This is a genomic window from Streptomyces sp. NPDC087263, assembly GCF_044744645.1.
GTDB lineage: Bacteria > Actinomycetota > Actinomycetes > Streptomycetales > Streptomycetaceae > Streptomyces.
Genome location: NZ_JBIUYT010000017.1, coordinates 1 through 54,896, shown reverse-complemented (window position 1 = coordinate 54,896; position 54,896 = coordinate 1). Strand labels below are relative to the sequence as shown.

General features: G+C 69.9%; 57 protein-coding genes and 1 pseudogene (1 of these 58 running past the window's edge). 33 read left to right on the top strand and 25 right to left on the bottom strand.

Features of this window, described 5'->3' with window-relative positions:
* The 3 genes from ACIPC1_RS38260 to ACIPC1_RS38250 form a co-directional block, all read left to right on the top strand.
* Positions 1-696: the 3' end of an ABC-F family ATP-binding cassette domain-containing protein gene (locus ACIPC1_RS38260; protein WP_402525888.1), read on the top strand. It extends 903 nt beyond the left edge of the window; 696 of the gene's 1,599 nt are visible here — the last part of the coding sequence; its start codon lies beyond the left edge, outside the window; it ends in the stop codon at positions 694-696.
* Positions 697-1,081: 385 nt separating this feature from the next.
* Positions 1,082-1,303 (top strand): helix-turn-helix domain-containing protein, encoded by a 222-nt coding sequence (locus ACIPC1_RS38255; protein WP_006123601.1) that lies wholly within the window; start codon positions 1,082-1,084, stop codon positions 1,301-1,303.
* Between the two features lie 131 nt (positions 1,304-1,434).
* A complete protein-coding gene (locus ACIPC1_RS38250) occupies positions 1,435-2,226 on the top strand; it encodes an enoyl-CoA hydratase/isomerase family protein (RefSeq protein ID WP_402525886.1) in 792 nt (263 codons plus the stop codon).
* A 64-nt stretch (positions 2,227-2,290) separates the two neighbouring features.
* On the opposite strand, the gene ACIPC1_RS38245 is transcribed toward ACIPC1_RS38250, so the two are convergent.
* On the bottom strand, positions 2,291-3,022 hold the full coding sequence (locus ACIPC1_RS38245) for a nucleopolyhedrovirus P10 family protein (RefSeq protein WP_402525884.1): 732 nt from the start codon (positions 3,020-3,022) through the stop codon (positions 2,291-2,293).
* An 87-nt stretch (positions 3,023-3,109) separates the two neighbouring features.
* Between ACIPC1_RS38245 and ACIPC1_RS38240 the strand changes: the two genes are divergently transcribed.
* Genes ACIPC1_RS38240 through amaP form a run of 5 tightly spaced genes read left to right on the top strand, consistent with a single transcriptional unit; the run spans position 3,110 to position 5,477 of the window.
* Positions 3,110-3,592: an Asp23/Gls24 family envelope stress response protein gene (locus ACIPC1_RS38240; RefSeq protein ID WP_402525882.1), complete on the top strand. Its 483-nt coding sequence runs from the start codon at positions 3,110-3,112 to the stop codon at positions 3,590-3,592.
* A 54-nt stretch (positions 3,593-3,646) separates the two neighbouring features.
* Entirely contained in the window at positions 3,647-3,832 is a 186-nt protein-coding gene (locus ACIPC1_RS38235; protein WP_384385138.1) for a hypothetical protein, read from the top strand.
* Positions 3,833-3,877: 45 nt separating this feature from the next.
* Positions 3,878-4,219 carry an Asp23/Gls24 family envelope stress response protein gene (locus ACIPC1_RS38230; protein ID WP_402525879.1) on the top strand — a complete coding sequence of 114 codons (342 nt, stop codon included), beginning with the start codon at positions 3,878-3,880 and terminating at the stop codon, positions 4,217-4,219.
* Positions 4,216-4,893, top strand: coding sequence for a DUF6286 domain-containing protein (locus tag ACIPC1_RS38225; RefSeq protein WP_402525876.1), 678 nt, complete (start codon positions 4,216-4,218; stop codon positions 4,891-4,893). The genes ACIPC1_RS38230 and ACIPC1_RS38225 overlap by 4 nt, the downstream gene beginning before the upstream one ends.
* A gap of 5 nt (positions 4,894-4,898) precedes the next feature.
* On the top strand, positions 4,899-5,477 hold the full coding sequence (gene amaP / locus ACIPC1_RS38220; protein ID WP_402525873.1) for an alkaline shock response membrane anchor protein AmaP: 579 nt from the start codon (positions 4,899-4,901) through the stop codon (positions 5,475-5,477).
* A gap of 112 nt (positions 5,478-5,589) precedes the next feature.
* Here amaP and ACIPC1_RS38215 read toward each other — a convergent pair whose 3' ends face one another.
* From ACIPC1_RS38215 to ACIPC1_RS38195, 5 genes are all read right to left on the bottom strand, one after another.
* On the bottom strand, positions 5,590-6,345 hold the full coding sequence (locus ACIPC1_RS38215) for an SDR family oxidoreductase (protein WP_402525871.1): 756 nt from the start codon (positions 6,343-6,345) through the stop codon (positions 5,590-5,592).
* A 4-nt stretch (positions 6,346-6,349) separates the two neighbouring features.
* Complete coding sequence (locus tag ACIPC1_RS38210) at positions 6,350-8,134, bottom strand: glycoside hydrolase family 15 protein (protein WP_402525869.1); 1,785 nt, start codon at positions 8,132-8,134, stop codon at positions 6,350-6,352.
* 241 nt (positions 8,135-8,375) lie between these two features.
* A complete protein-coding gene (locus tag ACIPC1_RS38205) occupies positions 8,376-9,167 on the bottom strand; it encodes an SURF1 family protein (protein WP_402525867.1) in 792 nt (263 codons plus the stop codon).
* 79 nt (positions 9,168-9,246) lie between these two features.
* On the bottom strand, positions 9,247-9,480 hold the full coding sequence (locus tag ACIPC1_RS38200; RefSeq protein ID WP_362508504.1) for a hypothetical protein: 234 nt from the start codon (positions 9,478-9,480) through the stop codon (positions 9,247-9,249).
* 144 nt (positions 9,481-9,624) lie between these two features.
* Positions 9,625-10,593 carry a DEDDh family exonuclease gene (locus ACIPC1_RS38195; RefSeq protein ID WP_402525864.1) on the bottom strand — a complete coding sequence of 323 codons (969 nt, stop codon included), beginning with the start codon at positions 10,591-10,593 and terminating at the stop codon, positions 9,625-9,627.
* 249 nt (positions 10,594-10,842) lie between these two features.
* On the opposite strand from ACIPC1_RS38195, the pseudogene ACIPC1_RS38190 reads away from it, so the two are divergent.
* The 5 genes and pseudogenes from ACIPC1_RS38190 to ACIPC1_RS38170 all read left to right on the top strand — a co-directional run bounded on the left by ACIPC1_RS38190 (position 10,843) and on the right by ACIPC1_RS38170 (position 15,303).
* A pseudogene (locus ACIPC1_RS38190) lies at positions 10,843-11,642 on the top strand (acetoacetate decarboxylase family protein).
* 213 nt (positions 11,643-11,855) lie between these two features.
* Positions 11,856-12,515, top strand: a complete 660-nt coding sequence (locus ACIPC1_RS38185) for a VIT family protein (RefSeq protein ID WP_402525975.1) — start codon at positions 11,856-11,858, stop codon at positions 12,513-12,515.
* Between the two features lie 131 nt (positions 12,516-12,646).
* Positions 12,647-13,525, top strand: a complete 879-nt coding sequence (locus tag ACIPC1_RS38180) for a sterol desaturase family protein (RefSeq protein ID WP_402525862.1) — start codon at positions 12,647-12,649, stop codon at positions 13,523-13,525.
* On the top strand, positions 13,522-14,220 hold the full coding sequence (locus tag ACIPC1_RS38175; RefSeq protein WP_402525859.1) for a lysoplasmalogenase: 699 nt from the start codon (positions 13,522-13,524) through the stop codon (positions 14,218-14,220). The genes ACIPC1_RS38180 and ACIPC1_RS38175 overlap by 4 nt, the downstream gene beginning before the upstream one ends.
* Positions 14,221-14,259: 39 nt before the next feature.
* Positions 14,260-15,303, top strand: coding sequence for a zinc-dependent alcohol dehydrogenase family protein (locus ACIPC1_RS38170; RefSeq protein ID WP_402525856.1), 1,044 nt, complete (start codon positions 14,260-14,262; stop codon positions 15,301-15,303).
* Between the two features lie 142 nt (positions 15,304-15,445).
* On the opposite strand, the gene ACIPC1_RS38165 is transcribed toward ACIPC1_RS38170, so the two are convergent.
* From ACIPC1_RS38165 to ACIPC1_RS38150, 4 genes are all read right to left on the bottom strand, one after another.
* Entirely contained in the window at positions 15,446-16,456 is a 1,011-nt protein-coding gene (locus ACIPC1_RS38165; protein WP_402525853.1) for a CopD family protein, read from the bottom strand.
* A 100-nt stretch (positions 16,457-16,556) separates the two neighbouring features.
* On the bottom strand, positions 16,557-17,930 hold the full coding sequence (locus ACIPC1_RS38160) for a CoA transferase (RefSeq protein WP_402525850.1): 1,374 nt from the start codon (positions 17,928-17,930) through the stop codon (positions 16,557-16,559).
* Positions 17,931-18,037: 107 nt separating this feature from the next.
* Positions 18,038-19,570, bottom strand: a complete 1,533-nt coding sequence (locus ACIPC1_RS38155; protein ID WP_402525847.1) for a S8 family peptidase — start codon at positions 19,568-19,570, stop codon at positions 18,038-18,040.
* An 85-nt stretch (positions 19,571-19,655) separates the two neighbouring features.
* Positions 19,656-21,179, bottom strand: coding sequence for a S8 family serine peptidase (locus ACIPC1_RS38150; RefSeq protein WP_402525844.1), 1,524 nt, complete (start codon positions 21,177-21,179; stop codon positions 19,656-19,658).
* A gap of 384 nt (positions 21,180-21,563) precedes the next feature.
* Here ACIPC1_RS38150 and ACIPC1_RS38145 point away from each other — a divergent pair, with 384 nt between their 5' ends.
* From ACIPC1_RS38145 to moaA, 3 genes are all read left to right on the top strand, one after another.
* The gene (locus ACIPC1_RS38145; protein WP_402525841.1) at positions 21,564-21,920 is read left to right on the top strand and encodes a DUF485 domain-containing protein; all 357 of its coding nucleotides are present in this window, start codon (positions 21,564-21,566) and stop codon (positions 21,918-21,920) included.
* The gene (locus tag ACIPC1_RS38140) at positions 21,917-23,536 is read left to right on the top strand and encodes a cation acetate symporter (protein WP_384385067.1); all 1,620 of its coding nucleotides are present in this window, start codon (positions 21,917-21,919) and stop codon (positions 23,534-23,536) included. Before ACIPC1_RS38145 ends, ACIPC1_RS38140 begins: the two co-directional genes overlap by 4 nt.
* 147 nt (positions 23,537-23,683) lie before the next feature.
* Complete coding sequence (gene moaA / locus ACIPC1_RS38135; protein ID WP_402525839.1) at positions 23,684-24,673, top strand: GTP 3',8-cyclase MoaA; 990 nt, start codon at positions 23,684-23,686, stop codon at positions 24,671-24,673.
* A gap of 7 nt (positions 24,674-24,680) precedes the next feature.
* Here the strand turns inward: moaA and ACIPC1_RS38130 are convergent, their stop codons facing one another.
* Both ACIPC1_RS38130 and ACIPC1_RS38125 read right to left on the bottom strand, forming a co-directional pair.
* Positions 24,681-24,923 carry a hypothetical protein gene (locus tag ACIPC1_RS38130; protein ID WP_402525836.1) on the bottom strand — a complete coding sequence of 81 codons (243 nt, stop codon included), beginning with the start codon at positions 24,921-24,923 and terminating at the stop codon, positions 24,681-24,683.
* 267 nt (positions 24,924-25,190) lie between these two features.
* Complete coding sequence (locus ACIPC1_RS38125) at positions 25,191-25,577, bottom strand: DUF3099 domain-containing protein (protein WP_402525972.1); 387 nt, start codon at positions 25,575-25,577, stop codon at positions 25,191-25,193.
* 246 nt (positions 25,578-25,823) lie between these two features.
* On the opposite strand from ACIPC1_RS38125, the gene ACIPC1_RS38120 reads away from it, so the two are divergent.
* On the top strand, positions 25,824-26,099 hold the full coding sequence (locus tag ACIPC1_RS38120) for a GlsB/YeaQ/YmgE family stress response membrane protein (protein ID WP_384385059.1): 276 nt from the start codon (positions 25,824-25,826) through the stop codon (positions 26,097-26,099).
* Positions 26,100-26,168: 69 nt separating this feature from the next.
* Here the strand turns inward: ACIPC1_RS38120 and tyrS are convergent, their stop codons facing one another.
* Genes tyrS through ACIPC1_RS38105 form a run of 3 tightly spaced genes read right to left on the bottom strand, consistent with a single transcriptional unit; the run spans position 26,169 to position 30,440 of the window.
* Positions 26,169-27,437 (bottom strand): tyrosine--tRNA ligase, encoded by a 1,269-nt coding sequence (tyrS, locus tag ACIPC1_RS38115; RefSeq protein ID WP_402525834.1) that lies wholly within the window; start codon positions 27,435-27,437, stop codon positions 26,169-26,171.
* A gap of 46 nt (positions 27,438-27,483) precedes the next feature.
* Entirely contained in the window at positions 27,484-28,881 is a 1,398-nt protein-coding gene (locus ACIPC1_RS38110) for a metallopeptidase TldD-related protein (protein WP_402525832.1), read from the bottom strand.
* Entirely contained in the window at positions 28,878-30,440 is a 1,563-nt protein-coding gene (locus tag ACIPC1_RS38105) for a TldD/PmbA family protein (protein ID WP_402525830.1), read from the bottom strand. Before ACIPC1_RS38105 ends, ACIPC1_RS38110 begins: the two co-directional genes overlap by 4 nt.
* 298 nt (positions 30,441-30,738) lie before the next feature.
* Here ACIPC1_RS38105 and fabG point away from each other — a divergent pair, with 298 nt between their 5' ends.
* The 3 genes from fabG (at position 30,739) to ACIPC1_RS38090 (ending at position 32,727) form a co-directional block, all read left to right on the top strand.
* Complete coding sequence (gene fabG / locus ACIPC1_RS38100; protein WP_384385046.1) at positions 30,739-31,458, top strand: 3-oxoacyl-[acyl-carrier-protein] reductase; 720 nt, start codon at positions 30,739-30,741, stop codon at positions 31,456-31,458.
* A gap of 5 nt (positions 31,459-31,463) precedes the next feature.
* The gene (gene fabI, locus ACIPC1_RS38095) at positions 31,464-32,231 is read left to right on the top strand and encodes an enoyl-ACP reductase FabI (RefSeq protein WP_402525828.1); all 768 of its coding nucleotides are present in this window, start codon (positions 31,464-31,466) and stop codon (positions 32,229-32,231) included.
* A gap of 151 nt (positions 32,232-32,382) precedes the next feature.
* On the top strand, positions 32,383-32,727 hold the full coding sequence (locus tag ACIPC1_RS38090; protein WP_402525826.1) for a hypothetical protein: 345 nt from the start codon (positions 32,383-32,385) through the stop codon (positions 32,725-32,727).
* Between the two features lie 10 nt (positions 32,728-32,737).
* On the opposite strand, the gene ACIPC1_RS38085 is transcribed toward ACIPC1_RS38090, so the two are convergent.
* Positions 32,738-33,418 carry a FadR/GntR family transcriptional regulator gene (locus ACIPC1_RS38085; RefSeq protein ID WP_384385037.1) on the bottom strand — a complete coding sequence of 227 codons (681 nt, stop codon included), beginning with the start codon at positions 33,416-33,418 and terminating at the stop codon, positions 32,738-32,740.
* 88 nt (positions 33,419-33,506) lie between these two features.
* On the opposite strand from ACIPC1_RS38085, the gene ACIPC1_RS38080 reads away from it, so the two are divergent.
* From ACIPC1_RS38080 to ACIPC1_RS38065, 4 genes are all read left to right on the top strand, one after another.
* A complete protein-coding gene (locus tag ACIPC1_RS38080) occupies positions 33,507-34,871 on the top strand; it encodes a CynX/NimT family MFS transporter (RefSeq protein ID WP_402525824.1) in 1,365 nt (454 codons plus the stop codon).
* Positions 34,872-35,030: 159 nt separating this feature from the next.
* A complete protein-coding gene (locus ACIPC1_RS38075; protein WP_384385033.1) occupies positions 35,031-35,147 on the top strand; it encodes an SGM_5486 family transporter-associated protein in 117 nt (38 codons plus the stop codon).
* Between the two features lie 289 nt (positions 35,148-35,436).
* Positions 35,437-35,652, top strand: a complete 216-nt coding sequence (locus ACIPC1_RS38070) for a hypothetical protein (RefSeq protein WP_402525821.1) — start codon at positions 35,437-35,439, stop codon at positions 35,650-35,652.
* A gap of 172 nt (positions 35,653-35,824) precedes the next feature.
* On the top strand, positions 35,825-36,343 hold the full coding sequence (locus ACIPC1_RS38065) for a SixA phosphatase family protein (protein WP_402525819.1): 519 nt from the start codon (positions 35,825-35,827) through the stop codon (positions 36,341-36,343).
* A 143-nt stretch (positions 36,344-36,486) separates the two neighbouring features.
* Here ACIPC1_RS38065 and serB read toward each other — a convergent pair whose 3' ends face one another.
* Together serB and ACIPC1_RS38055 are read right to left on the bottom strand one after the other, a co-directional pair.
* A complete protein-coding gene (serB, locus tag ACIPC1_RS38060) occupies positions 36,487-37,698 on the bottom strand; it encodes a phosphoserine phosphatase SerB (RefSeq protein ID WP_402525816.1) in 1,212 nt (403 codons plus the stop codon).
* Between the two features lie 218 nt (positions 37,699-37,916).
* Positions 37,917-39,740 (bottom strand): streptophobe family protein, encoded by a 1,824-nt coding sequence (locus tag ACIPC1_RS38055; RefSeq protein WP_402525813.1) that lies wholly within the window; start codon positions 39,738-39,740, stop codon positions 37,917-37,919.
* Positions 39,741-39,977: 237 nt separating this feature from the next.
* On the opposite strand from ACIPC1_RS38055, the gene ACIPC1_RS38050 reads away from it, so the two are divergent.
* A complete protein-coding gene (locus ACIPC1_RS38050) occupies positions 39,978-42,470 on the top strand; it encodes an FHA domain-containing protein (RefSeq protein WP_402525811.1) in 2,493 nt (830 codons plus the stop codon).
* An 81-nt stretch (positions 42,471-42,551) separates the two neighbouring features.
* Here ACIPC1_RS38050 and ACIPC1_RS38045 read toward each other — a convergent pair whose 3' ends face one another.
* The 3 genes from ACIPC1_RS38045 to ACIPC1_RS38035 form a co-directional block, all read right to left on the bottom strand.
* Entirely contained in the window at positions 42,552-43,250 is a 699-nt protein-coding gene (locus ACIPC1_RS38045) for a transglycosylase SLT domain-containing protein (protein ID WP_402525809.1), read from the bottom strand.
* Between the two features lie 306 nt (positions 43,251-43,556).
* The gene (locus tag ACIPC1_RS38040; protein ID WP_402525807.1) at positions 43,557-44,627 is read right to left on the bottom strand and encodes an S-adenosylmethionine:tRNA ribosyltransferase-isomerase; all 1,071 of its coding nucleotides are present in this window, start codon (positions 44,625-44,627) and stop codon (positions 43,557-43,559) included.
* Positions 44,624-45,319 (bottom strand): SDR family NAD(P)-dependent oxidoreductase, encoded by a 696-nt coding sequence (locus tag ACIPC1_RS38035; protein ID WP_402525805.1) that lies wholly within the window; start codon positions 45,317-45,319, stop codon positions 44,624-44,626. Before ACIPC1_RS38035 ends, ACIPC1_RS38040 begins: the two co-directional genes overlap by 4 nt.
* Before the next feature lie 189 nt (positions 45,320-45,508).
* Between ACIPC1_RS38035 and ACIPC1_RS38030 the strand changes: the two genes are divergently transcribed.
* The 4 genes from ACIPC1_RS38030 (at position 45,509) to ACIPC1_RS38015 (ending at position 48,117) form a co-directional block, all read left to right on the top strand.
* Positions 45,509-46,654, top strand: coding sequence for a GAF domain-containing sensor histidine kinase (locus tag ACIPC1_RS38030; protein WP_402525803.1), 1,146 nt, complete (start codon positions 45,509-45,511; stop codon positions 46,652-46,654).
* Positions 46,647-47,288, top strand: coding sequence for a response regulator (locus tag ACIPC1_RS38025; RefSeq protein ID WP_402525801.1), 642 nt, complete (start codon positions 46,647-46,649; stop codon positions 47,286-47,288). The genes ACIPC1_RS38030 and ACIPC1_RS38025 overlap by 8 nt, the downstream gene beginning before the upstream one ends.
* Before the next feature lie 144 nt (positions 47,289-47,432).
* Positions 47,433-47,681 (top strand): chaplin ChpE, encoded by a 249-nt coding sequence (gene chpE / locus ACIPC1_RS38020; RefSeq protein ID WP_402525799.1) that lies wholly within the window; start codon positions 47,433-47,435, stop codon positions 47,679-47,681.
* A 196-nt stretch (positions 47,682-47,877) separates the two neighbouring features.
* Positions 47,878-48,117, top strand: a complete 240-nt coding sequence (locus ACIPC1_RS38015) for a chaplin (protein WP_402525797.1) — start codon at positions 47,878-47,880, stop codon at positions 48,115-48,117.
* A 185-nt stretch (positions 48,118-48,302) separates the two neighbouring features.
* Here ACIPC1_RS38015 and ACIPC1_RS38010 read toward each other — a convergent pair whose 3' ends face one another.
* Positions 48,303-49,091 (bottom strand): hypothetical protein, encoded by a 789-nt coding sequence (locus tag ACIPC1_RS38010; RefSeq protein WP_402525794.1) that lies wholly within the window; start codon positions 49,089-49,091, stop codon positions 48,303-48,305.
* A 121-nt stretch (positions 49,092-49,212) separates the two neighbouring features.
* Here ACIPC1_RS38010 and ACIPC1_RS38005 point away from each other — a divergent pair, with 121 nt between their 5' ends.
* The 3 genes from ACIPC1_RS38005 to ACIPC1_RS37995 all read left to right on the top strand — a co-directional run bounded on the left by ACIPC1_RS38005 (position 49,213) and on the right by ACIPC1_RS37995 (position 51,609).
* Positions 49,213-50,004: an ABC transporter ATP-binding protein gene (locus ACIPC1_RS38005; protein ID WP_384393297.1), complete on the top strand. Its 792-nt coding sequence runs from the start codon at positions 49,213-49,215 to the stop codon at positions 50,002-50,004.
* A 92-nt stretch (positions 50,005-50,096) separates the two neighbouring features.
* Positions 50,097-50,531 (top strand): NfeD family protein, encoded by a 435-nt coding sequence (locus ACIPC1_RS38000; protein WP_384393300.1) that lies wholly within the window; start codon positions 50,097-50,099, stop codon positions 50,529-50,531.
* Between the two features lie 130 nt (positions 50,532-50,661).
* Positions 50,662-51,609: an SPFH domain-containing protein gene (locus ACIPC1_RS37995; protein ID WP_402525790.1), complete on the top strand. Its 948-nt coding sequence runs from the start codon at positions 50,662-50,664 to the stop codon at positions 51,607-51,609.
* Between the two features lie 67 nt (positions 51,610-51,676).
* Here the strand turns inward: ACIPC1_RS37995 and ACIPC1_RS37990 are convergent, their stop codons facing one another.
* The 3 genes from ACIPC1_RS37990 to ACIPC1_RS37980 all read right to left on the bottom strand — a co-directional run bounded on the left by ACIPC1_RS37990 (position 51,677) and on the right by ACIPC1_RS37980 (position 53,692).
* Positions 51,677-52,183 carry an HNH endonuclease gene (locus ACIPC1_RS37990; RefSeq protein WP_402525788.1) on the bottom strand — a complete coding sequence of 169 codons (507 nt, stop codon included), beginning with the start codon at positions 52,181-52,183 and terminating at the stop codon, positions 51,677-51,679.
* 145 nt (positions 52,184-52,328) lie between these two features.
* The gene (locus tag ACIPC1_RS37985) at positions 52,329-52,868 is read right to left on the bottom strand and encodes a YbhB/YbcL family Raf kinase inhibitor-like protein (protein ID WP_402525785.1); all 540 of its coding nucleotides are present in this window, start codon (positions 52,866-52,868) and stop codon (positions 52,329-52,331) included.
* Positions 52,869-52,909: 41 nt separating this feature from the next.
* Positions 52,910-53,692, bottom strand: a complete 783-nt coding sequence (locus ACIPC1_RS37980) for a sporulation protein (protein ID WP_402525783.1) — start codon at positions 53,690-53,692, stop codon at positions 52,910-52,912.
* Positions 53,693-53,866: 174 nt separating this feature from the next.
* On the opposite strand from ACIPC1_RS37980, the gene ACIPC1_RS37975 reads away from it, so the two are divergent.
* On the top strand, positions 53,867-54,508 hold the full coding sequence (locus ACIPC1_RS37975) for a DNA-3-methyladenine glycosylase (RefSeq protein ID WP_402525781.1): 642 nt from the start codon (positions 53,867-53,869) through the stop codon (positions 54,506-54,508).
* The last annotated feature ends 388 nt before the right edge of the window (positions 54,509-54,896 follow it).

Here is a 54,896-nt window from a genome sequence, read left to right as displayed (position 1 = left end):
GACGCGATCCGGGTCTCCGACAAGGTCGCCAAGCTGCGCTTCCCGGAGCCGGCGTCCTGCGGCAAGACCCCGCTGATGGCCGAGGGCCTGTCGAAGTCGTACGGCTCCCTGGAGATCTTCACCGACGTCGACCTGGCCATCGACAAGGGCTCCCGCGTCGTGATCCTGGGCCTGAACGGCGCCGGCAAGACGACCCTGCTCCGCCTCCTCGGCGGCGTCGAGACGCCCGACACCGGCTCGGTCGTCGAGGGCCACGGGCTCAAGCTCGGCTACTACGCGCAGGAGCACGAGACCCTCGACCCGGAGCGCACGGTCCTGGAGAACATGCGCTCCGCGGCCCCCGACCTGGACCTCGTCGAGGTCCGCAAGACGCTCGGCTCGTTCCTGTTCTCCGGAGACGACGTCGACAAGCCGGCCGGTGTTCTCTCCGGCGGCGAGAAGACCCGGCTGGCACTCGCGACCCTGGTGGTCTCCTCCGCGAACGTCCTCCTCCTGGACGAGCCGACCAACAACCTCGACCCGGCCAGCCGCGAGGAGATCCTCGGCGCGCTGCACACCTACAAGGGCGCCGTCGTCCTCGTCACCCACGACGAGGGCGCTGTCGAGGCGCTCCAGCCGGAGCGCATCATCCTGCTGCCCGACGGCGTCGAGGACCTGTGGGGCTCGGACTACGCGGACCTGGTGGCCCTCGCCTGAGCCCCCGGACGCCGTGGGCCGAGCTCCCGGCGACCGGTCAGCGTCGCTTGATCGAATGACTGATCCACTGCGTATGGATCATTCGGCCGATCCGTGATCCATCAATGGTGTGAGATCTCCTCGTACCGAGGTGTGTCCTACACCGATTTTCCGGCCGAGTCCTTTGATCCCAAGGGCTCGGCCGTCTTGCGTCCCTGACCTGGCACTTCACGGATGAACCCGTTCGGCGGTATGAGCGCCACAGGGCGGAATCACAGGTTCCACTCGTGGGGATGGGCTCCTGTCGTCAAAACCTTGTCTTACGGACCTTGCCGAATGGGTGGCCATGAAGCCCGGGAGGGGTGATCATGAGAGTCCAGAGCGCACTTCCGCTGAGGAGGCACGGGTGGCCGAGACTCTGAAGAAGGGCAGCCGGGTAACCGGCGCCGCGCGCGACAAGCTCGCGGCAGACCTGAAGAAGAAGTACGACTCCGGTGCGAGCATTCGAGCGCTGGCCGAAGAAACCGGCCGTTCGTATGGGTTCGTGCACCGGATGCTCAGCGAATCGGGCGTCACCCTTCGTGGGCGTGGCGGAGCGACGCGGGGCAAGAAGGCCGCCTCGGCCTGAGGCCGGGCGTCCCCATCGGCTTCGGTGGTGACCACCCGGTCGGTCCTGTGATCGGCCGGGTGGTTACTGTGCAGTCACTTAAGGATGTCGTCGTACGGCATCCACCGTGACCGCACGCATCGGAGGCGTCCATGGCTTCACTCGAACCGGTTCTCGACAAGGACGGCGTACGGCTCACCGTCGACGAGTCCGTCGCCACGGTGACGCTGACCAATGCGGCCAAGCGCAACGCCCAAAATCCCGCGCTGTGGCGGGCGTTGACGCAGGTCGGTCGGTCACTGCCGGGCACCGTCCGGATTGTTGTGCTGCGCGCCGAGGGCAAGTCCTTCTCCGCGGGGCTCGACCGGCAGGCGTTCACGCCCGAGGGCTTCGACGGCGAGCCGTCGTTCATCGATCTCGCGCACGGTTCCGAAGCCGACCTCGACGCGACCATCGCCGAGTACCAGGAGGCGTTCACCTGGTGGCGGCGCAGCGACATCGTGTCCATCGCCGCCGTGCAGGGACACGCCATCGGTGCCGGGTTCCAACTCGCCCTCGCCTGTGACCTGCGCGTCGTCGCGGACGACGTGCAGTTCGCCATGCGCGAGACGAGCCTGGGCCTGGTACCCGACCTCACCGGTACACATCCGCTGGTCAGCCTGGTGGGCTATGCCCGTGCGCTGGAAATCTGCGCGACGGGGCGCTTCGTGACGGCCGAGGAGGCCGAGCGCACCGGGCTTGCCAACCTCGCGGTGCCCGGCGGGCAGCTTGATGACGCGGTACGGGATCTGGTGGCCGCGCTGATTGCTGCGCCGCGCGATGCCGTCATCGAGACCAAGGCGTTGTTGCGCGGGGTGCAGGATCGTACGTACGAGGAGCAGCGCGTCGCTGAGCGTGCGGCTCAGGGGCGTCGGCTGCGGGATCTTGCGGGTGTGGGGGACTGAGGTCGTCGGCCGGCCGCCGGTGCGTGGGGGCTGGTCGCGCAGTTCCCCGCGACCCTGGGGCGCTCTAGTGGACGGCCGTTACCAGCACAGCCACGGATGGGGCGTCTGACAGCTTCTCCACGACTGCCGCCCTGACGTCGCGCGCCACGTCGACGGTCCGCCGCTCCGCCGTCACCGCCACCTCAACGCGGACATGGCGGCGCGGCAGGACACTCTCCCCGCCACGGCCGTCCTCGATACGCACCGGGCGGCCCAAGGCGTCGGTCAGGTGGAGGACACCTGGTACGGACAGCGCGGCCGTGGCCACCAGCGCCTCCTCGGCACCGGTCGGCTCGGCGGCCGGCCGTACGTCATCAGGGCGTACGACGGCTGGTTCCCGGTCCCCCTCCAGCAACCCCGCCACCCGCAGATCCACCTCAGTGACCTTCAGGCCGAGCCGTTCCGTCGCCGCCGTGGCCAGGGCCCGGCGCAGACGGGCCGCCGTCGTCGGGAGCGGCTCGGCGCCGGGGGCCGTGGGGTCCGCCGAAGCGGTGAAGTCGGCGCTGACACGGAGCGGGCCGGGCGGCAGTGCGCTGGGCGGCGGGAGCACTGCGGGGTCATACGACCGTTCGGGGTCCGCGAGTGCGATCCGGAGCGTGCCGAGACGCACTCCGTGCACGGGAGCCACTGCCCGCCGCAGCAGGGAGCCGGCGGCATCCTCCGTGATCCACGCGCCGTCGCGCGGGCCGCCGAGCGGCAGCAGCCTGCCGAGCCCGAGCTGATGTCGTACAACCTGCGCCCACCCGTCCGCCGTCATTGCTCCAGCCTGCCGTATCCCCGGCGCGCGCGAGCGCGACCCCACTTACGGTGGGTGAAGGACGACGACCGGAAGGAATGTACGGCGATGACCGACATGACGGAGCGGAAGCGGCCGGAGACCCCCGAGGGTGAGAAGGAGCCGCTGGGGGCGCGCAGGACCACCAAGCGTGGCGGTGGCGACCCCGCGACCCGGGGACGGACCACCATCGCGGACGGAGTCGTGGAGAAGATCGCCGGACTCGCCGCCCGCGACGTACTCGGCGTGCACGCGATGGGGAGCGGGCTGAGCCGGACCTTCGGGGCGGTGCGGGACCGGGTGCCCGGCGGTACGAAGTCCGTCTCGCGGGGTGTCAAGGCCGAGGTCGGGGAGCTGCAGACCGCGCTCGACCTGGAGATCGTCGTCGATTACGGCGTGTCGATCGCGGACGTGGCCCGCGCGGTGCGGGAGAACGTCATCGCGGCCGTCGAGCGCATGACCGGACTCGAGGTCGTCGAGGTCAACATCGCCGTCAGTGACGTGAAGCTGCCGGACGAAGAGGATGAGGAGCCGGAGTCGCGGCTCCAGTGACACCCCGGAATCCGTACCGCTCAACCCGGCCACCGAACTGCTGAGGAGCGCATCATGAGCTTGGCCGTGATCGGCATGATCGCCGGAATGGCGCTGGGCTTCGCCGGGTACTTCGGGGGTTTCGGGGCCTTCCTCCTGGTGGCCGCCCTCGGCGCGATCGGCTTTGTCGTCGGGCGGTTCCTCGAAGGGGACCTGGACCTCGGAGACTTCTTCCGCCCCCGCAACGACCGGCGGCGGTGACGCGTGCCCGCACAGCCCGGCCGGCTCGGTGAGACGCGGCGGCCCGTGACGAACGTCGCGCCGGCCGAGCGAGGAGCGACCCGGATCGCCGACCGGGTGGTGGCGAAGATCGCCGGGCAGGCGGCGCGCGAGGCACTGGAGGCGCTGTCCCCGGACGCCATGGCCCCGCACGCCACCGTCGTCGTCCACCACGAGACCGCCCGCGTCCGTGTCAGCCTCGAACTCGACTACCCCTGCGACATCGGCGGGCAGTGCGGTGCGGTGCGTCGACATGTCGCCGAGCGGGTAGGTGCGTTGGCGGGGATGGAAGTACCGGAGGTGGCCGTCCAGGTGGAGCGGCTGCATCTGGCACAGGCACCCGGCGCCGCACACGGGAGGACGCAGTGAGCGAGTCCCAGGGATCCGAGGGCAGCACCCAACGGCTGCCCGTGCTGGAGAAAGCCGCCGAGAGCGAACTCGGCCAGTCCGCCTCCGCGGCGGCATACGAACCGCTGCCCACTCTTGACGAGGAGGGCGGCGGAGAGGGCCGCTTCTGGTCGGCTCGCCGCGTCCCCGCGGGGATTCTCGCGCTACTGGTCCTCCTCGGCGCGGGAGCCTTCCTGTACGACGTCGCCGCCGTGCGGGCCGGCCGGCCCCCCATGCACTGGCGCAGGTCGCTGGCCCGACAGCTCGCCGAACGTCCTCTCGACGACACCTGGGTGCTGCTCGGCGCCGGAGTGGCCGCCGTCGTCGGGCTCTGGCTGATCGTCCTGGCGGCGACGCCGGGGCTGCGTGACGTACTGCCGATGCGCCGCCTCCACGCCGACGTCCGGGCCGGGCTGCACCGGGGCGCCGCCGCGACCGCGCTGCGCGACCGGGCCATGGAGGTCGCCGGTGTGCAGTCGGTCCGGGTCCGTATGCGACGGAGGAAGGCCGACGTCCGGGCGGTCTCGCACTTCCGTGAACTCGACGACGTACGAGCCGACTTGGACGCCACGCTCGCCGACGGCATCAGCGGGCTCGGCCTCGCCCGGCCGCCCGCCCTGTCGGTGCACGTCGGACGCCCGGGCCGGAAGGGGTGAGGCGGATGCTCCGGATCGTCAACCGCGTGCTGCTGGGCGTCATCGGTCTGGCGCTTGTCGTCGTCGGCGGCTCCGTGCTCGCCGTGGGGCTGGGGGCCGGTCCGCCTTCGTGGTGGATCCACGACGGGCGGCACGACGTGCTGCTCAGCGACGCGGACCGCGCACGGTGGCGGGACGAGGGCTGGTGGTGGCCGGTCGTCATCGCCGTCCTCGCGGTGCTCGTGCTGCTCGCCCTGTGGTGGCTGACGGCCGTGCTGCGGCGCCGCCGGCTCGCCGAGGTGCTCGTCGACACCGGCGACGGCGAGGGCGCGCTGCTGCGCGGGCGGGCCCTGGAGGGCGTACTCGCCGACGAGGCAGGGCAGTTGGACGGCGTCCAGCGGGCGCAGATCCTGCTGACCGGACGGCGCAGCGGCCCCGAGGCACGCGTGCAGCTCCTGCTGGAGCCGCATGTGGACCCCGGACACGCGCTGCACTCCCTGACCACGGAGGCGCTCACACACGCGCGCGACTCGGCGGGCCTTGCCGCGCTTCCCGCGGAGGTACGCCTCCGTGGGGTCAAACACCGTGCCGAGCGCGTGAGTTGAGCCTGTGGACGGAGCCTCCCGGAAGCTCTGGAACCGGAAGGCCCTAGGTCCTGTTGTCACATTCCCGTCGTCGCCCGGAGTCGCGAGGCAGACGGGAATGTGACGACAGGACCTAGAACCCGCTCCGCACGCCGCCGTCCACCGGCAGCATGATGCCCGTCAGGTAGGACGCCGCCGGGGAGAGCAGGAACGCGGCCGTGCGGCCGAACTCCTCCGGGGTGCCGTAGCGGCGCAGCGGAATGCGGGACTCGTTGGCGGCGCGGGTGGCCTCCGGGTCGGCCGAGAGGCCGTCCAGCTCGCGGACGCGGTCCGTGTCGATGCGGGCCGGGAGCAGTCCCAGGACGCGGATACCGCGCGGTCCCAGCTCGTCCGCGAGGGACTTGGCGAAGCCCGCGAGGCCGGGGCGCAACCCGTTGGAGATGGTCAGTCCCGGGATCGGCTCGTGCACGGAGGTCGAGAGCACGAAGCCGATGACACCGCCCTCGCCGAGCTCGGCGGCCGCGGTGCGGGCCAGCCGCACCGCGCCCAGGAAGACGGACTCGAACGCGGTCGTCCACTGCTCGTCCGTGTTGTCCGCGAGGAACCCGGGAGCCGGGCCGCCGACGCTGATCAGAATGCCGTCGAAGCGGCCGAAGTGCAGCCGCGCGGCCTTGACGAGCTGTTCGGCGACCGCGGGGTCGGCGTTGTCGGCGGCGACCCCTACCGCGCCCGGGCCGAGAGCTTTCGCCGCCTCGGCGGCGGTCTTCTCGTCGCGGCCCGTGATGATCACCTTCGCTCCGTCGGCGACGAGCTGGCGCGCGGTGGCGTTGCCCAGGCCGCGGGTCGCTCCCGTGACGACGTACACACGGTCCTTCAATCCAAGATCCATGCTCCTATTTTGCCCCCTCGCCCCCGAACAGTACGAAGGCGGCGCTCACCAGGCCGATATGGCTGAACGCCTGGGGGAAGTTGCCGAGCTGGCGGCCGGCCAGCGGGTCGTACTCCTCGGCGAGCAGGCCCACGTCGTTGGCCACCGACACCAGCCGTTGGAACAGCTCGCGCGCCTCCTGGGTACGGCCCGTCAGATGCAGTGCCTCCGCCAGCCAGAACGAGCAGGCCAGGAACGTACCCTCGTCGCCCGGCAGCCCGTCGACGTCGTTCGCCTCGACGCTGTAGCGGCGCAGGAAACCGCTGTGGCCGAGCTCGTCGCGGACCGCGTCGATCGTCCCGATCACCCGGGGATCGTCGTACGGCAGAAAGCCGACGCGGGGGATGAGCAGCGCTGAGGAGTCCAGCTCCCGTGAACCGTAGGACTGCGTGAACGTGTTCCGCTCGGGGTCGAAGCCGCGCTCGCACACCTCCCGGTGCACCTCGTCCCGCATCGCGCGCCAGCCGTCCAGATCACCGTCGAGGTTCGGGTAGGCCTCCAGGGCGTGTACGGCGCGGTCGGCGGCCACCCACGCCATCACCTTCGAGTACACGAAGTTCCGGCGCGGGCCGCGCACCTCCCAGATCCCCTCGTCCGGCTGCCGCCACGCCGTCCGCAGGAACTCCATCAGCGCGACCTGAACGCGCCACATGTGCGGCTTGACGGGCATGCCCGAACTCCGGGCCAGCGAGAGCGAGTCGATGACCTCGCCGTACACGTCCAGCTGCAACTGGTTGACGGCGTCGTTGCCGACCCGGACCGGTCGCGAGCGGGCGAAGCCGGGCAGCCAGGGGATCTCATACTCGGGGAGCCGTCGCTCGCCGGAGAGCCCGTACATGATCTGCAGGTCCGCCGGGTCGCCCGCGACCGCGCGCAGCAGCCAGTCACGCCAGGCCTCGGCCTCCTCGTGGTAACCGGCCGTCAGGAGTGCGCCGAGGGTGAGTGTGGAGTCGCGCAGCCAGCAGTAGCGGTAGTCCCAGTTGCGGACGCCGCCGAGCTCTTCGGGCAGCGAGGTGGTGGGGGCGGCCACGATGCCCCCGGTCGGCGCGTACGTGAGGGCCTTGAGGGTGATCAGCGAGCGCATGATGATGTCCCGGTGCGGTCCGCCGTGATGGCAGCGCGCCGACCACGCCTGCCACTCCTCGACGCTGGTCTGTAGAGCCTCGTACGGGTCGCACAGCGGCGGGCGCGGCCGGTGCGAGGGATGCCAGGTCAGGACGAAGGCGACCTTCTCGCCCTCGGCGACCGTGAACTCCGAGTACGTACGGAAGTCCTTGCCCCAGGTGCGCACGGGCGGCTCGCTGCGCAGCCACATCGCGTCCGGGCCCGCGACCGCCACATGGTGGCCGTCCGACCGGCGCATCCACGGCACCACCAGGCCGTAGTCGAAGCGCAGCCGGAGCAGGCCGCGCATCGTCACCCGGCCGCTCAGCCCTTCGATGACGCGTACGAGGTCGGGGGTGCCGTCGCGCTTCGGCATCACGTCGGTCACCCGGACCGATCCCTCGTCGGTGTCCCACTCGGTGTCGAGCACGAGTGTGTCGGGGCGGTAGGCGCGGCGGGTGCAGTCACCCGCTCCCTTGGGCGCGATCCGCCAGTGGCCGTGCTCGTCGTCGCCAAGAAGCGCGGCGAAGCAGGCCGCGGAGTCGAACCGCGGCAGGCACAGCCAGTCGATGGAGCCGTCCCGTCCCACCAAGGCGGCGGTTTGTTCGTCCCCGATGAGCGCGTAGTCCTCGATGCGTCGCTGCACGGTGGACGGGTTCCCGACCGGGAGGCCCGTCAATCGGGCCGCCAGAGTGGCGTGAGTGCGGGGCGGGGTCCCGGAGCCGGTGTTGTACGGGTGCGGGTTGGGGGGGCGGGGCCTGGTGTTGTACGGGTGCGGGTGCGGGTGCGGGTCGGTTGTCCCGGTCTGGTGTTGTACGGGTGCCGGTCGGGGTCCCGGGTCCGGTGTCGCACGGGTGGGTCCTGGGTCTCGGGGGCCGGACCCGGTGTTACACGGGTGCCGGAGCCGCCTCCGGCGCGTTCTGCGCCGCCGCTGCCTCCGCCCGGTCACGGCGTTCGCGGCGGACCAGGATCACCCAGCCCACGGGGACTCCCGCGGAGAAGAGCCACCACTGGATCGCGTACGCCATGTGCGGACCGATGTCGCTGTGTTCGGGGTCGGGGATCAGCTCGGGCGAGTCGCCCCTGGGCTCCGGGGCGGTCTGCTCGATGTACCCGCCGAGGACCTGCTCGTCGAGCCGCTTCGACTCCTGCCCGCTGTTGATCAGCATGACCATCCGGTCGGGCAGGCCCTGGACGTTCTTGATGCCGCTGTCGGCGGTCGTCTCGTCGGCCATCAGCCTGCCGGTGACGGTGATCTCGCCCGTCGCGGGCGCCGGGATCTTCGGGAACGCACTCTGTGAGGCGTCCGCCGCGATCCAGCCCCGGTTGACCACCAGGACCCGGCCGTCGTCCAGCACGAACGGGGTCAGGACGTGGTATCCGACCTCACCGTCGGAGTTGGTACGACGGCGTACGACCTCCTCGTGCGCGGTGTCGAAGTGGCCCGTCGCGGTCACCCGGCGGAAGAGGTCGTCGTGCCTGATCTCCTGACCCGGAGCGGTGAGCGACTCGGCGGGCACCGGCGTGGCGGCCAGGGAGTCGGCGATCACCGTGTTCAGCGCGACCTTGTGCTCGTGCCGGTGCAGCTGCCAGTAGCCCAGCTTGATCATCGTGGGGATGAGCGCGAGGGCCACGAGGGTGAGAATCACCCACTGCCGGGACAACAGGAAGCGGTACACCCCACGACCGTACAACTCGGTCGTGGGGCGTACTGAGGGGGGTGCGTGGTCGGCGCGGACCTGGACCGTCGGCAGCGGCTCAGGCCTTGTCGATGATCCCCACCTTCCCCTCCGCGCGGGCGCAGTGTGCGCCGCAGAACCAGTGGCCCTCGACCTCGACACCCTGGCCGATGATCTGGACCCGACAGTGCTCACAGATCGGGGCCATCCGGTGGATCGCGCAGGAGAAACAGTCGAAGACGTGCACCGCGCCCTGCGCGTGCACCTCGAAGGTCATGCCGTAGTCATTGCCACATACTTCACATCTCGCCATGCGCCACAGGGTGGGGCGCCGACGGGGCGCGGGCGAGTGGACGCCGGGCGAGTCGCCACGCAATCACCCGTCTGACGCCCCTGTCGGTGAGGTCGGCGACGCTCACGTCGGTGGGGCCTGTGACGCCCACGCCCGTGGGGCCGGCTACGCCGGGTCCACATCCCGCAGCAGCTGCCCGAACGCCGCCTCGTCGATCACCGGTGTCCCGAACTGCCTGGCCTTGACCACCTTGGACGTACTGGAGTCGGGATCGTTCGTGACGAGCAGGCTGGTGAGCCGGGACAGGCTTGTCGCGACATGCAGCCCGGCCTCGGCGGCGCGGTCCTCCAGCAGTTCACGGTCGATGGACGTGTCCCCGGAGAACGCGACCCGCATGCCCTGCTTGAGCGGCCTGTCCGCTTCGTAGCGGCCCGGGTTGGGATGGGGGCAGGCGGGGCGCTTGCGCGAGGGCCGCCAACTCCCGGACGGGTAACCGCCGCCGGACTGCCGGCCGATCGACGGGCTGGAGGACCACTCCGTGAGCGGACGGCATTCCAGGAGAGGCAGCCGGACGCCGCGGTGCGCGGCGGCCCGCAGGCTCGGCCGGAACGCCTCGGCCAGCACGCGCGCGTCGTCCAGCGCGTGGTGCGCCCGCTGCTGTACGACGCCGAAGTGCGCGGCCAGCGACTCCAGCTTGTGGTTGGGCAGCGGAAGCCCCAACTCCTTGGAGAGCGCGATGGTGCACAGCCGCTGCCGCACCGGCGCCTCGCGGTCCGCGCGTGCGTACTCCCGCGCGATCATCGACCAGTCGAAGACCGCGTTGTGCGCGACGAGCACGCGGTCCGCGAGCCGGTCGGCGAACTCCTCGGCGATGTCCTGGAAGAGCGGGGCGCCTTCGAGTACGTCGCTCGTCAGGCCGTGGATCCACACCGGGCCCGGATCCCGCTCCGGGTTGACCATCGTGTACCAGTGGTCCTCGACCTCACCGCGCGCGTCCAGCCGGTAGACGGCGGCCGAGATTATCCGGTCGTCCCGGGCCAGCCCTGTGGTCTCGACGTCGACGACCGCGTACCCCTGTGGATACGCGGTCGGCCAGGAGACGGGGGACGCTGCGGTCGTCAGGTCTTCGAGCATGGTCACTGAGAATACGGGGCGCGACTGACAGTCCTGTCCCCGGACTCCGCACTTGTCGGAGGGTCCGTCAGACACCCACGCCGCGGGCGGCCCTCAGGGCGAGTACGGGGAGTTGCGCGGGTTTCGCCCGAGTCCGCCCGTGCGTGGCCGGCGCGAAGCCCGCTGCGCACGGCCATGGACCTTTCGCCCGCCCGGTGCCAACGTGCTGCGCGCCCGGTGGACGGCGGCCTGTGAAGGGCGGTACGAGACATGGCACGAGTGAGGTACGGCGCGCGGACCGAGGCGGAGATCGCCGCCGCGCGCACCGCGAACTCGAAACTCCCCGACATCCGGTCCATCGGCGTGGTGGCCCTCTGGGAGAGCGACCCGGGCGCGGTCGCGGCGGTCCTGCCGCCCCCGCTCGAACCCACCGGGTGGCCGCTGGTGCGGGTCGGCATCAGCAGGGTCGACCTGGCCGGACACCCGCTGGGCGCCGGTTCGTTCGCCGTCGCCGCAGCACACGACGGCGTCGAGGGCTGGTATCCGCTCGTCAGCCGATGACCCGCGAACGGGCCCTCATCGGCGGGCTTGAGGTCTTCGGGGAGCCCAGCAAGCTCGGCGAGGTGCCTCTCCAGCGCGACGGTCTCGTCGTACACGCCGCACCCGCCCGGCACGGCATCGCGTTCGTAGAGGTACGCGGCGCCGTCAGTGGTGACCTGCCGCTGCCCGAGCCCGTCCGGAAGACCGACTTCTCCGTCAAGTTCCTTCCCGCGGTGGATGGTTCGGGTTTCGACGCCGAGGCGGTCCTCGTGCACTGCCTGCGCAGCGAGAGGGTGCGCAAGCTGGAGCGCGTGACCGGGGACGTCGTCCTGCGCGAGTCGATGTACGACCCGGTCGCCGACCTCCCCGTACGACGGCTCGTCGAGATCACCCTCGGTGAGAAGACCACCGACCTGCGCGGCAGGGTCGTCGAACGCGTCAGAGTCCAGGCCCTGTTGCCGTACATCCACCAGCGCCACGACGATCCGCGGCAGATCCTCGACGGGCCGCCGCCCGAGGGGAGCCTCTGATGGATCTGACGGAGGGGCAGGCCAGAGTCGTCAGCGCGTGTGACGACGGGTCGGTACGCGTCTGGTGACGGGTCGATACGCCGTGGGCGGCGCCCGGGGTGCGATCCTCCCCGTGTGAGCGAACCCACGCGCGACGAAACCCACGACGAACCCGACGAAGAGCCGCACGTCGAGTTTCACGACGAACCCCACGGCGGCGCCCTCGGTTCCCGGCTGAACTGGCTGCGTGCCGCCGTCCTGGGCGCCAACGACGGCATCGTCTCCACCGCGGGCATCGTGGTCGGCGTGGCGGGTGCCACCAGTGACCGCTCCGTGCTGTTCACCGCCGGGCTCGCGGGGCTGCTGGCCGGGTCCATGTCCATGGCGGCGGGCGAGTACGTCTCGGTCTCCACCCAGCTGGACTCGGAGAAGGCCGCGCTGGCGGTGGAGAAACGGGAGCTCAGGGAAGAGCCGGAGGCCGAACTCGAGGAGCTGACCCAGCTCCTGCAAGGGCGGGGCCTGACCCGGGACGTGGCTTTTGAGGCGGCCGAGCAGCTCACGCAACGGGACGCGCTCCAGGCCCACGCGCGCGTGGAGCTCGGCATCGACCCCGACGACCTCACCAACCCGTGGCACGCGGCATGGGCGAGCTTCCTGTCGTTCACCATCGGCGCGCTCCTGCCCCTGCTCGCGATCGTCCTCCCGCCGAGCGACTGGAGGGTGCCCGTCACCGTGCTCTCGGTCCTCGCCGCCCTGGTCGTCACCGGCTGGGTGAGCGCGGGTCTGGGCGCGGCGGGTGCGCGACGGGCGGTGCTGCGGAACGTGAGCGGGGGCGCGCTGGCGATGGCGGTGACCTACGCGGCAGGGGTCCTGCTGGGGGCGACAGGGGTGTGAGCGACCTGTTCAGGGCCCCGGGCCAGGGGCGGCCATTGGCGGAGACCGCCAAGAAGCAAGCGCGTACCACCGGTAATACTTGTCAGTAACAACCCCTAGCCGGGGCCCATCAGCGGCTCTACGGTTCACCCATGCCGAACCTGCCCGATGTCGTGCTGTGGTCGATACCCGCCTTCGTGCTGCTCACCGTGATCGAGGTGGTGAGTGTCCGGATCCATCCGGCCGCCGATGGCGCTGCCGCGGGGTACGAGGCGAAGGACGCCGCGACGAGCGTCGGCATGGGGCTCGGCAGCCTCGCCTTCGACTTCCTGTGGAAGATCCCGATCGTCGCCCTCTACACGGCGATCTACGAACTGACCCCCCTCCAGGTGCCCGTCCTGTGGTGGACCGTCCCGCTGATGCTGCTCGGGCAGGACTTCTTCTACTACTGGTCGCACCGCGGACACCACGTCATCCGCATCCTCTGGGCCTGCCACGTCGTCCACCACTCCAGCCGCAGGTTCAACCTCACCACCGCCCTGCGCCAGCCCTGGACGACCTGGACCGTCTGGCCCTTCTATGTCCCGCTCATCGCCCTCGGCGTGCATCCCGCGGCGCTCGCGTTCTGCTCGTCCGCGAACCTCGTCTACCAGTTCTGGATCCACACCGAGCGCATCGACAAGCTGCCCCGGGCCTTCGAGTTCGTCTTCAACACGCCCTCCCACCACCGCGTCCACCACGCCTCCCAGGGCGGCTACCTGGACCGCAACTTCGGGGGGATCCTCATCGTCTGGGACCGGCTCTTCGGGACCTTCGTCGAGGAGACCGAGCGGCCCGTCTACGGACTCACGAAGAACATCTCCACGTACAACCCGTTGCGCGTCGCCACCCACGAGTACGCCGCCATCGCCAGGGACCTGAGAGCGGCGGGGAGTTGGCGCGAGCGCGCGGGGCGGATCTTCCGCGGGCCCGGCTGGCAGCCGGCGCCGAAGTCCGCTGCGAAGACACCGATCACCGAGCCCGTCGCGTGAACCCACGCCTCGCGCGCGTGGGCGTGAACCCACGCCTCGCGCGCGTGCTGCTCGTCTCCTTCGGTGCGGCGGCCGCCGTGGACCTCGTCTCGACGGCCGCCGGTTTCGACCCGGGGCACACGGTCGCCAAGCCGCTTCTGATGCCCCTGCTCGCCGCTCACGTGGCCGCGCGCGGCGGTCCCTGGCTGCTCGTCGCTGCCCTGCTCTTCGGCTGGGGCGGCGACACCCTTCTGCTGTTCGACGCGGACCCCGCCTTCCTGGCCGGGATGGCCTCCTTCGCTGCGGGGCACGCGTGTTATCTCGCGTTGTTCAAAAGTGCTCCCCGCGCGCGTGGAGCGTGGTTTCTCGGCGCGTACGGCATCGCCCTGGTCGCCACCGTCACCCTGCTGTGGCCCGACCTCCCCGCCGAACTGCGCCTCCCCGTCGCCGGGTACAGCCTGCTGCTCACCGCGATGGCGTACGGCGCGACCCGGCTCGGACTCGTGGCAGGCCTCGGCGGCGCCCTTTTCCTGCTCTCCGACACCCTCATCGCGACCGGGGTCGCCGACTGGCCACAGCTCCCGAGGCCCGACTTCTGGATCATGCTCACCTACGCCGCCGCCCAGTTCCTGCTGGTCAAAGGCGTGCTGGGCAGGCTCGGCGCGCAATCCGCACCGGGGGCGGCGTACGGTGAGTTGTGCTCGGCGAACCGCTGAGCACAGCCGCAGACGCCCCGCAGGAGAAGGAGCCTCGCCATGCGCGCCACCACCATCCACGCCCCTTATGACATGCGCGTGGAGGACGTGCCCGAGCCCGTGGTGCAGCTGCCCACCGACGCGGTCGTCCGGGTGCTGCGGTCCTGCATCTGCGGCAGCGACCTGTGGGCGTACCGCGGCGAGTCGCCCCGGGAGCCGGGCCAGCGGATCGGGCACGAGTTCCTCGGCATCGTCGAGGAGACCGGCTCCGAGGTGACCGGCGTCAAGCGTGGCGACCTGGTCGTGGCGCCCTTCATGTGGTCCGACGGAGTGTGCGCGTACTGCCGCGAGGGGCTCACCACGTCCTGCGAGCACGGCGGCATCTGGGGCGACGTCGGCTACGACGGCGGGCAGGGCGAGGCCGTCCGCACCCCCTACGCCGACGGCACCCTCGTACAACTGCCCAAGGAGGCGGCCTCCGACGACCACCTGCTGGCGGCCCTGTTGTCGCTGTCCGACGTGATGGGCACGGGGCACCACGCGGCCGTCGGCGCGGGGGTCCACGACGGCGCCACCGTCGCCGTCGTCGGGGACGGTGCCGTCGGGCTGTGCGCCGTGCTGGCCGCCAAACGGCTCGGCGCCGAGCGGATCATCGCGCTCGGACGCCACCAGGTACGTACGGACATCGCGCGCCGCTTCGGTGCCACGGACATCGTCGCCGAGCGCGGCGAGGCGGCCGTCGAGGCCGTCCGCGAGCTGACCCGCGGCCAGGGCGCGCACTGCGTCATCGAGGCGGTCGGGACCGAGCAGTCCATGGCGACGGCCGTGAACATCTCCCGCGACGGCGGCGCCATCGGCTTCGTCGGGGTCCCGCACGGCAGCGGTACGGGCCTGGACCTGAGCGTGCTGTTCGACCGGAACATCGCCCTGCGCGGCGGGGTCGCACCGGTACGGGCGTACATCCCGGAGCTGCTGCCCGACGTCCTCGACGGGACCATCGACCCGTCGCCGGTGTTCGACGTGACCGTCGGCCTGGAGGGCGTGCCCGACGGCTACAAGGCGATGGACGGGCGCACGGCCCTCAAGGTGCTCATCACCAGCTGAAGCCCCGCCATCCTCTGGAGGCCTCTCACCAGCTGAAGCCCCGCCACCAGCTGAAGCTCCGCCACCCTCTGGAGCCCTGTCACCAGCTGAAGCCCTGTCACCAGCTGAAGCCCTGTCACCAGCTGAAGCCCTGGGAAAAGGCTCACCACCTGATCGGCAGGGGCACCGCCGTCAGCACGCCCGACACCGCGACGACCATGCCCAGTGCCACGACCTCCGCACGCGCGGGGGAGCAGGTGCTGAGCGGGTCCGCGGCCCCGCGCAGCCTGAGCCGCGCACTCAGGGCCAGGACGGCCACGACGGCCACCAGAAGCACCTTGGCCAGCAGTGTGCGCCCGTACGCCGTCGTCGTGAGCTGGTCCAGGACCGTCCCCGGCGGCATCCGGCGTAGCGCGCTCCAGGTGCCCGTCGCGGTGAGCGCCGCGAACAGGACGACCGCCACGCGCGCGTAGAGGCCCAATAGCGCGACCCCCGCCTCCGAAGGACCCCATTTCCGCAGCATCCGCAGCACATGCAGCAGACCGCCGGTCCACAGCGCCGCGCAGACCACATGAACGAGCGTCAGGCCGGAGCCGACCAGGGGGCTGTACTCCGTCGTGGGATGGGCGCGCAGCGCCTCCGCGACCGCCACCGCGGCCAGCGGCCACACCTGGAGGGCGGGGCGACGGTAGAGAGTGCAGAGGCCGGCCACCACGAACGCGTTGACCTCCAGGAGCGCCAGCTTGCCCTCCCGGGTCTCGTAGAGCCCGCCGATGTCCATGGCGGAGAGCTGGTCGGGCAGCAGGTTCCCGGTGGCCACGACCGAGGCAAGACCGAGCGCGGCCACGAGCCCGGCGACGGCGGCGAAAGGCGCCCAGCTGCGGGGCGCGTCCTCCAGAGGCGCGCCCGGCACGCGGCGGGCCAGCCGGGCCGCGAACAGTTCCCCCGCCGGGACGCACAGCGCCGCGAACAGCAGCATGCGCAGCAGGGCTATGCCCCCGGCGCCGGGGGCCGCGGCCTCTCCGGTGCCGTCGAGCGCCGCGCGCGGGCCGAGCAGCGGGATCACGGCCGCCGACGCCACCAGGGCGAGCAGGGCGACGGCCCGTCCGGTGGCCCGGCGCCGCGCCGGCTCGTCGGCGGCGGTCACCTCGGCGTTCGGTCTCGTCAACGTCACCTCAAGATCTTCACCAGTCGTCACAGATCCGGGCAAGTGCAGGGAAACAACTGGCGGAACGGCATTCCGCCCATGGATACGTCTCCGGTCGGCCCGCGACTCAGGACCAGCGCGCCGGATCGGTTCCCCAGACCCCCGGCGGCCGTGCCCAGTCGCCCGGCCCGCCCGCGAAGGACACCGGCGACCGGGCGTACCGCAGCCGCCCCAGGCCACTGTCGGTCTCAGCGAGCCAGGGCCCTGGTTCGTACGAGCCGAGCGAGGGCTCGGGGGCAGGCCCGCCAACCAGCCAGGCCGCAGTCTGCGCCAGCGCCAGCCGTACGATCCTGGTCCCGCCCTCCTCCGTCTGCTCGGTCAGCGAACGCAGCACCGCCGCAGCCAGCAGATACCCCGTGCCATGGTCGAGGGCCTGCGCGGGCAGTGCGCCCGGCCGCTCCGCCGAACCCTCCGTCTCCGCGATCCCGGTGGCGACCTGCACCATACTGTCGAAGCCCCGCCGCCCGGCCCAGGGTCCGTATCCGCCCCAGGCGGACAGCTGCGCCACCACCAGCCCGGGCCGCCGCTCCGCCAGCGCCCGAGGGGTGAGCCCGAACCGGTCCAGGGCGCCGGGCCGGTATCCGGTGACGACGACGTCGGCCCCGGCGAGCAGCTCCTCGAAGGCCCGCCGGTCCGTGGCGCGGTCGAGATCGAGACAGGCGGACCGCTTGCCGAAGCCCGTGTCGGCGTGCTGGTCGGGGAGTTCGGGCAGCCGCGGCGAGTCCACCCGCAGGACGTCCGCGCCGAGCAGGGCGAGGGTACGGGTCGCGACCGGGCCCGCGATGACCCGCGTGAGGTCCAGGACACGTACGCCCGCCGCGGGCAGCAGCGGATCACCGGAGAGCGGCGCGAGCGCGCGTACGGGTGCGTCGTCGCTCCGCTCACGGCTCAGCAGCGGCCTGCGTGCCACCGCCGCCCCCTGCTCGTGCGCCGCCCATTCCTTCGCCGAACGCAGCGCGACGGCGAGGCCACCGACCGCGTACACGGTGTCCTCCACGTCCACCGCGGACCGCTCCGCGAGGTGCCCGGCGACGGCGTCCACCGACACGTCCTCGGGCAGTCCGAGCGCGCTCAGCAGCCGCGCGCGGTGATGCGGGTAGTTCGCGTGCGTCCGCACCCAGCCGTCCGCGGTACGCCAGAACCGGGACAGCGGCGCGAAGTTCACCGGCGCCCGTCCGTCGACCAGCAGATGCCGCTCACTCACGAACGCCGTGGCGACGGCCCCGTCGTCGACCCGCACCTCGGGCACCTCGGGGAGCCCGGCCCGTCGCGCCGCCAGCTCGGCGCCCGCGAGCGCGCAGGCCCCCACACACGCATGCGCCAACTCCCTTACGGGCAGCCGCGCTTGAAGCACACCCCGTTCGACGTGCTCGATCCGCCGGACCAGGGCGGGATCGCCACCCAGGGCCGACCAGACGAACGTGGTGTCCTCAGCAGTCATGGGGCCACTATGCCGGGTGTACCGCATCACCGTGTCGCCCTCCGGGGCCGGACGCACAGAGGCCGGGCGGCAGTGGGCCGCCCGGCCTCGTCGAACGTCGCTTCCCGTTACTTGGTGACCGCGTCCAGCGCGTCCGCGGTGCCCCAGCCGTAGAAGCCGTTGCGGTTCTTCGTGCCCTCGCACACCGCGTCGACCTTGCCGTCGCTGTTGATGTCGTACGGGTCGGTGCACGGCGTGGCGTCGGCCTCGGCGTACAGCAGCGCCTTCACCAGGGCAGCGGAGGCGTGCGGGTGCGTCGACTTGATGAGGGCGGCGACGCCCGCGACGTGCGGGGACGCCATCGACGTACCGGCCATGTAGCCCCACCTGCCGCCGGGCAGCGGGCCCAGGATCAGACCGCTCGTGGCGGGCGGTGCGGGCGTCTGGTAGGCCGTCGAGTCGCCACCCGGCGCGGCGATGTCGATGACACCCTGGCCGTAGTTGGAGAAGGACGACTTGATGCCCTTCGCGCCGGTCGCCGCGACCGTCACGACACCCGGCAACTGGGTCGGAATGTCATAGCACTTGGACGGGTCGATCACCCGGTCCGAGGGGGTTCCGTCGTTCGGCGAGACCGGGTCGGTGATCGAGTCGGCCGCCAGGTCGTAGCTCTCGTTGCCCGCCGCGGCGACGTTGACGGTGCCCTTCTTCTCGGCGTACTGCGAGGCGCGGGTGATCGCGTCGACGAGGGCCTTCTGGTCCGGGTCGTCCTTGCAGTTGAAGTACCAGGGGTCGGTGTAATAGCTGTTGTTGGTGACGTCCACGCCGTGCTCGGCGGCCCACACGAAGCCGCAGACGACGGACTCCGTGTAGAAGTAGCCGGCCGTGGTCGCCACCTTGATGCCGGCGACCTTCACGCCGGGCGCGACGCCGGTGATGCCGACGCCGTTCTTGGCACCGGCGATCTCGCCCGCCACGTGCGTGCCGTGCGGGCTCTCGGCCGCGCTCGGCCGCCATGCTCCGTCGGTCGTGTCCGGCTTGCCCGTCACGCAGTTGACCGACGCGGCGCGGTCGAAGTTCGGCGCGATGTCGGGGTGCGTGTCGTCGACGCCGGTGTCGATGACGGCGACCGTCACCTTGCTGCTGCCGAGCGTCACCTCGTGCGCCTTGTCCGCCTTGATGGCAGGCAGGTCCCACTGCAACGGCTCCAACGGGTCCTGCCCGGCGACCGCCTGAGTGTTCGTCACCTCGGCGACCTCTTCGGCGGTGAGCACCTTCGGAGTGCCCACGTCGGTGGTCGACTGCGCGGGCAGCGGCGCGTTGCGCGTGTTGCCGGCCGACTGCACACCCCGTACGCCACGGATCGTCTTGGCGAAGTCGGGGTTCGAGGAGTGGACGACGATCACGCCGATCTGGTCGTACGACGTCACGATCGTGCCGCCCGCCGCGGCGATCGCCTTCGTCACCGTGGACGAAGGCGCGTGCCCGGGGCTGACGTTGACGACATAGCTGAGCGCGGTCGCGTCGGCGGCGACCTGCTGGGGTGCCTCCGCCTCGGCCGCCGACGCGCTGACGTTCGGCAGGAAGGCGAGTGCGGTGGCCGTGGCCATCCCCAGCGGGATGGCTATGGCGCGGCGGGAGCGCTTGAGAGGCGCTGTCATGGGTGTCTCCAGTTTCGTTCGCGGTACGAGCTGTACGAGCCGTGCGGAGGCTCAAGTGGCGGGCGGCCGGGCGTGATTGACGGTGTTACTTGACCGCCCGCAGTGCGTTGATGATCCCGGCCCCGTAGAAGCCGTTCAGGCCCTTGCCGCCCACACAGGTGGCGTCCACGACGCCGTCGCCGTCACCGTCGTACGCGGTCGGGCAACTCTGGCTGTCCGCCTGGGCCTTGAGGAGCGCCTGGAGCTGGGCCGGAGTCGCCTTGGGGTACGTGGACTTCAGCAGCGCGGCGACAGCGGCGGCGTGCGGCGAGGCCATCGACGTGCCCTGTAGGAAGGCGTACTGGTTGTTCGGCATCGTGGAGAGGATGCGGCCGTTCTTCGACGGCGTGTCCGGGATCTGGTACTTGTCGCCACCCGGCGCCGCGACGTCGATGACGCCCTTGCCGTAGGTGGAGAAGTACGACTTGGTGCTGTTGACGCCGGTCGAACTCACCGTGACGACACCCGGCAGCTGGGTCGGGATGTCGAAGCACTCGTGCGGGTCGACCGTGCGGGGCACCGGGGTCGAGTCGTCGGGGCTGGAGTCGTCGACTATGGCGTCCGAGTCGAGGTCGTCGTTGGCGTTGCCCGCCGCGGCGACACTGAGGGTGCCCTTCTTCTGCGCGTACAGCTGCGCCCGGTTCACCGCGTCGAGGATCGCCTTCTGGTCGGGGTCGTCCAGGCAGTTGTAGAGCCAAGGGTCCACGTAGTAGCTGTTGTTGGTTATCTCGACGCCGTGGTCGGCGGCGAACACGAAGGCGCAGACGACACTCTCCGGGAAGAAGAGCTGTCCGGCGTCCGGCTCGGCCACCGTGATGCCCGCGACCTTCACACCCGGCGCGATGCCCGCCACACCGATGTCGTTGCGGGCGGCGGCGATCTCACCGGCGACATGCGTGCCGTGGTAGTGGTCGGCGTCCACCGGACGCCAGGCGCCGTACGTCGTGTCCGCCTTGCCGCCCACACAGCTCGCGGACTGCGAGGCGGAGAAGTTCGGGGCGAGGTCCGGGTGCGTGTCGTCGACGCCGGTGTCGATCACGGCGACTGTCACGTTCTTGCTGCCCGGGTTGATCTTCGCGGCCTTGTCGGCGCCGATCGCGCGCAGGTCCCACTGGTCGGCCTCCAGGGGCTCCTGGCCCGCCGCGGCGCTCTGCGAGAGCTCGGCGGCGTCCGCCGCCGACAGCAGCTGCGCCGCGCCCTCCTCCGTGGTCCCCGCGGCGGTCAGCGGCGCCGTGTGCGTCGCGCCCGCCGACTGCACTCCACGCGCCGCGCGGATCTGCTCGCCGAAAGCGGGGTTGGCCGAGTGGACGACGATGACACCGATCTTCTCGTACGCGATGACGACGGTGCCGCCGGCCTTGGCGATGGCCTTCTTCACCGACTCGACCGTGCGGTGGTCGGCCTTGGTGTTGACGACGTAGGGCAGAACCGGGCCGTCCGCACTCGTCGCGGCGGTCGCCGTGAGCGGGGTCGCCGACGCGGCACCCGGCAGGAAGCCGAGCGAGGCGGTGAGCGACAGAACGACGGGTACCGCGAGGGCGAGCCGGCGTCTGGAACGCAGATGAGCCATGGGATCTCCACATCATCCGGAAAACGAGCTGCCCGAACACAGGTTGGTGCTCGGGCAGGTACATGACGGAGTGGTGCAGGCCGAAGCTATCTCCCGTCCGACCTGGGCAGCAATGACTTCCGGCGATGACTTCTGAAAGAAGTGCCGCGAGTTGAACCTGCCCGCGCGTGGCGCCGTGACGTTGAACAGGGAGCCCGAGCACGATCGAGCCCCTGCTGGATCACGCCCGTGGCCACCTGACAGTGCCGTCCGGTCCACGTGATCCACGTCATCGTGAGGTCAGAAACAGCCATGTCCCTACCCAGACCGTCCCCGTCCCCGTCCGCGAGCCCCGGCTCGCCCCCGTCCACCGTCGCTACCGCACCCGCAACGCGAGGAGACTCCGTGGCCACCGACGCACCGCCCCCCTCGAAGACAGATCCTGAGCTCCCCTCGACCGAGAAGTTCGTCGAGATGCAGGAGAGCGCGGAGTTCGGTGAACTGCGCCGTTCCTACCGCTCCTTCGCCTTCCCGCTGACCATCGGCTTCATCACCTGGTACCTGCTGTACGTCCTGCTCTCGAGCTACGCGGGCGACTTCATGGGCACCAAGCTGATCGGCAACATCAACGTCGCCATGGTCCTCGGCTTCGCCCAGTTCCTCACCACGTTCCTCATCGCCTGGTGGTACTCGCGGTTCGCCACGGCGAACCTCGACCCCAAGGGCGCAGCCATCAAGTCCAAGATGGAGGGCGGCGAATGAGCCCCCAGTTCGTCATCGCCGCCGGTGAAGCCAGCGAGCACCGGCCGCTGATCGTCTCCCTGTTCGCCGTCTTCGTACTGGCGACCCTCGTCATCACCGTCTGGGCGGGCCGCCAGACCAAGGACGCGGCCGACTTCTACGCGGGCGGGCGCCAGTTCAGCGCCTTCCAGAACGGCCTCGCCGTCTCCGGCGACTACATGTCCGCCGCGTCCTTCCTCGGCATCGCGGGCGCGATCGCCCTCTTCGGGTACGACGGCTTCCTGTACTCCATCGGCTTCCTCGTCGCCTGGCTGGTGGCGCTGCTCCTGGTCGCCGAACCGCTGCGGAACTCCGGCAAGTACACGATGGGCGACGTCCTCGCGTACCGCATGCGCCAGCGCCCGGTCCGTACGGCGGCAGGCACCTCCACGATCGTCGTCTCGATCTTCTACCTGCTGGCCCAGATGGCGGGCGCCGGTGTCCTGGTCTCCCTGCTGCTCGGCATCACCAGCGACGCGGGCAAGGTCGGCATCGTCGCGCTCGTCGGCCTGCTGATGATCGTGTACGTGACGATCGGCGGCATGAAGGGCACCACCTGGGTCCAGATGGTCAAGGCTGTCCTGCTCATCGCGGGCACCCTGCTCATCACCTTCCTGGTGCTGCTCAAGTTCAACTTCAACATCTCCGACCTGCTCGGCTCGGCCGCCGAGAACAGCGGCAAGGGCTCGGCCTTCCTGGAACCGGGCCTCAAGTACGGCCTCACGACCACCTCGAAGATCGACTTCATCTCGCTGGGCATCGCGCTGGTCCTTGGCACCGCAGGCCTGCCGCACATCCTGATCCGCTTCTACACGGTCCCCAACGCCAAGGCCGCGCGGAAGTCCGTGATCTGGGCGATCGGCATCATCGGCGGCTTCTACCTGATGACCATCGCGCTCGGCTTCGGCGCCGCCGCGCTCATCAAGCCGGACGAGATCATCGCCTCCAACAAGGCGGGCAACACGGCCGCGCCACTGCTCGCGCTCCATCTCGGCGGCGTCGACTCGGCATGGGGCGCGATCCTGCTCGCCACCATCTCGGCGGTCGCCTTCGCGACGATCCTCGCGGTCGTCGCCGGCCTGACCCTCGCCTCGTCCTCCTCGTTCGCGCACGACATCTACGCGAACGTCATCAAGAAGGGCACGGCCACCGAAAAGGAAGAGGTCAGGGCCGCCCGCTACGCCACGGTCGCCATCGGTGTCGTCTCCATCGGCCTCGGCGCCCTCGCACGCGACCTGAACGTCGCCGGCCTGGTCGCCCTCGCCTTCGCGGTCGCCGCCTCGGCCAACCTGCCGACGCTCCTCTACAGCCTCTTCTGGAAGAGGTTCACGACGCAGGGCGCACTCTGGTCGATCTACGGCGGTCTCGTCACCGCGGTCGGCCTGGTGCTGTTCTCGCCGGTGGTCTCGGGCAAGCCCACGTCGATGTTCCCGGACGTCGACTTCCACTGGTTCCCGCTGGAGAACCCCGGCATCATCTCGATCCCGGTCGGCTTCCTGCTGGGCTGGATCGGCACGCTCCTCTCCAAGGAGGAGCCCGACACCGGCAAGTACGCCGAGCTGGAGGTCCGGTCCCTCACCGGTACCGGAGCGCACTGAGCACTTCCCTGTGACGGCCGCGTCGTAGATCCCTACGACGCGGCCGCGCCGTGTCTGGTGGGATCGGGCCTCCGCCGATGTCAGTCCCGTCACGTAGGCTCGCTGGTGTCAGGAGAAAAAGATCCGCATCGAGGGGAGGGGGCCCACGTGCTCATCGACACCTACGGCCGGGTAGCCACCGACCTACGCGTCTCGCTGACCGACAAGTGCAATCTGCGCTGCACGTACTGCATGCCCGAAGAGGGCCTACAGTGGCTGGCCAAGCCCGACCTGCTCACGGACGACGAGATCGTCCGCCTCGTCGGCATAGCGGTCACCAGCCTCGGCATCACCGAGGTCCGCTTCACCGGCGGCGAGCCCCTGCTGCGCCCCGGCATCGTCGGCATCGTCGAGCGGGTCGCCGCCCTGGAGCCCCGCCCCCAGATGTCCCTCACGACGAACGGCATCGGCCTCAAGCGCACCGCCGCGGCCCTCAAGGCGGCGGGCCTGGACCGGGTGAACGTATCGCTGGACACCCTGCGCCCCGACGTCTTCAAGACCCTCACCCGCCGGGACCGCCACAAGGACGTCATCGAGGGCCTGGCAGCCGCCCACGACGCCGGCCTGACCCCCGTCAAGGTCAACACGGTCCTGATGCCGGGCCTGAACGAGACCGAGGCCCCGGATCTGCTGGCCTGGGCCGTGGAGCACGACTACGAACTGCGGTTCATCGAGCAGATGCCGCTGGACGCCCAGCACGGCTGGAAGCGCGAGGGCATGGTCACCGCCGGTGACATCCTCACCTCACTGCGCACCCGTTTCCAGCTCACCGAGGAGGCTGCCACCGTGCGCGGCTCCGCCCCCGCGGAGCGCTGGCTCGTCGACGGCGGTCCGCACCGCGTCGGCGTGATCGCCTCGGTCACCCGCCCGTTCTGCTCGGCCTGCGACCGTACGCGGCTCACGGCCGACGGCCAGGTCCGCACCTGCCTCTTCGCCTCCGAGGAGACCGACCTGCGGGCCGCCCTGCGCTCGGACGCCCCCGACGAGGAGATCGCCCGCATCTGGCGGCTCGCGATGTGGGGCAAGAAGGCGGGCTCCGGCCTGGACGACCCGTCGTTCCTCCAGCCGGATCGGCCGATGTCGGCGATCGGCGGCTGACCCGCCGCTATCGGACCTCGTCCTGCTCCCACTCCGCCAAGGGCACCACGTCCTTCAGGAACCCGCGTACACCAAGGAACTTGGAGAGATGCTCGCGGTGGTCCTCACACGCGAGCCACGTCTTGCGGCGCTCGGGAGTGTGCAGCTTCGGGTTGTTCCACGCGAGCACCCACTCCGCGTCGGCACGACAGGCCTTGGCCGAGCACTGAGGAGTGGAGGGGGCGGCATCGGGGAAGAGCGGGAAGGTCACGCACCCAGCCTAGACGGCTCCGAAAACGGCCCTGGAAACAGCCCCGAAAAGGCGACGCCGAGCAGCCACGGGGGGAGCTGCCCGGCGTCGGTCCGTCGCTCCGACGGGGGATGCGGAGCGCGTACGAAGTATGCCATGGGGGACCCGGTGCCTGGCACCGGAACAACATGATTGATCTGAGCTTTTCTTGAGCTTAACGCACCTTTGGGTTCCACTTTCGGCCCATCCTCCGTGGTCAGCTCCAGGGTGGTGCCGACGGCCGATGGGTCAGCTCGGGTCGTGCGGCTCGGCCCGTGGCCGTGCCCCCGAGTCGGCCGCGACGTCTTCCGGCGCGGGCTCCGCGAAGCCGTTCTGCCGCGGCGGCGCGATCATCGGACGGGTGGGGGCGGCGACGAACGTCGAAGGCAACGACGGCACGTTCTCCCGGCCCGCGTTGGCGATCACCACGGAGACATAGGGGAGAAGTACGCCCAGTACCAGGGCGACCACGGCGACATGACGCTCGACGTTCCAGAGGACGGCGGTGAGGATCACGGCGACCGTGCGGACGGACATCGAGATGACATAGCGGCGCTGTCTTCCGCGTACGTCCTCGTCGAGCCCCTGCCTGGCTCCGGTGATCCGGAAGACCTGGCCGTTGCTCTGCTTCCGCAGCACGTTCCACCACCCGCCCGTGTCGGACTCTCCCCGGCCCGTACCCAGTCCGACCCCGGTCAGGGAGGCAGGCCCGAACAGCCTTCAGGTTACGCCGAGGCTGCGTCGTCTTCGAGACCGGGGCCAGTTCCCACGGGCCGGAACCGATGCGTCGTACCGCGTATGGCTCCGCCCGACATGCGCCGTATGGCGGACAGTCCGACACTGGGCCTAATTGCTCGCGTAGAGCCGTACTAGGAGGCAGCCATGGGCTGGTTGTGGGCGATCATCGTCGGGTTTGTACTGGGCCTGCTGGCCAAGGCCATCCTTCCGGGCAAGCAGCACAGCCCACTCTGGCTGACCACCATCTTCGGCATCATCGGCGCCATCGTCGGCAACGCGATCGCCCGGAGCATCGGCATCGACGAGACGAGCGGCATCGACTGGGGCCGGCACGCGCTGCAACTCGGCGCCGCCATCGTCATCGTCTTCCTGGGCGACATGGCATACGTGGCCCTACGGGGCAACAAGCAGCGAGCCTGAGCATCGGTACGTACGCCGAAGGGGCGGACCCGTCACGGGTGTCCGCCCCTTCGCCGTGCATACGAGGGCTCAGGCCCCCGTGACTTCCACGGCCGCCAGGTTCTTCTTGCCCCGGCGCAGCACCAGCCAGCGCCCGTGCAGCAGGTCCTCCTTGGCGGGGACCGCGTCCTCGGCGGGGACCTTCGCGTTGTTCACGTACGCGCCGCCCTCCTTGACCGTGCGGCGCGCGGCCGACTTGCTGGCCACCAGGCCGACCTCCGCGAAGAGGTCCACCGTGGGTGCCAGCTCGGCGACCTGGATGTGCGGCACCTCGGAGAGGGCCGCCGTCAGCGTCCTCTCGTCGAGCTCGGCCAGCTCGCCCTGCCCGAAGAGGGCCCTGGACGCGGCGACCACGGCGGCCGTCTGGTCGGCTCCGTGCACCAGCGTCGTCAGCTCCTCGGCGAGCGCCCGCTGGGCCGCGCGGGCCTGGGGGCGCTCCTCGGTCTGCTTCTCCAGGTCCTCGATCTCCTCGTGGGACCTGAAGCTGAAGATACGCAGGAACTTGGAGACGTCCCGGTCGTCCGCGTTCAGCCAGAACTGGTAGAACGCGTACGGCGTGGTCATCTCGGCGTCCAGCCAGATCGTGCCGGACTCCGTCTTGCCGAACTTGGTGCCGTCCGCCTTGGTGATCAGCGGGGTGCCCAGCGCGTGCACCACGGCCTCCGGCTCGACCCGGTGGATCAGGTCGGTGCCCGAGGTGAGGTTGCCCCACTGGTCGCTGCCGCCGGTCTGCAGCGTGCAGCCGTGCCTGCGGTACAGCTCCAGGAAGTCCATGCCCTGGAGGATCTGGTAGCTGAACTCCGTGTAGCTGATGCCCGCGTCGGAGTTGAGCCGCCGGGAGACGGCTTCCTTCGCGATCATCTTGTTGACCCGGAAGTGCTTGCCGATGTCCCGGAGGAACTCGATGGCCGACAGGCCCTCGGTCCAGTCCAGGTTGTTGACCATCACCGCGGCGTGCGGACCCTCGAAGTCCAGCAGCGGTGCGATCTGCGCGCGCAGCCGCCCCACCCACTCGGCGACGACCTCGGGTGAGTTCAGCGTGCGCTCGGAGTTCGGCTTCGGGTCGCCGATCAGGCCGGTGGCGCCGCCGACCAGGCCCAGCGGGCGGTTGCCCGCCTGCTGGATCCGGCGCATCGTCAGGATCTGCACGAGGTTTCCGAGATGCAGGCTCGGCGCGGTCGGGTCGAAACCGCAATAGAACGTGACGGGACCGTCCGCGAACGCCTTGCGCAATGCGTCCTCGTCAGTGGAGAGGGCGATCAGCCCCCGCCACTGCAGTTCGTCGACGATGTCCGTCACGGTTCTCGTATCTCCTTGGAAAAGGTCCGGTCGAGCTCGTACGAGGTTATACGCCCTGACTGACAGAGCTCATATTGAAGTCCGGGATGCGCAGGGCGGGCATCGCAGCCCGAGTGAACCAATCGCTCCACTCGCGCGGCAAAGTCTTTTCGGTCCGCCCCGCCTCCGTCGCCCGCCCCAGCAGGCCCACCGGCGACTCGTTGAACCGGAAGTTGTTGACCTCGCCGACGACCTGGCCGTTCTCGACGAGGTAGACGCCGTCCCGGGTCAGCCCGGTCAGCAGCAGGGTCGCCGGGTCGACCTCGCGGATGTACCAGAGGCAGGTCAGCAGCAGGCCGCGCTCGGTGGCGGCAACCATCTCCTCCAGGGAGCGGTCGTCGCCGCCGTCCAGGATCAGGTTGCCGATCGACGGCGCCACCGGCAGTCCGGTCAGGCCCGCGCTGTGCCGGGTGGTGGTCAGGTGCTTGAGCTCACCGTCGCGGATCCACTCGGTCGCCTTGAGGGGCAGCCCGTTGTCGAACACGGACGCGTCGTCGCCGGAGGAGTGGGTGAGGACGAACGGCGAGGTTTCGAGCCCCGGCTCGTGCGGGTCGCTGCGCAGCGTCAGCGGCAGTTCGGTGAGCCTCTCGCCGACGCGGGTCCCGCCGGGCTTGCTGAACACCGTCCGGCCCTCTGCCGCGTCCCGGGCCGACGCCGACCACAGCTGGTAGATCAGCAGGTCCGCGACGGCGGTCGGCGGCAGCAGCGTCTCGTAGCGCCCCGCGGGCAGGTCGATACGCCGCTGTGCCCACCCGAGTCGTACGGCCAGCTCGGCGTCCAGCGCCGCCGGGTCGACGTCCTTGAAGTCTCGTGTCGACCGCCCCGCCCACGCCGAACGCGTACGGTCCGGCGACTTGGCGTTGAGCTCCAGCGTCCCCTTGGGCTGGTCGTGCCGCAGCCGCAGCCCCGTCGACGTACCGAGATAGCTGGAGACGAGCTCGTGGTTGGCGAACCCGTAGAGCTCCCGGCCGCCCGCACGCGCGCGGGCGAACGATTCACCGAGCGCCGGCGCGAAGTCCGCGAACACGGCGGACGAGGTCTCGACGGGGGCGTCCGTGAAGTCGGGGGACTCCGGGACGCCCGAGACGAGCGGCTGGGCGTCCTCGGCCGGAGCCGCACCACGTGCCGCCGCCTCCGCGGCCCGCACCAGGGGCTCCAGTTCATCGGCGGTCACGGCCGCGCGCGAGACCACTCCGGACGCCGTGCCCTCGCGGCCGTCGACGGTGGCGATGACGGTGAGCGTGCGCCCGCGCGTGACCCCGTTCGTGGTCAGCGCGTTGCCCGCCCAGCGCAGGTTGGCGGTCGACTCCTCGTCGGCGATCACCACGCAGCCGTCGGCGCGGGAGAGTTCGAGGGCGCGCTCGACAACCTCGTGCGGCTTGTTCGTAGAAGTCGTCGTGCTCATCGACCGGCCTCCTGCGTGGTGTTGAGAATGTTGACGCCCTTGAAGAGGGCCGACGGGCAGCCGTGCGAGACCGCCGCGACCTGACCCGGCTGGGCCTTGCCGCAGTTGAAGGCACCGCCCAGTACGTACGTCTGCGGTCCGCCGACCGCGGCCATCGAGCCCCAGAAGTCGGTGGTCGTCGCCTGGTACGCGACATCACGCAGCTGGCCCGTGATCTGACCGTTCTCGATCCTGAAGAACCGCTGCCCGGTGAACTGGAAGTTGTAGCGCTGCATGTCGATGCTCCAGGAGCGGTCACCGACGACATAGATGCCCCGGTCGACGCTCCCGATCAGGCCCTCGGTCGAGAGCCCGGCGGGATCCGGCTGGAGCGACACGTTCGCCATGCGCTGCACGGGCACATGACCGGGGGAGTCGGCGTACGCGCACCCGTTGGAGCGCTCGAACCCGGTCAGCTTCGCGATACGCCGGTCGAGCTGATAGCCGACGAGGGTCCCGTCCTTCACCAGGTCCCACGACTGTCCGGCGACACCCTCGTCGTCGTACCCGATGGTCGAGAGTCCGTGCTCGGCGGTCCGGTCACCGGTGACGTTCATCAGCTCGGAGCCGTACCGCAGTTTGCCCAGCTGGTCGAAGGTGGCGAAGGAGGTCCCGGCGTACGCGGCTTCGTAGCCGAGTGCCCGGTCCAGTTCGGTGGCGTGGCCGATGGACTCGTGGATGGTCAGCCAGAGGTTGGACGGGTCGACGACCAGGTCGTACACCCCCGCCTGCACGCTGGGGGCGCGCATCTTCTCGGCGAGCAGTTCCGGAATCTGCTCCAGCTCGGAGTCCCAGTCCCAGCCGGTGCCCGTCAGATACTCCCAGCCGCGCCCGACCGGCGGCGCGATGGTCCGCATCGAGTCGAACTCGCCGCTGGACTCGTCGACGGCGACGGCGTTCACCTGCGGGTGCAGCCGTACACGCTGCTGCGTGGTCACGGTCCCGGAGGTGTCGGCGTAGAACTTGTTCTCGTGCACGGTCAGCAGCGAGGCGTCGACATGGCTGACGCCGTCGGCCGCAAGGAGCCGCGCGCTCCACTCCGCGAGCAGCCCGGCCTTCTCCTCGGCCGGCACGGAGAAGGGATCGATCTCGTACGACGAGATCCACGTCCTGTCGGCGTGCACCGGCTCGTCCGCCAGCTCGACGCGCTCGTCGGATCCGGCCGCCTTGATCACCTGGGCCGAAAGCTTCGCCATCGCCACGGCCTGCGAGGCGACCTTCGCGGCCGCGTCCATCGTCAGATCCACCCCCGACGCGAATCCCCAGGTCCCGCCGTGCACCACGCGCACCGCATACCCGAGGTCCGTCGTGTCGGAGGATCCGGCGGGCTTGGCGTCCCGCAGCCGCCAGGCCGCGCTGCGCACCCGTTCGAAGCGGAAGTCGGCATGGTCGGCGCCCAGCGCCCGGGCCCGCGCGAGCGCGGCGTCGGCCAGGGCGCGCAGCGGTAGTGCCGTGAAGGCTTCGTCGATGGAATGAGGCACGGAGGTCTCCCTGCTGTCGTGGCCTGTCGGACCGATCATGTCGCGCGGGCGGGGTCGGAGGCCATGTCTTTCCGGTGCCTTGCGAACCTTTATGGACGGCCGGGTTGCCCGTCGGTGGGCGGGCCACGGGCTTTCGGCAGGTGGGCTATGGGCTTTCGGTCGGCGGGCAATGGGCTTTCGGCGGGGCGGGCTACGGCTTTCTGTAGGGACCCGACAGCGAGTCCCCTACGCGACTGTCGGTGCCCGATTCTCCGCATGCGGGGCGGGACCGATAGGTTTTCGAGTAAGGCGCCTGTCCTGTGCAGGGGCTTCGGACCGTTATCGAAAGGGTGATCCGTTGAGCCGCTCGGTTCTCGTCACCGGAGGCAATCGGGGCATCGGCCTCGCCATCGCCCGCGCGTTCGCCGAGGGCGGCGACAAGGTCGCGATCACTTACCGTTCCGGCGAGCCACCGGCCGTGCTTACCGATCTGGGTTGCCTCGCGGTGAAGTGCGACATCACCGACTCCGAGCAGGTGGAGCAGGCCTACAAGGAGATCGAGGCCGAGCACGGTCCGGTCGAGGTTCTGATCGCCAACGCGGGTGTCACCAAGGACCAGCTCCTGATGCGCATGTCGGAGGAGGACTTCACGTCCGTCCTCGACACCAACCTCACGGGCACCTTCCGCGTCGTGAAGCGGGCCAACCGAGCCATGCTGCGGGCCAAGAAGGGCCGCGTCGTACTGATTTCCTCGGTCGTGGGGCTGCTCGGCTCCGCGGGCCAGGCGAACTACGCCGCCTCCAAGGCCGGCCTGGTCGGTTTCGCGCGCTCGCTCGCCCGTGAACTCGGCTCGCGCAACATCACCTTCAACGTCGTCGCGCCCGGTTTCGTCGACACCGACATGACCAAGGTGCTCACCGACGAGCAGCGCGCGGGCATCGTCAAGCAGGTGCCGCTGGGCCGCTACGCGCAGCCCGAGGAGATCGCCGCCACGGTGCGGTTCCTCGCCTCGGACGACGCCTCGTACATCACTGGAGCCGTCATTCCCGTCGACGGCGGATTGGGCATGGGTCACTGATCACCATGAGCGGAATTCTCGAGGGCAAGCGCGTCCTGATCTCCGGTGTGCTGCTGGAGTCCTCCATCGCCTTCCACGCCGCCAAGCAGGCCCAGGAGCAGGGCGCCGAGATCATCCTGACCGCGTTCCCGCGGCCCACGCTGACCGAGCGCATCGCCAAGAAGCTCCCCAAGCCCACCAAGGTCATCGAGCTCGACGTGACCAACGACGAGCACCTCGCGCGTCTTGCCGACATCGTCGGCGAGGAGCTGGGCGGCCTGGACGGCGTCGTGCACTCCATCGGCTTCGCGCCGCCGGACGCGCTCGGCGGCAACTTCCTCAACACGCCGTTCGAGTCGGTCGCCACCGCCATGCACGTCTCGGCGTTCTCCCTGAAGTCGCTGACCATGGCGTGCCTGCCGCTGATGCAGAGCGGCGGTTCGGTCGTCGGCCTCACCTTCGACGCGTCCTTCGCCTGGCCGCAGTACGACTGGATGGGCCCGGCCAAGGCCGCCCTGGAGGCGACCAGCCGCTACCTCGCCCGCGACCTGGGCAAGCAGAACATCCGCTGCAACCTCATCTCCGCGGGCCCGCTCGGCTCGATGGCCGCCAAGTCCATCCCGGGCTTCGACGAGCTGGCCTCCGTGTGGGACAACCGCTCCCCGCTGGAGTGGGACCTGAAGGACCCGGAGCCGGCCGGCAGGGGCATCGTCGCGCTGCTGAGCGACTGGTTCCCGAAGACCACCGGCGAGATCATCCACGTGGACGGCGGTCTGCACGCCATCGGGGCGTGATTTCCCGTACGAGGCCGACGCCCCGTTTCCCGCAGCGCGCGGGGAGCGGGGCGTCACCCGTTAGGCCCATTTGACGGGCATCCGGGACGGCGCACCACGCACGCTGGGAGGACGCACCGCCCCGCAGCCGTACGGCCGAGGAGGTCCCCTTGTGCGCCTGTCCCGCCGTTTCGCCCCGGTGTTCGCCGCCGTCGCTCTCGTGACGGTTCTGCCGTACGACGCCGTGCCCCACGCGCGCGTGGGCTCCGAGAATCCGCCCGTGCTACAGCCGTTCGGTGCCGAGTGCCGCACCACGGTCACCGGCTCGCATGCCGTCGCGTACTGCCACAACCCTTACGTGGATACCGATCGCGTACGCCTGCACGTCGAGTGCGACCGCTGGTGGGACATCGACAGCGACGGCGCCCTCGTCGGCGCGGGACCGGCGGAGACCGTGCGGCTGACCGGCCGGTGCTGGAAGGAGATCCGGTCGGCCTGGGTCAGCCACCAGAAGTGACGACGGGGTCCTACTGGTTGAGTCGTCCCGGGCGGCACAGGAACGGATAGCCCGCAGCCTCCGTGGCAGCCGCCTCCGCCTCGCCCGCGCGGATCGCGTCCACGAGCCGGGTGTGGTCCATGTACGTCTCCGGCGTCAGCTCCTTGCCGACGTCCTCGCGCAGCCAGTCGCGCAGTACCTCGCCCAGGTCCGCGTACATCGCCGTCATGACGTCGTTGTGGGAGGCGGCCACCACCGCCAGATGGAAGGTCGCGTCGGCGGTCACGAAGGCCTCCGCGTCGCCCGACTCCCAGGCCTCCTCACGGCGTACGAGCAGGCCGTCCAGCTGTTTGAGATCGCGCTCGGTGCGCCGCTCGGCGGCCAGTTTCGCGGCGCTCGACTCCAGCGTGGAGCGCAGCTCGGCGATGTGCCGCGGATCGGCGTCCGCGAAGCGGCGGTGCATCACGCCCGCCAGCTCGCTGGTCGCCGCCACGTAGGTGCCCGAACCCTGTCGGATGTCGAGCAGGCCGTTGTGCGCGAGCGCGCGGACGGCCTCGCGGACCGTGTTGCGGGCGACGCCCAGCTGTTCGACGAGCTCCGGCTCGGTCGGGATGCGGGAGCCCACCGGCCACTCGCCCGAGGTGATCTGGTTCCGCAGCTCGGCGATGACCTGCTCGGACAGTGCCGAACGGCGAGGGTGGCTCAGCGGCATGACGGTCCTTCGTACGGGGCCGGAGGCTCCGGAGACTAACGCAAGGGGATTGGACAGCCAATCATCCCATGATTCTATGATGGGGGACATGGCAAGCGAGGAGACCCGGACGATGCCGTCCGCACCCATACGCAGTTCCGCGGGCACCGAGACGGAGACCGAGCGTGAAACGCCCGCCACGCGCGCGTGGATGACGCGTCTGGTGGTCGTCGCGATCGTCCTCACGGCCCTCAATCTGCGGCCCGCGATCACGAGCCTCGGCGCCCTCCTGGAAGAGGTACGCGACGGACTCGGCATGAGCGGCAGCGTCGCCGGGCTGCTCACCTCCGTGCCGCCGCTCTGTTTCGCGGTCTTCGGGGTGATGGCGCCGCGGCTCGCCCGCCGTTTCGGGCCCGGTGCCGTCGTCTGCGCGGGCATGGTCGCCATCGCGACGGGCCTGGCGATCCGCCCGTACGCCGGGAACACCGTCGGCTTCCTGGCCGCCACCGCACTCGCGCTCATGGGTATCGCCGTCAGCAACGTGCTGATGCCGGTGATCGTCAAGAGCTGGTTCCCGGAGCGGGTCGGCTCGATGACCGGCCTGTACTCCATGGCCCTCGCACTCGGCACCGCGGCCGCTGCGGCGGTGACCGTTCCCATGACCGATGCCCTGGGCGGCAGTTGGCGGTCCGGGCTCGTGGTGTGGGCGGGGCTGGCGGTGGTGGCCGTACTGCCGTGGATACCGCTCACGCGCGCGCGGGGGGCCGGCGCGAGCGGTCGGCAGGGGACCTTCGTGCCCGGTGCGCAGGGGACTTCCGTGCCTGGCTCGCGGGGGGATTCGAGGTCCGGTGTTTCCGGCTCGGTCCCGCACGTGCCCGACGGGCTGCGGATCACCCGGAGCCGTACCGCATGGGCGCTCGCCGTGTTCTTCGGGCTTCAGGCCACCGCGGCGTACATCACGATGGGTTGGATGGCGCAGATCTTCCGCGACGCGGGAGTCTCGGCCGGCACCGCGGGTCTGCTCCTCGCCGTCACGATGGTGATGGGCGTGCCGCTGGCCTTCGTCATCCCGCGCCTCGCCACGCGCCTGCCCCACCAGGGGCCGATCGTGGTCGCGCTCGGCGTCTGCGGTCTCGCCGGATACGCGGGCCTCTACGTCGCCCCCGCGGGCGGCGCCTGGGCCTGGGCCCTGCTGCTCGGCGTCTCCAACTGCGCCTTCCCGCTGGCCCTCACGATGGTCGGCATGCGGGCCAGGACCGGTGCGGGCGTGGCCAAACTGTCGGCCTTCGCGCAGAGCGCCGGTTATCTGATCTCCATTCCCGGGCCGCTCCTCGTGGGCGTGCTCTACCAGCACAGCGGCGGCTGGGGGCTGCCCATCGCTCTCATGGCCGGGCTGATGATCCCGCAGATCGCGGTGGGCATCCTCGCGGGGCGCGACCGCACGGTGGAGGACGAGGCCGCGCGCCGGATATGAGGCTGAGTGCCGAATGTGAGGCCGCGCGCCGGATGCGTTGATGAGGGGTCCGAGCGGGCCCAGGAGCGATCCGAGGGTGCACCCGGGGGGATCCAATCCCGTTGGTGAGGTGGTGACCCCACCCGTGATGGGGCGGGTGAAGGGTGCGAGACTGGGCGTATGCCAGTGCTCGATCCGAACCCCCAGAACGGCCAGAAGAAGATGCTGCTCATCTTCGGCACGTTCCTCGCCATCACCGTGATCATCGGCATCATCGCGACGATCGCCTCACCCTGACCGCCGCGCAGTCCCCTTGAGCGCCGCGTGCTGTCGCTTTGGGCGCCGTGCGCTGTCGTTTTGACCGCCGCGTACGTCCCCCTGGCCGCCATGCCGTCACCGTGCCCGGCGGGGTCCTCGCGGCGCACGCCCGGCGTCCGTGGTGGTGCTGGCCCCCCATCCCCTAGGGGGTGAGTGTCAGGGTCAAGTGGGTGGATCACCGGATGGGTTGAGGGCTCCGGATTCCGTAACTTCGAATTGTGGCCCGCGAGGACGCGGCCACGGACCACTCGAAGACCACGGAGGCGGCATGTCGGCCCCTACGCACCCCCGGCTCCACCCGGCGACCAAGGGCCGCATCGACATCCGGCTGCCCTGGTGGGCCCTCGCGCTGCCGATGCTCGCCTTCGTCACCCTGCTGCTCCTGATACTCAATCCGGTGGACGCGCACGCGGCCGGCGACACCCCCGTGATCACGGATGTCTTCGAGCGCGTCCAGCAGACGGTGCTGAACCAAGCACCATGATCCGCAGGCCACCAGGAGCCCGGATTCGCCCCGCCACCAGGCGCCGTGACCTCCCTGCCCCAGGTGTCGTCAACCGCCCCGCACCGTCGCCCCGAGAGCCCCTGTCACCCCTCCCGGTGCAGCGAGTCAACTCCCTGCGCCCCATGGCGTGTTTCATGCGAAGCTGGGACACATGAGCGTCGCAGAACCCCGCAGGATTGTCCTCTTCCGGCATGCGAAAGCCGACTGGCCACAGGTGTCCGACCACGAGCGGCCGCTCGCCGACCGGGGCCGCAAGGACGCAGCCGTCGCCGGACGCAAGCTGGCCGACACCGGCATCCCCTTCGATCTGGCCCTCTGCTCCACCGCGGCCCGGACGCGTGAGACCTGGAAGCTCGCCGTCCATGAGCTCCAGCACCGGCCGAAGACGGTCTATGAGGAGCGGCTGTACGAAGCCTCGCCGGGCGAGCTGATCGCCGTACTGAACGAAACTCCCGAAGACGCGCAGGACGTGGTCCTGATCGGCCACAACCCAGGAGTGCAGGGCCTCGCCGACATCCTGGCCGGACAGGCCGAAGGTGACACCCGCACCCGGATGAACGACAGAGGATTCCCCGCAGCCGCCTTCGCGGTGCTTTCCCTGGACGGCTCCTGGAAGTCTTTGGAGCCCGGAGCGGCCACCCTGATCGACTACTGGGCGCCGAGCGACTGACGACCCGGCCAAGAGATAGAGAGGGGCCCGGCACCGTGACGGTGCCGGGCCCCGTCGCGAGCATCCTGAGCTCAGTAGCTCAGTAGCTCAGTAGCTCAGTAGCTCAGTAGCTCAGTGGATCTTGGGCGCGATGACTCTTGGGTTCAGTGGTCGTCCAGGTGCATGTCCGCCGCCTCGACCTCTTCGCGCGTGATACCCAGCAGATAGAGAACGGTGTCAAGGAAGGGGAAGTTCACGGCGGTGTGCGCGGCCTCGCGTACGACCGGTTTGGCGTTGAACGCGACGCCGAGACCGGCCGCGTTGAGCATGTCGAGGTCGTTGGCGCCGTCGCCGATCGCCACCGTCTGGGCGAGCGGCACACCCGCCTCGGCGGCGAACCGGCGCAGCAGCCGTGCCTTGCCCGCACGGTCCACGATCTCGCCGGTGACCCTGCCGGTCAGTTTCCCGTCGGCGATCTCCAGGGTGTTGGCCTGCGCGAAGTCCAGCCCGAGCCGCTCCTTGAGGTCATCGGTCACCTGTGTGAACCCGCCGGAGACGACGCCGACTTGGAAGCCGAGCCGTTTCAGCGTGCGGATCAGCGTGCGCGCGCCCGGCGTCAGCCGCACCTCGTTGCGCACCTTGCTCACCACCGAGGCGTCCAGCCCCTTCAGGAGCTCCACGCGCGCGTGCAGCGACTGCTCGAAGTCCAGTTCCCCGCGCATCGCGGCCGCCGTCACCTCGGCGACCTCCTTCTCGCACCCGGCATGCGCGGCGAAGAGCTCGATCACCTCGTCCTGGATGAGCGTCGAGTCCACATCCATCACGACGAGGCGCTGGGCCCTGCGGTGCAGCCCGGCCGCGACCACCGCGATGTCGACGCCGAGCCCCGCGGCCTCGGGTGCCAGAGCGGTGCGCAGCGTCTCGGTCGCCGTACCGGACACGGCGAACTCGACCGCTGTCACGGGGTACTTGGCGAGCCGGAAGATCCGGTCGATGTTGCCGCCGGCCTTCGTGATCCGCGCGGCGATCGCGGCCGTCGACTCCGCCGTGAGCGGGTGCCCGAGCACGGTGACGAGCGAGCGCCCGAGTCCGCGCGGCCGGTTGTCACCGAGGCCGGAGATGATCTCCGCCTGCATCTTCATCGACTCCGCCCAGCTGTGGACGGTCGACCGCAGATCACCTTCGAGCCCGCCGGGCGGCTCGGTCACGAGCGCGCACAGCACCATCCGGCCACGGGTGACGACCTGCTCGATGTCGACCACGTCGACGGAGAAGGCGGCGAGAGTGTCGAAGAGCCCGGCCGTGATGCCCGGCCGGTCCTTGCCGAAGATCTTGACGAGAAGGGTGGGGACATCAGAGGTCTGTGATGCGCTCATGGTGGTATCCACCGTATCTGGCACCCCGTGCCTTCCGCCCCTGAGGTCCGCCCTGCGGACGGGAAACACTGGGTGTCCGGTTCGTGGCGTGGACATGTCCCGGTAGTGAGGCTCACTCCGGGCAGCGATCAGCCCACCCCGGTAGTGAGGCTCACTAACAGGCAGCGATCAGCCCACCCCCCACCCCACACCTCACGCCGGTCGAGTCCGGTCCGGAATCAGTCCCGGCGCCGAGAGCTCCCCGGTGGCGGCGGCCCCTCCTCGGGCGAAGGCGAAGGCGAAGGCGGGGGCGGTGGAGGGGGAGGGGGAGGGGTGCCCCGCGACGGCGACCGTCGCCTGGACGGCGTGGGTGGCGGCGTGTACGGCCCGATCACCGTCGGCGCGCCGTACACGTCGGGCGGCCGCGCCCGCTCGGCAGGCCGGCTGTCCTCGGGTCGGCGGTCCTCGGGCCGACGGTCGTCGGGTTCGCGCAGTTCGTCGGGCAGGCGCAGATACGGATTGGTGTCGGGGTTCGGCGCCCGGTGTGGCGTACTCGGGCTGTACGGTCCCGGCTGCCGGGGGAGTTCCGCGGACCCCTGAGCAACCGGAGCCGTGCCGCCACCCCGGGCCAGCGGCGCCGCCCGACGCCCCGCGGCCCCGCTCGCGTACGCCAGCAGCGCGCCGGCCCCGCCCGCGCCCGCACCCCACAGGGCGCCGAGCAGCAGCGCCATGCCAGGTTGCCCATGGAGTTCGATCCCCGCACCGAACGCGTCGAAGCCGAGCACCGACAGTGAGGCGTCCACGGACACCTCCGTCAGCCACCCCAGCAGCGGCAGTGCCAGTGCCGTCACGATCCCGAGCCGAAGAGCGCAGCGCCCCGCGAAGCCGAGGGCACCCTGCCCCCGTACATCTGTACCGCCCGGCCCCCCGGCGAAGGCGGCATCCCGTGCCCGTACAAATGGCGTACGTGCGGCGGCCAGGACGCCCGCGAACAGCATCGTCAGTGCGGCCGCGACGCCCAACAGCCAGACCCGGCCGTCCAGTTCGGCGAGACGCCCCAGGGTGATCGGCTGGTCGGAGCTGATGTTGAGCAGCTCGTCCATGGGGTCCGGCAGCAGCTTGGCGAGTTCGCCCGTGGCCTGGCCGTCGACGGGGACGAGGAGGCCGACGGGGATGCCGAGCCAGACGCCGTTGGGTGTGCCGAGCAGGGCAGCGCCCGCGATCCGCTTGGGGTTGTCGTCGCCGATCGCCGCGTACGCCGCCGCCGCGAACCCTGCCAGGACCGCCACCAGCAATACCGTGACCAGCGCGGACGCGGCCGGCCGCACCACCCGGTGCACGGCGTCCCAGCCGCGCGGCAGCGGTGTACGACGGGAGGCGAGCAGTGCGATCAGCAGGATCCCAGCAGCCCAGGCGGCGCCGTCGAGCAGCGTCGGCACGGTGTCGACGGTGAAGCCCACGGCCGCCTGCGCGTCCACGAGGTCGCCGATCTGGTCGGGCAGCAGCCCACCGATGTCCCCGATGTCCCCGAGCCCGCCGGGGAGTTGGTCCGTGATGCCGCCAAGGCCGTCGGCGCCCGGCACCTGGTCGAGACCGAGCTCGCTTCCGTCGATGGTGATGATGTCGTGGCCGGCCCAGGCGAGTCCGCCCAGCATCGCCATGAAGAGGACGATCACCGAGCCCGTGCGCGCGAGGAGTTCGGACGGCGCGATCACAGCTCCCGCTGCGCGCAAGGAGCGTAGGAAGAACCACGACAGCAGGAGCGCGCCCACGAGGCCCACCCCCAGTGGCGTGATCTGTATGGCTGTGGTGGCCTCCGCTCCTTTCAGGCCGAAGGCGGACACATCACCGGACGGGGTGACGGAACCACCTGCCCCGAGTGCCACAACCGCCGCGGTCATGGGTCCCAGGGAGCCCGCCGCGTCCGCGCCGAGCAGATGCAGACCCAGCGCGGCCGTGCCCGCCATTCCGATCAGTGCCCAGCTCACAGCGGCGACCGCGGACAGCAGTACGTCTCCCCACGGCACCCCCCTGCCGTACTCAGTGGTCTCGATGTTCGTCATCAGCCCCCCGATCCGCGCCGCGGCGAACCACCGCGCATGTCCCCCTCGCGTGGGATTACCACTCTCCGGGCCGGTTTCAACCCCGTCAACGGAAACGGGCAACCCGCCCGTACACACCCTTCACCGGGCCCGACTTTCGGTCAGGGGGCTCCAACTGAAATAGTTCCCCAGGATGTTCGACATCCCTAGACTCCCTGTGATGGGGCAACTTCGGGGGACAACTCAGTGGGGCATGGAGTGCCGGAACTTGTACTGGAATTGAACGGACGGACCTGGACGCTCGATGCGTCCAGGCCATACACCCTCGGACGTGATCCGCAGGGGGACATCGTGCTCGATGACGCCAGGGTGTCCTGGCGGCACGGCACGATCAGCTGGGACGGCCGTAGCTGGGTCCTGGAGGACCACGGCAGCACCAACGGCACATTCGTGCAGGGGCAGCGGATCCACCAGATGGAGATCGGCCCCGGCTCGGCCGTGCACCTCGGCAACGCGACCGACGGACCGCGTCTGAACCTCTCCGGCGCCGCGGCAGCCGTCGCACAGCCGCAGCAGCAGCCGTTCGCCGCGCAGGGCGCGAACCCCGGCTGGGCTCAGCAGGCACCACCGCAACAGGCTCCGGAGCAGGGCTGGCAGCGGCCGCAGCAGGCCGCGAACATCCCGCCGCAGCAGGGGCCCGGTGGGGGCGCGGCGGCGCCACCGGTCTACGGCGACCGCAGCCCGACCACGTTCCATCAGTTCTCGCTCGGCCGCGTGATGCGCATCGGCCGCGCCCTGGAGAACGAGCTCGTGGTCTCGGACCTGCAGGTCTCGCGCAACCACGCGGAGTTCCACGCGACGCCGGACGGCCGCTACGAGATCCGTGACCTCGGCTCGCACAACGGCACGTACGTCAACGGTATGCCGATCGCCAAGGGCGGCACGACGCTGCTCGGCCCGAACGACATCGTGGGCGTCGGCCACTCGACGTTCCGCCTCGTCGGCGACCGCCTCGAGGAGTTCGTCGACACCGGTGAGGTCTCCTTCTCGGCCCGCCACCTGACGGTGACGGTCGACGGCGGCAAGCAGATCCTCAAGGACGTCTCCTTCGGCGTACCCGAGAAGTCGCTCGTGGCGGTCATCGGCCCCTCGGGCTCCGGCAAGTCGACGCTCCTGAAGGCGCTCACGGGCTATCGCCCCGCCAACGAGGGCGATGTTCTCTACGACAACCGGAACCTGTACAAGCAGTTCGCCGAGCTGCGCCAGCGCATCGGTCTGGTCCCGCAGGACGACATCCTGCACAAGGAACTGACCGTCAAGAAGGCCCTCAAGTACGCGGCCAAGCTCCGCTTCCCCGCCGACACCACGGGCAAGGAGCGCGATGCCCGTATAGACGAGGTGCTGCGCGAGCTGAAGCTGGACATCCACAAGGAGAAGAAGGTCACCTCTCTCTCCGGTGGCCAGCGCAAGCGTGTCTCCGTGGCTCTGGAGCTGCTCACCAAGCCGTCGCTGATCTTCCTGGACGAGCCGACCTCCGGCCTCGACCCGGGCATGGACCGCGACGTCATGCAGCTCCTGCGCGGCCTCGCCGACGACGGCCGTACGGTCCTCGTCGTCACGCACTCCGTGGCCGAACTCGCCATCTGCGACAAGCTCCTGGTGATGGCTCCCGGCGGTGCGGTCGCGTACTTCGGTCCGCCCGAGGAGGCCCTGAACTTCTTCGGCTACGAGACCTGGGCCGACGTCTTCTCCTCCTTCGAGAACTACCGCGACTACGACTGGGCGGGCCGCTGGAAGGGCTCGCAGCACTACCAGATGTACGCGGCGGACATCGACGCCGTCGCCGCGCAGTCGGTGCACATGCCGCCGCCGCAGTCGATGCGGCCGCCGAAGCCGCAGGGCTGGCTGTCCCAGCTGTCCACGCTGATCAGACGTTATGTATCGGTGATCGCGTCGGACAAGGGATTCCTGGCGCTGACGGTGATCCTGCCGCTGGTTCTCGGCTCGGTCAGCATTCTCATCGACCAGGGCGACGACCTGTTGCCCCGGTTCAATGCGTCCGGGGCCAACCAGGGGAACGCCACGGCCCAGACGGTCCTGCTGATCCTCGCTGTCGGCGCCTGCTTCGCGGGTGCGGCCAACTCCGTCCGAGAGCTCATCAAGGAACGGGTGATCTACGAGCGGGAGCGCGCGACCGGCCTGTCCCGCTCGGCGTACCTGATGTCCAAGGTGATCGTGCTCGGGGTGGTCACCATCCTGCAGGGCGGTCTGGTCGGAGCCATCGGCTTCGCCACCCGTGAGGTCCCGAAGGAGGGTCTGTTCCTCGGCAGCATGACAAAGCTGGAACTCACCATCCCCATCATGGCGTTGGGCTTCGCCTCGATGATGTTCGGCCTGGTCATCTCCTCGCTGGTGAAGACGGCCGAGAAGACCATGCCGCTGCTCGTCATGTTCGCGATCGTCCAGGTCGTGTTCACGGGCTGCCTGTTCGCCCTGAACGGCGCGATCGGCGTCAACCAGTTCTCCTACCTGATGCCGTCGCGCTGGGCGGTGGCCGCGGCGGGCGCCACGCTGGACTTCAACGTGCTCAGCCCGAACAAGGACGACCTGTCCAACACGGACCCGCTGTGGGACCACACCATGGCCACGTGGACCCTCGACATGGTCGCCCTCATCGCGCTCGCCGTGGTCTGCGGCTTCCTGGTGGCCCGCTTCCTGCGTCGCCACGAGCCCGAGGTCATGCGCAAGTAAGCACCGCGGGCACGACTGAAGGGCGGCTCCCCAGCAGGGGTGCCGCCCTTCGGCGTACGTGTCAGAGCTCCGCGCCCGGCCTCAGTACGCGCCGTTGACGTTGTCGATCGAACCGTACTTGTCGGCCGCGTAGTTGGCGGCGGCCGTGATGTTGGCGACCGGGTTGTAGATGCTCGTCGACGTGCCGGCCACGTGGTAGGCGTTGAACGTCGGCTGGATGACCTGGAGCAGGCCGATCGACGGGGTGCCGTTCTGGGCGTTGATGTCCCAGCCGTTGATGGCGTTCGGGTTGCCCGTCGACTCCCGCATGATGTTGCGGTACAGCCCGTTGTACGTACCGGGTATGCCGTTCTTCGCCATGATGTCGAGGGACTGGCGGATCCAGCCGTCGAGGTTGTTGGCGTACGTCTTCGCGGCGACGGTCTCCATCTGGGGGCGCGCGGCGGAGCGGCTCGCGGCCTGCTCCTTCGTGCGTGCGTCCGCGGCCTTCTTCTTGGCGGCGTCGGCGGCCGCCTTCTGCTTCGCCGCGATGTCCTGCGTCTTCAGGTCGGCGCCGGCCAGCTGGTCGGTGACGCTGCCCTTCACGTCCTGGATCTGCTGGTCGCTGTAGGCGACGTGGGCCGAGGAGACGGCGGCGTCGCTCGTGGTGGTCCCGGCGTTGCCCGGCACCAGCGAGAACGCCAGGGCGGCGGCACCGAGGGTCGCGACACCGGCGATCGACAGCTTGTGGGCCTTGGTCAGCTTGGGACTATGACCAGGAGTGGCGGTGTTCTTGGGCATGACTGATGGACCTCTTCGAATAGCGCGGAGGTCGCTCCCGGTCCGGGTGGGGACAGAGTGTTTTCCGGAACAAACGCCGCGGGGTGGAACCCGCGGCGCTGAGCGACGGAGGCCATTCTTAGCGGCCGCAAAAACATGTGGCAAAGGTGTGACGTACGAAGCCCGATAGTGGACCCAGGAAGGGCAAAACAGGACAGACTGTCACGCCTTTCCCGCTCACGCAGGTCCCCTTTATCTCCTATGCCCCTTCGTACGTGATGTGCGCCCTATGCTCGGGGTCACACCGGCCACCCGCCGGTCTCACCATTAGTTGCTGGAGCAATGCCCAGAGTGAGGGTTCTCCTCCGGAAGGATGAGGTGCACGTCCCCGAACTCGTGCCAGAGGTAGAGCCCGCTCAGCGCCGCGTCGTAGCTGCGGTCCACGGCAGCCCTTCCCGCGATCGCCTCCAGCATCAGCAGATGCGAGGCCTCCGGCTCGTGCAGCCCCGTCAGCAGCCCGTCGACGACCCGCACGCCCCTCTCCGGGGTCACCACGAGGTCCGTCCAGCCCTTCCGCGCCCGGACCACCCCGTCGGCGTCCGCGGCGGACTCGACAGCGCGTACGGCCGTCGTGCCGACCGCGACGACCCGGCCGTCTCCCGCCTTCGCCGCGTTGATCAGCCGGGCCGACGCCGGCGGCACCTCGAATCTCTCCGGATACGGCGGCTCGTGCGCCTCGGCCGACGCGACCCCGGTGTGCAGCGTGATCGGCGCGAACTGCACGCCCCGGCTCACCAGCTCCGCCACCAGACGCGGAGTGAAGGGCCGTGCGGCACTCGGCATCTCCGCACTGCCCGCGCCGTCAACGGACGGCAGCGCGAACACCGTCTGGTAGACGGACAGCGGCTGGTCCCTCTCCGTATAGGAGTAGCGAATGGGCCGCCCGTGCCGCCGCAGCAGCCCGAGGACGTCCGCGTCCGACACCCGCCCCCACCACAGGCGCGGGCTGCGCGCGGTCAGCGGCTCCTCCAGTACGAGGCGTACGCCCCCGGGGAGGCGCACCCGCGTTCCTGCCGGACCGCCCGCACGCGCACGCGTGGTGCCCCTTCCGTCGGGATCCCGCAGCTCGACGGCCCACCGCCCGTCATCACCGCGCGTGGAGAAATGCACCACCACGCGCGCGTGCCCGATGCTCCCGTCGACGGCCGCGGCCAGCGTCGCAGAGGTGTTGACGACGAGCAGGTCCCCGGCCCGCAGCTGCCCCGGCAGTTCCACGAACTCGTGGTGCGAGACCTCGGTGCCCCGCGAGACGAGCAGCCGCACCGCATCCCGGTCCAGCCCGGGCCCCCGCTGCTCGACCGGTACCCGCGCCGAGAGAACCCCCGTCGTGGTCGTCATCGCGTCTCCAGCAGAGCGGGAGCACCGTAACGACCACTGGCCGGACGCCGGTCCAGCAGCCGCAGAAAGGCCGGAACGACACTGGCCGGCGCCGGCCGCGGATCGTCGTCGTCCGGTACGGCCGCCGCGTACAGGTCCGTGCCCATGTCGCCGGGGTCGACCGCCCAGACCCGCAGCCCGGGCTCCTCCTCGGCGAGCACCGCCGAAAGATGATCGAGCGCGGCCTTCGACGCCCCGTACCCGCCCCACGTCTCGTAGGCCTCGGCAGCAGCGTCCGAGCTGATGTCGATGACGGAGCCCTCCCGCGCGGCCCGCAGCAGCGGCAGCGCCTCCTGGATCAGGCCCAGCGCGGCGACCACGTTGACCTCCAGGGCCCGCCGCAGGCCGTCCAGGGACAGCCCCTCCAGACGTACGAGCGGTTCGGCGCCCAGCGCGCTCGCGTTGTTCACCAGAAGGTCGACGCCCCCGAGCTTCCGGGCCGCCGCCACCAGCTCGGCGCGGTGCCCGGCATCCGTGACATCCCCGGGCAGCGCCTCCACCCGCGTCCCGTACACGGACAGCGCCACCGCCGTCTCCTCCAGCGCCCCCGCCGTCCTCGCGTCCAGCACCAGATCCCAGCCGCGCTCGGCCAGAGCCGCGCCGAGAGCCCGCCCCAACCCCTTCGAAGCCCCCGTGATGATCGCTACCGGCATGCCACCCACGTCCCCTCGTCCTCGACCGCCTTCCTTCGGCGGTGACCTCAACGTAGGAACCCGGCCACCCCCGCCGCCTCGTGCAGGGGTCGCGAAGATCAGGGGCCCTTTGCCCTAGGCCCACCGACCTAGGCGTCGGTGGCCACAGGGCGGATACGGGTTGTCACACCCCGCAGGTACGTTGGGGTCATGAGCCAAGGCCCCCGGTCCGGTCTGTACGCGGTGAGTGCCGCGCTGCTGGCCATGAGCAGGCACCTCGAGGTGCGCGACGTCCTCAAGACGATCGTCGCCTCGGCCCGCGAGCTGCTCGACGCCCAGTACGCGGCGCTCGGGGTCCCGGACGACCACGGAGGCTTCGCCCAGTTCGTCGTGGACGGCATCAGCGACGCCCAGTGGAAGGCCATCGGCCCGCTCCCGCGCCAGCACGGCATCCTCGCCGCGATGCTCCACGAGGCCCGCCCCGAGCGTCTCGCCGATGTCCGCAAGGACCCCCGCTTCGAGGGCTGGCCCGGCGCCCACCCCGACATGTCCGACTTCCTGGGCCTGCCGATCCGCGACGGGGACGAGGTCATCGGCGCCCTGTTCCTCGCCAACAAGAACTGCCCCAAGCCAGACGGCGGTTGCGGCTTCACCGAGGACGACGAGGAACTCCTGACGATCCTCGCCCAGCACGCGGCGATCGCCCTGACGAACGCCCGCCTCTACGAGCGCAGCCGCGAGCTCACCATCACCGAGGAGCGTTCCCGGCTCGCCCACGAACTCCACGACGCCGTCAGCCAGAAGCTCTTCTCCCTGCGCCTCACCGCACAGGCCGCCGCGGCCCTCGTCGACCGCGACCCCTCGCGCGCCAAGGGCGAACTCCAGCAGGTGGCCGCCCTCGCCGCGGAGGCGGCCGACGAACTGCGCGCCGCCGTCGTCGAGTTGCGCCCGGCCGCCCTGGACGAGGATGGACTGGTCGCCACCCTGCGCACCCACATCCAGGTCCTCGACCGCGCCCACTCCGCGCGCGTGACCTTCAGCAGCTGCGGCGTACGAGCGCTGCCCGCCTCCCAGGAGGAGGCCGTGCTGCGCGTCGCCCAGGAAGCCCTGCACAACGCGCTGCGGCACTCCGGCGCGGCTCAGGTGGACGTCACCCTTGAGCGGGACGGACAGGGCGCCGTCCTGCGCGTCACCGACGACGGCAGCGGCTTCGAGCCGGCCGCGATACGCAGTGCGGGACGCCACCTGGGCCTGGTGTCCATGCGTGACCGGTCGAGCGGGGTCGGCGGCACGCTCACCGTGAAATCGGCGCCCGGCAAGGGCACCACGATCGAGATGGAGGTTCCTGGTGGCTGACGCAATCAAGGTGCTGCTCGTCGACGACCACCAAGTGGTCCGCCGGGGCCTGCGCACCTTTCTGGAGATTCAGGACGACATCGAGGTGGTGGGAGAGGCCTCCGACGGCGCCGAAGGCGTCGCCCGCGCCGAGGAGTTGAAGCCCGACGTCGTCCTGATGGACGTCAGGATGCCGGGCATGGACGGCATCGAAGCGCTGCGCAAGCTCCGCGAACTCACCAACCCCGCTCGGGTGTTGATCGTCACCAGCTTCACCGAGAAGCGCACGGTCGTCCCGGCCCTGCGCGCGGGCGCCGCCGGCTATGTGTACAAGGACGTCGACCCCGACGCGCTCGCCGGCGCCATCCGCTCCGTGCACGCCGGGCACATCCTGCTCCAGCCCGAGGTGGCGGGCGTCCTGCTGTCTCAGGAGGAGGTCAACTCGGGCCAGGGGAGAGGCGGTTCGCTCACCGAGCGGGAGCGGGAGGTGCTCGGTCTGATCGCGGACGGCCGCTCCAACCGCGAGATCGCCCGCGCGCTCGTCCTCTCCGAGAAGACCGTCAAGACGCACGTCTCGAACATCCTGATGAAACTCGACCTCGCCGACCGCACCCAGGCCGCACTGTGGGCCGTACGGAACGGTGCGGCCGGGTGACCGGCAATTCGGAGGGTTCCGTTCCGGGCTGAGATTCATACCGTCGGGTGTATGTCCCCCGGATGGCGCAACCTCTGTGGATCTCGGGCGTTCTCCAGTGCGTGCTGCGGGACTTGCCGCAGTGATCGCTAGGAGGGCTTAGAAGTGAAGAACCTGAAGAAGGCCGCCGCTGTCACGATGGTGGCGGGTGGCCTCGTTGCCGCCGGTGCCGGTCTCGCCTCCGCCACGGACGGTGGCTCGCACGCGGACGGCAAGGCCGTGGGCTCGCCGGGCGTCATCTCGGGCAACGCCATCCAGGCCCCGATCCACATCCCGGTGAACGCGGTCGGCAACAGCGTGAACGTCATCGGCGTTCTCAACCCGGCCTTCGGCAACCTCGGCCTCAACCGCTGAGGTCCGTACCGGACCGATCATGACCACCGGCCTCCCGGGTGCCCCCGGGAGGCCGGTCAGGTTGTCCGCTCGTCGGCCCAATGGACCGAATGGGCAGTTCAGTGAAGTCCCCCGTGCCATAAGGGGCGTTTTCTGCGTTGCTCAACGTACGACCCGCGGCCGGGTCGGATCCGCAAACGCAGGAGGAACGCTTCTCATGAACATCACCAAGAAGGCCGCCGTGGCCCTCACCGTCGCCGGTATCGCCGCCGGCGCCTCCGCCGGTGCCGCTGTCGCCGACTCGGGTGCCGAGGCCGCGGCCGTGAAGTCGCCGGGCGTCGCCTCGGGCAACGCCGTCCAGGCCCCGATCCACATCCCGGTGAACGCGGTCGGCAACAGCGTGAACGTCATCGGCCTGCTGAACCCGGCGTTCGGCAACACCGGCGTGAACGACTGACGTCCGCCCCATCAGAGAAGAGCCCCGCGACCGAGAGTGGTCGGCGGGGCTCTTGTCGCTTTCAGGCTGTCCGGCGTTCGAGGACGAGTGCGTTCAGCGCGACAGCGGGGGTCTGGGTGCGGCAGCCCAGGAACAAGGGACGGGTAGAGACGGAGTGGGCGAAAACCCTGCCGGGTCCCCCACTGTCAGCGAACCCCCCGCTCCCGCTCCTCCACAAACGCGTTGTACGCAGCCACCTGCGCCCGCCGCCCCGTCCGCTCCACCGGCCGCAACGCCTCCGCCCGAGCCGCCATCTCCGACGCACTCACCGCGCCGCCATGCCCGTTCTCCTGCGCGACGGAGATCAGCAGGCCCACCCGCTGGGCAAGCTCCAGCACCCGTACCGCACGCGGCGGATACCCCGGAGCAAGCACCTCCCGCCCCCGCTCCGCCCGAGCCCGGTACGCCTCGACCGCCGCCTCGGCAACCGGCCCCGACCCCGCCAAATCCAGCCGCGACAACAGCTCCGTCGCATCCCGCAACGCCTCCGCCAGCTCCCGCTCGGCCTCCCCGAGGGACGGCACATCGGCCGGCGGCGCCTCCCGAACGGCGAGGCAGTGCCAGACGACCTCGACATGCACATCGCCGTCGGGCCCGGCCTCGTACACCTCGGGGACGAGCCCGAGCGCCACCCCGTGGCAGACGACGGCCTCCTCGGCGTCGAGAGCGCGTGTGTTGAAGTCCGGCGGTCCGCTGAGCCCGAGCGGGTGCCCCGGCGCGGGCAGCGCGACCCGCAGCCCGGTCACCCCGAGCGCGCGCAGCCGGCCGATCGCGAGCGTGAGACCGACCGGCCCCACCTCGCCAGGCAGCCCCTCGACCCGGTGTACCGCGTCCTCCCCGACGATGGCGAGGACCGCGTCATCCGGCGAAACAAGTCCGGCCAAAAGGGCGTTTCCCCATGCGGCCAGTCGTCCTGAGCGTGGTTCCGAGAGCATGCCTCCACCCTAAGGACCGGCCGATGGAATGGAGCGGCCGACCGGTGGCGTAGGTTTTCCCTGGGGGCTGCGTCCACAGACGTAAGCGACGGCCGAGACTGCAATGGGAGACAACGCGCTCATGAGCGATGTACTGGAGCTGGAGGACGTATCCGTGGTCCGCGAGGGCCGGGCTCTGGTGGACCAGGTCTCCTGGTCGGTCAAGGAGGGCGAGCGCTGGGTCATCCTCGGCCCGAACGGCGCCGGAAAAACGACCCTCCTGAACCTCGCCTCCAGCTACCTCTTCCCCAGCCAGGGCACCGCCACCATCCTCGGCGAGACCCTCGGCAAGGTCGACGTCTTCGAGCTGCGCCCGCGCATCGGCGTGGCCGGTATCGCCATGGCCGAGAAACTCCCCAAGCGCCAGACCGTCCTGCAGACCGTACTCACGGCCGCGTACGGCATGACCGCCGGCTGGCACGAGGACTACGAGGACATCGACGAGCAGCGCGCCCGCGCCTTCCTCGACCGCCTCGGCATGAGCGACTACCTGGACCGCAGGTTCGGCACGCTCTCCGAGGGCGAGCGCAAGCGCACCCTCATCGCCCGCGCCCTGATGACCGACCCCGAGCTGCTGCTCCTGGACGAGCCCGCCGCGGGCCTCGACCTCGGCGGCCGCGAGGACCTCGTACGCCGTCTCGGCCGTCTCGCCCGCGACCCGATCGCCCCCTCCATGATCATGGTCACGCACCACGTCGAGGAGATCGCCCCCGGCTTCACCCACGTCCTGATGATCCGTCAGGGCAAGGTACTTGCCGCCGGCCCCCTGGAGCTCGAACTCACCTCGCGCAACCTCTCCCTCTGCTTCGGCCTCCCGCTCGTCGTCGAGCAGCTCGGCGAGCGCTGGACCGCGCAGGGGCTGCCCATGTCCTGACCGCGCAAACCTGGGAAGCCCCCGGTAAAAGGCCTGTTCCAACCTGATCGGCGCCCTGTCCGCGGCAGGACCCGCGGACCTACCATGACCATGTGGACGACATCAACGCATGGGTGTGGTGGCTGATCGCCGCCGCAGGGCTCGGCATTCCGCTCGTCGTGACCGCGATGCCCGAGTTCGGGATGTTCGCGGTGGGCGCCGTCGCCGGTTCCGTCACAGCGGGCCTCGGAGGCGGTGTCGTACTCCAAGTCGTCGTCTTCGTCGCCGTATCGGTCGCGCTGCTCGCCGTCGTACGCCCCATCGCGACCCGGCACCGCACACAGCAGCCCCAACTTGCCACGGGCATAGAGGCGTTGAAGGGCAAGCAGGCGGTGGTCCTTGAGCGGGTCGACGGCTCGGGCGGCGGCCGGATCAAGCTCGCCGGGGAGATCTGGTCGGCCCGCTCCCTCGACTCCGGACAGGCCTACGAGGCGGAGCAGGAAGTGGTGGTCGTGGATATCGAGGGCGCCACGGCGATCGTCATGTGACCTCGCACGACACAACTGAACCGAACGCCCCACAGCACAGACAACTGTCTGTCACACTCGTCCAGCAAGATCTTCAACAACCATAAGATCTTCAGGAATTACCGAGCGGAGAAGGGTACGGGGAGCAACGATGGAACCGATCATCATCGTCCTGATCATTCTGGTGGTGTTGGTCTTCATCGCCCTGATCAAGACCATCCAGGTGATCCCGCAGGCAAGCGCAGCCATCGTCGAGCGCTTCGGCCGCTACACGCGGACACTGAACGCCGGACTGAACATCGTCGTCCCGTTCATCGACTCCATCCGTAACCGCATCGACCTGCGCGAACAGGTCGTACCGTTCCCGCCGCAGCCGGTGATCACCCAGGACAACCTGGTCGTCAACATCGACACCGTCATCTACTACCAGGTGACCGACGCCCGCGCCGCGACGTACGAGGTCGCCAGCTACATCCAGGCCATCGAGCAGCTCACCGTCACCACCCTGCGCAACATCATCGGTGGCATGGACCTGGAGCGGACCCTCACCTCCCGCGAGGAGATCAACGCGGCGCTGCGCGGCGTCCTCGACGAGGCAACCGGCAAGTGGGGCATCCGCGTCAACCGCGTCGAGCTCAAGGCGATCGAGCCGCCCACCTCCATCCAGGACTCGATGGAGAAGCAGATGCGCGCCGACCGCGACAAGCGCGCCGCGATCCTCACCGCCGAAGGTATCCGGCAGTCCGCGATCCTCACCGCCGAAGGTGAGAAGCAGTCCTCGATCCTGCGCGCCGAAGGTGATGCCAAGGCCGCCGCTCTGCGCGCCGAGGGCGAGGCCCAGGCCATCCGCACGGTCTTCGAGTCCATCCACGCCGGAGACGCCGACGAGAAGCTCCTCGCCTACCAGTACCTCCAGATGCTCCCGAAGATCGCCGAGGGCGACGCCAACAAGCTCTGGATCGTGCCGAGCGAGATCGGTGACGCGCTCAAGGGCCTGAGTGGCGCCATGGGCAACATGGGTCCGATGGGCGGCAATTCGGGCGGCAATTCGGGCGGCGGAGGTAGCGAGCGCCGCGAGAAGCCGTCCGTCACCGACTGACGAACGCGCGTGTACGTGACTGGGGCCCGCCTTCCGATGAAGGCGGGCCCCAGTCACGTACGCCGACCTACGCGGCCGGCTGTATCAGCCACTGGGGCAGCGCGGCGAAGTCGTCCCGGCCCAGCGCCAGCAGCATCGCGTCCGCAGGCGTCGGCTCGAACGGCTGCCGCAGCAGCGGCATACCCGCCTGGTCCGGCGTACGGGCAGCTTTGCGGTGATTGTCCTCGGCGCACGAGGCGACCGTGTTCAGCCAGGCGTCCTGACCGCCCTGCGCCCTCGGCACCACGTGGTCCACGGTCGTCGCCCGCCTGCCGCAGTACGCGCACTTGTGCCGGTCGCGGATCAGCACACCGCGCCTCGACCACGGAGCTTGTCTTCGGAACGGCACCCGGACATAGCGGCAGAGCCTGATCACCCGCGGCACGGGTATGTCGAGCGCGGCTCCGCGCATACGCAGCTCGGGGTGGGCCTGCTCCACGACAGCCTTGTCCTGCAGCACCAGAACGACGGCGCGGTTCAACGTCACCGTCGACAGCGGCTCAAAGCTCGCATTCAGCACCAGCGTGTCCCGCATCCAGCCCACCTCCTCTGCGCACAAGCCCACTCCGTGGCGGGCTTGGATCAACTCTGGCCGGGCACGCCGAGATGGACAACGCAATAAAAAATGCCCGCCTCTGATCACTTCCAAGACCAGAGACGGGCAAACGTTCCGTGAACCCTCAGCTGTCCGCGCCTGCCGCGTACTCCGCGATCAGCTGGGCCCGTGCCAGGGTGTGGAACCGCAGATTGAAGCCCACGACCGCGGGCGACGCATCCGCGTCAGGACCGAGTTTCTCCTGATCGACGGCGTACACCGTGAAGACGTACCGGTGCGCCGGATCCCCGGGCGGCGGCGCGGCGCCACCGAAGTCCCTGGACCCGTAGTCGTTGCGCACCTGGACCGCGCCTTCGGGCAGCCCCTCGAACTTGCCGGTGCCCGCACCCTCCGACAGCTCGGTGACCGAGGCCGGAATATCGAAGACGGACCAGTGCCAGAACCCGCTGCCCGTGGGGGCGTCCGGGTCGTAGCAGGTCACGGCGAAGCTCTTGGTCTCCGGCGGGAAGCCCTCCCAGCGCAGCTGCGGCGAGGTGTTCCCCGCCGCGTAGACCTGAGCGTCCTTGAGTGTCGCACCCTGCTCGACATCATCGCTCGTGACCGTGAAGGACGGCACGGGCGGATGGAAGTCATGGGGGAGCGGCGGCCGCTTGAGCTCGGTCACCTCGGTACCTCCTGATCGGTGGTGACGGTTCCCGGCCGAGCCTAGAACCAGCTGCGCTTGCTGCCGACCTCCGACAGCCACTGGTTCAGGTACGCGGCCCAGTCCGTGCCCTGGTAGTCGTGCAACCCCACCTGGAAGGAACGGAACGAGTCGCTGCCCTCACTGAAGAGGCCCGGCTTCTTGTCCATCTCCAGGATGACGTCCATCTCGCGATCGTCCGCGACGAAGCTCAGCTCCACCTGGTTCAGCCCGCGGTACTGCGACGGCGGGAAGAACTCGATCTCCTGGTAGAAGGGCAGCTTCTGCCGCGTACCCCGAATGTGACCGCGCTCCAGGTCCGCGTTCTTGAAACGGAAGCCGAGCTGGAGGAACGCGTTCAGGAGCGCCTGCTGCGCCGGCAGCGGGTGCACGCTGATCGGGTCCAGGTCGCTGGAGTCGATGGCGCGCGCGATCTGCAGCTCCGTGGTCACCCCGATGTTCATCCCCCGCAGCGGCTGACCGTCGATCGTCGTGATCGGCGTCTCCCACGGGATCTCGAGGCCGAACGGAACCGCGTGCACACCGTTGGCCTGCAGTTCGAAGGCCCCACCGAGCCGCAGCTTGGTGAACTCGACGTCCTGCTTGTACTCCTGGTCCTGGCCCTCGACCTCGACCTTGGCCTGCAGACCGACCGACAGACCCTCGATCGCCTGGTTCACGGACCCGCCCTGGATCCGCACCTCCCCTTGTACGACGCCGCCCGGAACGGTGTTGATCTCGGTCAACACCGTCTCGACCGAAGCCCCACCGGCCCCCAGGCTCGCAAGCAGCCGCTTGAACCCCATGTCACTTCCTCCCCAGGCAACGCCTGTTCTGTCCTGTGTCTGCTGTCTGTCTGGATTCCTTGATCCCTACAAACGCAATCCGACCGTCGCCGGTTCCGCGTTCTCACCCTTCCAAGGGAGACGCCCCCTGACCACCCCGCCGACACGCACCCGTCTGGACTACGCTCGTACGCCATGATCACGGCCCCTGACCGTACGCCCCTCACACGCGAGTTCTTCGACCGACCTGTACTGGACGTGGCCCCCGACCTCCTGGGGCGCATCCTGGTACGCAGCACGCCGGACGGGCCGATCGAGCTCCGCCTCACAGAGGTCGAGGCGTACGACGGCCCGAACGACCCCGGCTCCCACGCCTATCGCGGCCGCACAGCCCGCAACGACGTGATGTTCGGGCCGCCCGGACGTGTGTACGTCTACTTCACCTATGGCATGTGGCACTGCATGAACCTGGTGTGCGGCCCCGAGGGCATGCCCTGCGCGGTCCTGCTCCGTGCCGGCGAGGTCACCGAGGGCGCCGATCTCACCCGCAAACGTCGACTCTCGGCCCGAAATGACAAAGAACTGGCCAAAGGGCCCGCCCGGCTGGCCACGGCCCTGGACGTGGACCGCGCCCTCGACGGCACCGACGCCTGTGCCCTGGGGGGCGGTCCGCTGACTCTCCTCACGGGCGCTCCCGTCCACTCCGACCAGGTACGCAGCGGTCCCCGCACGGGCGTGGCCGGCGACGGGGGCGTTCACCCGTGGCGTTTCTGGATCGCCAACGACCCGACGGTGAGCCCATATCGGGCCCATGTGCCCAGGCGTCCCCGAACTTGACTCGCCCCTGGGGGGTCCGTAACGTAGCCCGAGCCGCTTGAACCGGTTACGGCGTTCAGCCAGCAGCCGAGAGCGGCCAACCCACTACCTACGACTCCCCTCGACAGGGGCGAATTCGGCGTGCCTGCATGCCGTAATTCGAACTCGCGGAACTCGATTATGAGTTGCGGAGGGAATCGGCTAACGTAGTGAATGTCGAAAAGCCGCGAAGCAAAAGCATTCAAAGGCTTGAGGCAAATCCCACCGACAGGGAATCGGGTCCGAAAGGGTCTGGTAGAGTCGGAAACGCAAGTCCGAAGGGAAACGCCCGGAGGAAAGCCTGAGAGAGTCTCTCGGGTGAGTACGAAGGAAGTGTCCGTTCCTTGAGAACTCAACAGCGTGCCAAAAA

What these genes read in the sequence shown, in the direction of transcription:
- ACIPC1_RS38250 (WP_402525886.1), top strand. Translation starts at nt 1,435, where the DNA reads ATGGCTTCACTCGAACCGGTTCTCGACAAGGACGGCGTACGGCTCACC.
- ACIPC1_RS38245 (WP_402525884.1), bottom strand. Translation starts at nt 3,022, where the DNA reads ATGACGGCGGACGGGTGGGCGCAGGTTGTACGACATCAGCTCGGGCTC.
- ACIPC1_RS38240 (WP_402525882.1), top strand. Translation starts at nt 3,110, where the DNA reads ATGACCGACATGACGGAGCGGAAGCGGCCGGAGACCCCCGAGGGTGAG.
- ACIPC1_RS38235 (WP_384385138.1), top strand. Translation starts at nt 3,647, where the DNA reads ATGAGCTTGGCCGTGATCGGCATGATCGCCGGAATGGCGCTGGGCTTC.
- amaP (WP_402525873.1), top strand. Translation starts at nt 4,899, where the DNA reads ATGCTCCGGATCGTCAACCGCGTGCTGCTGGGCGTCATCGGTCTGGCG.
- ACIPC1_RS38215 (WP_402525871.1), bottom strand. Translation starts at nt 6,345, where the DNA reads ATGGATCTTGGATTGAAGGACCGTGTGTACGTCGTCACGGGAGCGACC.
- ACIPC1_RS38200 (WP_362508504.1), bottom strand. Translation starts at nt 9,480, where the DNA reads ATGGCGAGATGTGAAGTATGTGGCAATGACTACGGCATGACCTTCGAG.
- ACIPC1_RS38195 (WP_402525864.1), bottom strand. Translation starts at nt 10,593, where the DNA reads ATGCTCGAAGACCTGACGACCGCAGCGTCCCCCGTCTCCTGGCCGACC.
- ACIPC1_RS38180 (WP_402525862.1), top strand. Translation starts at nt 12,647, where the DNA reads ATGCCGAACCTGCCCGATGTCGTGCTGTGGTCGATACCCGCCTTCGTG.
- ACIPC1_RS38170 (WP_402525856.1), top strand. Translation starts at nt 14,260, where the DNA reads ATGCGCGCCACCACCATCCACGCCCCTTATGACATGCGCGTGGAGGAC.
- ACIPC1_RS38160 (WP_402525850.1), bottom strand. Translation starts at nt 17,930, where the DNA reads ATGACTGCTGAGGACACCACGTTCGTCTGGTCGGCCCTGGGTGGCGAT.
- ACIPC1_RS38155 (WP_402525847.1), bottom strand. Translation starts at nt 19,570, where the DNA reads ATGACAGCGCCTCTCAAGCGCTCCCGCCGCGCCATAGCCATCCCGCTG.
- ACIPC1_RS38150 (WP_402525844.1), bottom strand. Translation starts at nt 21,179, where the DNA reads ATGGCTCATCTGCGTTCCAGACGCCGGCTCGCCCTCGCGGTACCCGTC.
- ACIPC1_RS38140 (WP_384385067.1), top strand. Translation starts at nt 21,917, where the DNA reads ATGAGCCCCCAGTTCGTCATCGCCGCCGGTGAAGCCAGCGAGCACCGG.
- ACIPC1_RS38120 (WP_384385059.1), top strand. Translation starts at nt 25,824, where the DNA reads ATGGGCTGGTTGTGGGCGATCATCGTCGGGTTTGTACTGGGCCTGCTG.
- ACIPC1_RS38110 (WP_402525832.1), bottom strand. Translation starts at nt 28,881, where the DNA reads ATGAGCACGACGACTTCTACGAACAAGCCGCACGAGGTTGTCGAGCGC.
- ACIPC1_RS38105 (WP_402525830.1), bottom strand. Translation starts at nt 30,440, where the DNA reads ATGATCGGTCCGACAGGCCACGACAGCAGGGAGACCTCCGTGCCTCAT.
- fabI (WP_402525828.1), top strand. Translation starts at nt 31,464, where the DNA reads ATGAGCGGAATTCTCGAGGGCAAGCGCGTCCTGATCTCCGGTGTGCTG.
- ACIPC1_RS38085 (WP_384385037.1), bottom strand. Translation starts at nt 33,418, where the DNA reads ATGCCGCTGAGCCACCCTCGCCGTTCGGCACTGTCCGAGCAGGTCATC.
- ACIPC1_RS38080 (WP_402525824.1), top strand. Translation starts at nt 33,507, where the DNA reads ATGGCAAGCGAGGAGACCCGGACGATGCCGTCCGCACCCATACGCAGT.
- ACIPC1_RS38075 (WP_384385033.1), top strand. Translation starts at nt 35,031, where the DNA reads ATGCCAGTGCTCGATCCGAACCCCCAGAACGGCCAGAAGAAGATGCTG.
- ACIPC1_RS38070 (WP_402525821.1), top strand. Translation starts at nt 35,437, where the DNA reads ATGTCGGCCCCTACGCACCCCCGGCTCCACCCGGCGACCAAGGGCCGC.
- ACIPC1_RS38065 (WP_402525819.1), top strand. Translation starts at nt 35,825, where the DNA reads ATGAGCGTCGCAGAACCCCGCAGGATTGTCCTCTTCCGGCATGCGAAA.
- serB (WP_402525816.1), bottom strand. Translation starts at nt 37,698, where the DNA reads ATGAGCGCATCACAGACCTCTGATGTCCCCACCCTTCTCGTCAAGATC.
- ACIPC1_RS38055 (WP_402525813.1), bottom strand. Translation starts at nt 39,740, where the DNA reads ATGACGAACATCGAGACCACTGAGTACGGCAGGGGGGTGCCGTGGGGA.
- ACIPC1_RS38045 (WP_402525809.1), bottom strand. Translation starts at nt 43,250, where the DNA reads ATGCCCAAGAACACCGCCACTCCTGGTCATAGTCCCAAGCTGACCAAG.
- ACIPC1_RS38040 (WP_402525807.1), bottom strand. Translation starts at nt 44,627, where the DNA reads ATGACGACCACGACGGGGGTTCTCTCGGCGCGGGTACCGGTCGAGCAG.
- ACIPC1_RS38035 (WP_402525805.1), bottom strand. Translation starts at nt 45,319, where the DNA reads ATGCCGGTAGCGATCATCACGGGGGCTTCGAAGGGGTTGGGGCGGGCT.
- ACIPC1_RS38030 (WP_402525803.1), top strand. Translation starts at nt 45,509, where the DNA reads ATGAGCCAAGGCCCCCGGTCCGGTCTGTACGCGGTGAGTGCCGCGCTG.
- ACIPC1_RS38015 (WP_402525797.1), top strand. Translation starts at nt 47,878, where the DNA reads ATGAACATCACCAAGAAGGCCGCCGTGGCCCTCACCGTCGCCGGTATC.
- ACIPC1_RS38010 (WP_402525794.1), bottom strand. Translation starts at nt 49,091, where the DNA reads ATGCTCTCGGAACCACGCTCAGGACGACTGGCCGCATGGGGAAACGCC.
- ACIPC1_RS38005 (WP_384393297.1), top strand. Translation starts at nt 49,213, where the DNA reads ATGAGCGATGTACTGGAGCTGGAGGACGTATCCGTGGTCCGCGAGGGC.
- ACIPC1_RS37995 (WP_402525790.1), top strand. Translation starts at nt 50,662, where the DNA reads ATGGAACCGATCATCATCGTCCTGATCATTCTGGTGGTGTTGGTCTTC.
- ACIPC1_RS37990 (WP_402525788.1), bottom strand. Translation starts at nt 52,183, where the DNA reads ATGCGGGACACGCTGGTGCTGAATGCGAGCTTTGAGCCGCTGTCGACG.
- ACIPC1_RS37980 (WP_402525783.1), bottom strand. Translation starts at nt 53,692, where the DNA reads ATGGGGTTCAAGCGGCTGCTTGCGAGCCTGGGGGCCGGTGGGGCTTCG.
- ACIPC1_RS37975 (WP_402525781.1), top strand. Translation starts at nt 53,867, where the DNA reads ATGATCACGGCCCCTGACCGTACGCCCCTCACACGCGAGTTCTTCGAC.